General features: G+C 50.8%; 52 protein-coding genes (2 of these 52 cut by a window edge). 34 read left to right on the top strand and 18 right to left on the bottom strand.

Annotation, left to right across the window (positions count from 1 at the left end; translation table 11 throughout):
* Both A0G03_RS22035 and A0G03_RS02125 read left to right on the top strand, forming a co-directional pair.
* On the top strand, positions 1-1,808 hold the end of the coding sequence (locus A0G03_RS22035) for a hemagglutinin repeat-containing protein (protein ID WP_277814061.1). The gene continues 15,838 nt to the left of window position 1, outside the view; the window shows 1,808 of its 17,646 coding nt (coding positions 15,839-17,646); its start codon lies off the left edge, out of view; its stop codon occupies positions 1,806-1,808.
* Positions 1,805-2,086: a DUF6966 domain-containing protein gene (locus A0G03_RS02125; protein WP_053075308.1), complete on the top strand. Its 282-nt coding sequence runs from the start codon at positions 1,805-1,807 to the stop codon at positions 2,084-2,086. Before A0G03_RS22035 ends, A0G03_RS02125 begins: the two co-directional genes overlap by 4 nt.
* 40 nt (positions 2,087-2,126) lie before the next feature.
* On the opposite strand, the gene A0G03_RS22030 is transcribed toward A0G03_RS02125, so the two are convergent.
* Positions 2,127-2,291, bottom strand: coding sequence for a SymE family type I addiction module toxin (locus A0G03_RS22030; RefSeq protein ID WP_072062037.1), 165 nt, complete (start codon positions 2,289-2,291; stop codon positions 2,127-2,129).
* Between A0G03_RS22030 and A0G03_RS02115 the strand changes: the two genes are divergently transcribed.
* Together A0G03_RS02115 and A0G03_RS02110 are read left to right on the top strand one after the other, a co-directional pair.
* Positions 2,253-3,641, top strand: a complete 1,389-nt coding sequence (locus A0G03_RS02115) for a VENN motif pre-toxin domain-containing protein (protein ID WP_167389288.1) — start codon at positions 2,253-2,255, stop codon at positions 3,639-3,641. The two genes, A0G03_RS22030 and A0G03_RS02115, sit on opposite strands and share 39 nt — an antisense overlap.
* Positions 3,642-3,645: 4 nt before the next feature.
* Positions 3,646-4,008, top strand: coding sequence for a hypothetical protein (locus A0G03_RS02110; RefSeq protein WP_048259992.1), 363 nt, complete (start codon positions 3,646-3,648; stop codon positions 4,006-4,008).
* A 78-nt stretch (positions 4,009-4,086) separates the two neighbouring features.
* Here the strand turns inward: A0G03_RS02110 and A0G03_RS02105 are convergent, their stop codons facing one another.
* Complete coding sequence (locus A0G03_RS02105) at positions 4,087-4,173, bottom strand: SymE family type I addiction module toxin (RefSeq protein WP_244177682.1); 87 nt, start codon at positions 4,171-4,173, stop codon at positions 4,087-4,089.
* Positions 4,174-4,422: 249 nt separating this feature from the next.
* Between A0G03_RS02105 and A0G03_RS02100 the strand changes: the two genes are divergently transcribed.
* From A0G03_RS02100 to A0G03_RS02080, 5 genes are all read left to right on the top strand, one after another.
* Positions 4,423-4,698, top strand: a complete 276-nt coding sequence (locus A0G03_RS02100; protein ID WP_048259993.1) for a DUF6966 domain-containing protein — start codon at positions 4,423-4,425, stop codon at positions 4,696-4,698.
* 109 nt (positions 4,699-4,807) lie between these two features.
* Positions 4,808-5,068 carry a hypothetical protein gene (locus tag A0G03_RS02095; protein WP_048259994.1) on the top strand — a complete coding sequence of 87 codons (261 nt, stop codon included), beginning with the start codon at positions 4,808-4,810 and terminating at the stop codon, positions 5,066-5,068.
* 61 nt (positions 5,069-5,129) lie between these two features.
* On the top strand, positions 5,130-5,681 hold the full coding sequence (locus A0G03_RS02090) for a hypothetical protein (RefSeq protein ID WP_048259995.1): 552 nt from the start codon (positions 5,130-5,132) through the stop codon (positions 5,679-5,681).
* 51 nt (positions 5,682-5,732) lie between these two features.
* On the top strand, positions 5,733-6,098 hold the full coding sequence (locus A0G03_RS02085) for a hypothetical protein (protein WP_048259996.1): 366 nt from the start codon (positions 5,733-5,735) through the stop codon (positions 6,096-6,098).
* 437 nt (positions 6,099-6,535) lie between these two features.
* Positions 6,536-7,657, top strand: coding sequence for an ABC transporter substrate-binding protein (locus A0G03_RS02080; RefSeq protein ID WP_048259997.1), 1,122 nt, complete (start codon positions 6,536-6,538; stop codon positions 7,655-7,657).
* Positions 7,658-7,826: 169 nt separating this feature from the next.
* Here the strand turns inward: A0G03_RS02080 and A0G03_RS02075 are convergent, their stop codons facing one another.
* The 3 genes from A0G03_RS02075 to A0G03_RS02065 form a co-directional block, all read right to left on the bottom strand.
* A complete protein-coding gene (locus tag A0G03_RS02075; protein WP_048259998.1) occupies positions 7,827-9,533 on the bottom strand; it encodes a pectate lyase in 1,707 nt (568 codons plus the stop codon).
* A 99-nt stretch (positions 9,534-9,632) separates the two neighbouring features.
* Positions 9,633-10,385: an oligogalacturonate-specific porin KdgM family protein gene (locus A0G03_RS02070; protein ID WP_048259999.1), complete on the bottom strand. Its 753-nt coding sequence runs from the start codon at positions 10,383-10,385 to the stop codon at positions 9,633-9,635.
* 130 nt (positions 10,386-10,515) lie between these two features.
* Positions 10,516-11,334, bottom strand: a complete 819-nt coding sequence (locus A0G03_RS02065) for an oligogalacturonate-specific porin KdgM family protein (RefSeq protein ID WP_048260000.1) — start codon at positions 11,332-11,334, stop codon at positions 10,516-10,518.
* A gap of 684 nt (positions 11,335-12,018) precedes the next feature.
* Between A0G03_RS02065 and A0G03_RS02060 the strand changes: the two genes are divergently transcribed.
* Positions 12,019-13,770, top strand: coding sequence for a type III effector HrpK domain-containing protein (locus tag A0G03_RS02060; RefSeq protein WP_048260001.1), 1,752 nt, complete (start codon positions 12,019-12,021; stop codon positions 13,768-13,770).
* Between the two features lie 23 nt (positions 13,771-13,793).
* Here the strand turns inward: A0G03_RS02060 and A0G03_RS21825 are convergent, their stop codons facing one another.
* Complete coding sequence (locus A0G03_RS21825; protein WP_167389287.1) at positions 13,794-13,970, bottom strand: hypothetical protein; 177 nt, start codon at positions 13,968-13,970, stop codon at positions 13,794-13,796.
* Positions 13,971-14,316: 346 nt separating this feature from the next.
* On the opposite strand from A0G03_RS21825, the gene A0G03_RS02055 reads away from it, so the two are divergent.
* Positions 14,317-15,324 carry a Gfo/Idh/MocA family protein gene (locus A0G03_RS02055; protein WP_048260002.1) on the top strand — a complete coding sequence of 336 codons (1,008 nt, stop codon included), beginning with the start codon at positions 14,317-14,319 and terminating at the stop codon, positions 15,322-15,324.
* A gap of 21 nt (positions 15,325-15,345) precedes the next feature.
* Here the strand turns inward: A0G03_RS02055 and A0G03_RS02050 are convergent, their stop codons facing one another.
* On the bottom strand, positions 15,346-16,242 hold the full coding sequence (locus A0G03_RS02050) for an AraC family transcriptional regulator (protein ID WP_048260563.1): 897 nt from the start codon (positions 16,240-16,242) through the stop codon (positions 15,346-15,348).
* Positions 16,243-16,385: 143 nt separating this feature from the next.
* On the opposite strand from A0G03_RS02050, the gene A0G03_RS02045 reads away from it, so the two are divergent.
* The 14 genes from A0G03_RS02045 to arsC all read left to right on the top strand — a co-directional run bounded on the left by A0G03_RS02045 (position 16,386) and on the right by arsC (position 34,346).
* The gene (locus A0G03_RS02045) at positions 16,386-17,714 is read left to right on the top strand and encodes a glycoside-pentoside-hexuronide (GPH):cation symporter (protein ID WP_048260003.1); all 1,329 of its coding nucleotides are present in this window, start codon (positions 16,386-16,388) and stop codon (positions 17,712-17,714) included.
* 103 nt (positions 17,715-17,817) lie between these two features.
* Complete coding sequence (locus tag A0G03_RS02040; RefSeq protein ID WP_048260004.1) at positions 17,818-19,509, top strand: glycoside hydrolase family 43 protein; 1,692 nt, start codon at positions 17,818-17,820, stop codon at positions 19,507-19,509.
* Positions 19,510-19,747: 238 nt separating this feature from the next.
* The gene (gene atzF, locus A0G03_RS02035) at positions 19,748-21,550 is read left to right on the top strand and encodes an allophanate hydrolase (protein ID WP_048260005.1); all 1,803 of its coding nucleotides are present in this window, start codon (positions 19,748-19,750) and stop codon (positions 21,548-21,550) included.
* Positions 21,543-25,157 carry an urea carboxylase gene (gene uca, locus A0G03_RS02030; RefSeq protein WP_048260006.1) on the top strand — a complete coding sequence of 1,205 codons (3,615 nt, stop codon included), beginning with the start codon at positions 21,543-21,545 and terminating at the stop codon, positions 25,155-25,157. The genes atzF and uca overlap by 8 nt, the downstream gene beginning before the upstream one ends.
* Before the next feature lie 73 nt (positions 25,158-25,230).
* Positions 25,231-26,004, top strand: coding sequence for a GntR family transcriptional regulator (locus A0G03_RS02025; protein ID WP_048260007.1), 774 nt, complete (start codon positions 25,231-25,233; stop codon positions 26,002-26,004).
* Positions 26,001-27,269, top strand: a complete 1,269-nt coding sequence (gene urtA, locus A0G03_RS02020) for an urea ABC transporter substrate-binding protein (RefSeq protein WP_048260008.1) — start codon at positions 26,001-26,003, stop codon at positions 27,267-27,269. Before A0G03_RS02025 ends, urtA begins: the two co-directional genes overlap by 4 nt.
* Positions 27,270-27,312: 43 nt before the next feature.
* A complete protein-coding gene (urtB, locus tag A0G03_RS02015) occupies positions 27,313-28,902 on the top strand; it encodes an urea ABC transporter permease subunit UrtB (protein ID WP_048260009.1) in 1,590 nt (529 codons plus the stop codon).
* A 23-nt stretch (positions 28,903-28,925) separates the two neighbouring features.
* Entirely contained in the window at positions 28,926-30,002 is a 1,077-nt protein-coding gene (gene urtC, locus A0G03_RS02010; protein WP_048260566.1) for an urea ABC transporter permease subunit UrtC, read from the top strand.
* Positions 29,995-30,831, top strand: a complete 837-nt coding sequence (gene urtD / locus A0G03_RS02005) for an urea ABC transporter ATP-binding protein UrtD (RefSeq protein WP_048260010.1) — start codon at positions 29,995-29,997, stop codon at positions 30,829-30,831. The genes urtC and urtD overlap by 8 nt, the downstream gene beginning before the upstream one ends.
* Before the next feature lies 1 nt (position 30,832).
* Entirely contained in the window at positions 30,833-31,531 is a 699-nt protein-coding gene (gene urtE, locus A0G03_RS02000) for an urea ABC transporter ATP-binding subunit UrtE (protein ID WP_048260011.1), read from the top strand.
* A gap of 128 nt (positions 31,532-31,659) precedes the next feature.
* Entirely contained in the window at positions 31,660-32,109 is a 450-nt protein-coding gene (locus A0G03_RS01995) for a hypothetical protein (protein WP_048260012.1), read from the top strand.
* A gap of 142 nt (positions 32,110-32,251) precedes the next feature.
* Positions 32,252-32,572 carry a metalloregulator ArsR/SmtB family transcription factor gene (locus A0G03_RS01990; protein ID WP_072062024.1) on the top strand — a complete coding sequence of 107 codons (321 nt, stop codon included), beginning with the start codon at positions 32,252-32,254 and terminating at the stop codon, positions 32,570-32,572.
* 46 nt (positions 32,573-32,618) lie between these two features.
* Entirely contained in the window at positions 32,619-33,908 is a 1,290-nt protein-coding gene (locus tag A0G03_RS01985; RefSeq protein ID WP_101749477.1) for an arsenic transporter, read from the top strand.
* Positions 33,909-33,920: 12 nt separating this feature from the next.
* The gene (arsC, locus tag A0G03_RS01980) at positions 33,921-34,346 is read left to right on the top strand and encodes a glutaredoxin-dependent arsenate reductase (protein WP_048260014.1); all 426 of its coding nucleotides are present in this window, start codon (positions 33,921-33,923) and stop codon (positions 34,344-34,346) included.
* A gap of 35 nt (positions 34,347-34,381) precedes the next feature.
* Here arsC and A0G03_RS01975 read toward each other — a convergent pair whose 3' ends face one another.
* From A0G03_RS01975 to A0G03_RS01950, 6 genes are all read right to left on the bottom strand, one after another.
* Positions 34,382-35,206, bottom strand: a complete 825-nt coding sequence (locus A0G03_RS01975) for an amino acid ABC transporter ATP-binding protein (protein WP_048260015.1) — start codon at positions 35,204-35,206, stop codon at positions 34,382-34,384.
* Positions 35,207-35,229: 23 nt separating this feature from the next.
* Positions 35,230-36,174, bottom strand: a complete 945-nt coding sequence (locus tag A0G03_RS01970) for an amino acid ABC transporter permease (protein WP_048260016.1) — start codon at positions 36,172-36,174, stop codon at positions 35,230-35,232.
* A 78-nt stretch (positions 36,175-36,252) separates the two neighbouring features.
* Entirely contained in the window at positions 36,253-36,807 is a 555-nt protein-coding gene (locus tag A0G03_RS01965) for a GNAT family N-acetyltransferase (protein WP_048260017.1), read from the bottom strand.
* Positions 36,808-36,892: 85 nt separating this feature from the next.
* Positions 36,893-37,876, bottom strand: a complete 984-nt coding sequence (locus A0G03_RS01960) for an ABC transporter substrate-binding protein (protein ID WP_048260018.1) — start codon at positions 37,874-37,876, stop codon at positions 36,893-36,895.
* 78 nt (positions 37,877-37,954) lie between these two features.
* On the bottom strand, positions 37,955-38,890 hold the full coding sequence (locus A0G03_RS01955) for a transporter substrate-binding domain-containing protein (protein WP_048260019.1): 936 nt from the start codon (positions 38,888-38,890) through the stop codon (positions 37,955-37,957).
* 22 nt (positions 38,891-38,912) lie between these two features.
* Positions 38,913-40,241 carry an LLM class flavin-dependent oxidoreductase gene (locus A0G03_RS01950; protein WP_048260020.1) on the bottom strand — a complete coding sequence of 443 codons (1,329 nt, stop codon included), beginning with the start codon at positions 40,239-40,241 and terminating at the stop codon, positions 38,913-38,915.
* Between the two features lie 301 nt (positions 40,242-40,542).
* Here A0G03_RS01950 and A0G03_RS01945 point away from each other — a divergent pair, with 301 nt between their 5' ends.
* The gene (locus A0G03_RS01945; protein ID WP_048260021.1) at positions 40,543-41,088 is read left to right on the top strand and encodes a flavin reductase; all 546 of its coding nucleotides are present in this window, start codon (positions 40,543-40,545) and stop codon (positions 41,086-41,088) included.
* A gap of 260 nt (positions 41,089-41,348) precedes the next feature.
* Here the strand turns inward: A0G03_RS01945 and A0G03_RS01940 are convergent, their stop codons facing one another.
* A complete protein-coding gene (locus A0G03_RS01940; protein WP_048260022.1) occupies positions 41,349-42,545 on the bottom strand; it encodes a M20 peptidase aminoacylase family protein in 1,197 nt (398 codons plus the stop codon).
* Positions 42,546-42,828: 283 nt separating this feature from the next.
* Between A0G03_RS01940 and A0G03_RS01935 the strand changes: the two genes are divergently transcribed.
* The 3 genes from A0G03_RS01935 to A0G03_RS01920 all read left to right on the top strand — a co-directional run bounded on the left by A0G03_RS01935 (position 42,829) and on the right by A0G03_RS01920 (position 47,266).
* Positions 42,829-43,809 carry an LLM class flavin-dependent oxidoreductase gene (locus A0G03_RS01935; protein ID WP_048260023.1) on the top strand — a complete coding sequence of 327 codons (981 nt, stop codon included), beginning with the start codon at positions 42,829-42,831 and terminating at the stop codon, positions 43,807-43,809.
* Between the two features lie 110 nt (positions 43,810-43,919).
* Positions 43,920-44,426, top strand: coding sequence for a ClbS/DfsB family four-helix bundle protein (locus A0G03_RS01930; protein ID WP_048260024.1), 507 nt, complete (start codon positions 43,920-43,922; stop codon positions 44,424-44,426).
* Between the two features lie 887 nt (positions 44,427-45,313).
* Positions 45,314-47,266 (top strand): autotransporter domain-containing protein, encoded by a 1,953-nt coding sequence (locus A0G03_RS01920; protein WP_048260026.1) that lies wholly within the window; start codon positions 45,314-45,316, stop codon positions 47,264-47,266.
* Between the two features lie 97 nt (positions 47,267-47,363).
* Here the strand turns inward: A0G03_RS01920 and A0G03_RS01915 are convergent, their stop codons facing one another.
* Positions 47,364-48,377, bottom strand: a complete 1,014-nt coding sequence (locus A0G03_RS01915; RefSeq protein WP_048260027.1) for a LacI family DNA-binding transcriptional regulator — start codon at positions 48,375-48,377, stop codon at positions 47,364-47,366.
* Between the two features lie 485 nt (positions 48,378-48,862).
* Between A0G03_RS01915 and ascF the strand changes: the two genes are divergently transcribed.
* The 4 genes from ascF (at position 48,863) to A0G03_RS01890 (ending at position 53,259) form a co-directional block, all read left to right on the top strand.
* Entirely contained in the window at positions 48,863-50,323 is a 1,461-nt protein-coding gene (gene ascF / locus A0G03_RS01905; RefSeq protein WP_048260028.1) for a PTS cellobiose/arbutin/salicin transporter subunit IIBC, read from the top strand.
* A gap of 32 nt (positions 50,324-50,355) precedes the next feature.
* Entirely contained in the window at positions 50,356-51,786 is a 1,431-nt protein-coding gene (locus A0G03_RS01900; RefSeq protein ID WP_048260029.1) for a 6-phospho-beta-glucosidase, read from the top strand.
* Between the two features lie 225 nt (positions 51,787-52,011).
* Positions 52,012-52,809, top strand: coding sequence for a histidinol-phosphatase (hisN, locus tag A0G03_RS01895; protein WP_048260030.1), 798 nt, complete (start codon positions 52,012-52,014; stop codon positions 52,807-52,809).
* Between the two features lie 63 nt (positions 52,810-52,872).
* The gene (locus A0G03_RS01890) at positions 52,873-53,259 is read left to right on the top strand and encodes a VOC family protein (protein ID WP_048260031.1); all 387 of its coding nucleotides are present in this window, start codon (positions 52,873-52,875) and stop codon (positions 53,257-53,259) included.
* Positions 53,260-53,448: 189 nt separating this feature from the next.
* Here the strand turns inward: A0G03_RS01890 and A0G03_RS01885 are convergent, their stop codons facing one another.
* The 3 genes from A0G03_RS01885 to A0G03_RS01875 form a co-directional block, all read right to left on the bottom strand.
* Entirely contained in the window at positions 53,449-54,444 is a 996-nt protein-coding gene (locus A0G03_RS01885) for a hypothetical protein (protein WP_198528814.1), read from the bottom strand.
* Positions 54,445-54,598: 154 nt separating this feature from the next.
* Positions 54,599-55,210: a hypothetical protein gene (locus A0G03_RS01880; RefSeq protein ID WP_048260032.1), complete on the bottom strand. Its 612-nt coding sequence runs from the start codon at positions 55,208-55,210 to the stop codon at positions 54,599-54,601.
* A gap of 72 nt (positions 55,211-55,282) precedes the next feature.
* Entirely contained in the window at positions 55,283-56,185 is a 903-nt protein-coding gene (locus A0G03_RS01875; RefSeq protein WP_048260569.1) for a LysR family transcriptional regulator, read from the bottom strand.
* Positions 56,186-56,339: 154 nt separating this feature from the next.
* Between A0G03_RS01875 and A0G03_RS01870 the strand changes: the two genes are divergently transcribed.
* On the top strand, positions 56,340-57,671 hold the 5' portion of the coding sequence (locus A0G03_RS01870) for an amidohydrolase family protein (RefSeq protein WP_048260033.1). 63 nt of this gene lie beyond the right edge of the window; 1,332 of the gene's 1,395 nt are visible here — the first part of the coding sequence; the start codon lies at positions 56,340-56,342; its stop codon lies beyond the right edge, outside the window.

Raw genomic sequence — 57,671 nt, 5'->3', positions numbered from 1 at the left:
TGCTGTCGACGTTGGCGATGAATGTGCCGTCGGCGCTGATGGCGTTGGGTAACAGTGGCAATGCATCCAGCACCACCTATGCGGCGGTGAGTGACGGCAGCCTGCTGTTGCGGGACACGGCGAAGCAGGTGCAGGATATCGCCACGCTGAGCCGTGATGTTGAGCACGCGAACAACGCGCTCAGCCCGATCTTTAACAAAGAGAAAGAGCAGAAACGCCTGAAGCAGGCGCAGCTGATTGGTGAAATCGGCGCGCAGGTGATGGATATTGTGCGCACGGAAGGCGAGCTGAAAGCGCAGAAAGCCGCGGAAGCGAAAGGTGATTCCAAAGTCGAACGTCCGAAAGACGGTGACTCGGTCGCGCAGTGGGAGGACTATAAAAAGGCGCTGACGGAATCGCCGACCTACAAGGCCGAGATGCAGAAATACGGCACGGGTAGCGATTTCCAGCGAGCGGCACAGGCAGCGACGGCAGCAATTCAGGCACTGGCGGGCGGGGATATCCAGAAAGCGATTGCCAGCGGTGCGTCACCGTATCTGGCACAGCTGGTGAAAGATGTCACGATGCCGAAAGATGAGAGCAAAGCCACGGCGTCCGATATTGCAGCAAACGCGATGGCGCATGCGGTGGTGGGTGCGGTGGTTGCACAACTGTCGGGTCAGGATGCGGCAGCGGGGGCGCTAGGTGCCTCCAGCGGTGAACTGATCGCCCGTGCCATCATGGCCGATCAATATCCTGGGAAGACGGCGAATGACCTGACGGAAGCGGAAAAACAGTCAGTTAGCGCGCTTTCGACACTGGCCGCGGGTCTGGTATCCGGTCTGGCAGGCAACAGCACCGCCTCCGCCGCCAGCGGCGCACAGTCTGGGCGTAATGCGGTGGAGAATAACTATCTGAGCAATCAACAGCGCTCAGAGAGAGATAAAGAGTTTGATGCCTGTAAAGGCAATATGTCCTGCCAATTGCAAGTGGGGGCAAAATGGGATGCCATCAGTCTGGGGCAAGATGCTGCCTACGGTGCAGGTATGCTGGTTGGTGTTCCTCAAGGGATTTACGACTCAGTCGAGAGCTTATCGAAATCCATCAGTGATCCTGCTGCGGCTTATGATGCAATCAAGCAATTGATAACGAGCGATGACATTTTTATTACGATGTCGGATGCGGTTAAGCAAAGCTACATTGACCGTATCAATCTGATGGAGTCTGAGTATCAGAAGGCTGGCGCAAGTGGTGCGTACAATGCCGGTGTTGAAGCTGGTAAACTCGTGTCTGATTTGGCTGCGGCCATCGCAGGCGGAGTAGGTGTTACGAAAGCAGGGACGGCACTCACGGAAAGAGTGGTAGCTAAAGTAGTGGGTAAAGTTGAATCTGCTGTTAGTCACAGTGTTGTTTCGTTCCCAAATAAGGTTATTGGTGAATATTCAGCAATTAAACCTGGGCCGTTAGATAATGATTTAGCAGCCACTTTTAGTGGTGGAAGGTATAAAGAAATGGTATTGAAAGAAGATACTATTCTTTTTCGTGGAGGGGTGTCCGATAAACCTTATGGTCAGTTCTTTAGTTCGGAAGCACCACAAGGTGTTATTCAAACAAGGATCGATAAAGCTGTTCTTCCTAAGTGGCCTGGCGGGGGAACGTCACCAATAGATACATCTTTTGCGATAAAAATCCCCTCAGGTACAAAAGTGTATGTAGGTGAAGTTGGAACCCAAAATGGGTTATATGTCGGTGGTACGCAACAGATTGTAGTTATTAAACCTTGGGAAATTAAAGGTGCTGAGGTTGTTGAGAGGAAACCATTAAAATGAATCAAGATAGATTGCTAGTTATACAAAGTAAATTAAAACGTATGGCACTACTTTTGAATATAGGTGGTTATCCTGACTGGGCTAATGGGCTTGCTGAACTATCCAATAGACTAATTGTGTCTCCAGATGTAGTCCGAACAGAGCTTCTGGGCCTTTATGGTGGAATGGGGTCATTGAATGACTTATTACTCTACAAGGATGGTGTTCTTCTATTCGATGAAAATGAAGAGTTTGATTGCTTAAGAGCAGAAGTTTTCAATTTGGTTTCATACGCTTGAATGCTCCCGGCCCTTGAGCCGGGATCGTTGTTTTTATCGGTCAGAACCGCAGTTCCGTCTCAATGACCAGTTTACCGCGCTCAACGGTGACGATAACAGGCTGGCCGGTGTTAAAACCGAGGTCTTCCAGCCACTTACCGTTGAGTTTAAGCTGCGGAAGCGAAAGGTGATTCCAAAGTCGAACGTCCGAAAGACGGCGATTCAGGCACTGGCGGGCGGGGATATCCAGAAAGCGATTGCCAGCGGCGCGTCACCGTATCTGGCACAGTTGGTGAAAGATGTCACGATGCCGAAAGATGAGAGCAAAGCCACAGCATCCGATATTGCAGCAAACGCGATGGCGCATGCGGTGGTGGGTGCGGTGGTTGCACAACTGTCGGGTCAGGATGCGGCAGCAGGGGCGCTAGGTGCCTCCAGCGGTGAACTGGCTGCCCGTGCCATCATGGCCAAAGAATACCCCGGCAAAACGGCGAACGACCTGACGGAAGCGGAGAAACAGTCAGTTAGCGCGCTCTCGACACTGGCCGCGGGGCTGGTATCCGGCCTGGCAAGCAACAGCACCGCCTCCGCCGCCAGCGGAGCGCAGTCAGGGCGTAATGCGGTGGAGAATAACTCGCTGGCCGGAGATAAAGCCCGTCAGTCAGTAAAAGAAAGTGCGGAATGGTGGAAGCAGCAGGTACGTGACAAGTTGGGTGAAGGCACTACATCGGCTATTGCGAACAGCATTATCAATGCTGTCGCTGATACTGGTGATACTGGTGATACTGGTGATGCTGCATTAGGTGGAACAGATTATGTTGCGGATGGTGCGATGGCACTGGCGTCATGTGCTGTCGGAGATGGTTATTGTAATAAGGCTTTAAGCGATCTGGCAGGTAAAAATCAGGCAGCAGCCGACGCAGTGAAAGCGCTGATGAAGAGTGAAACCTGGTCAGCAGTAGCCGACACGCTCAAACAGGCGTCTGGTGGCAATCAGGCCGCGCTGGAAGCGACAGGCGGAATATTGGCGAGCATATTTTTACCTGGTAAGAAAGTGCCGGAGTTCGGTGCTGTACTGGGAAAAACAGAAAAGCTGGTCAAGAATGCAGATGGTATTTACGAAGTAAAAGTCAATGTGACACCGCTGGAAGGACATGTCCGACTTAATACCCCGGATCTGGGGGGGAACGGTAAGCTAAAACCGGCGGAAGCCGCATCTGCCGCACAATTAGAGCCTACTCTTGGTACAATGGAGCGCTATACGCCTTCGCCTGGAACAAAATCAGGAACTTCACCTGATTTTGTAATTACGTCAGGCCCTAATAAAGGTAAAACCGTTGATGCCATGTATACGACCGATAGACTGTCACAAAAAGAAATCGATGGGCTAAATAAGTTTTATGAGAAGAACATGAGTGTTGGTAGTGGAAGAGATGTTATCCAAGATCACTTGCAAAAAGCTGACTTTGTGCCTGTCGATTTTAGAGTTCTAACGCCTGCTAACCAAAAAACCTTCATGGATTATATAAAAACACTGCCTAAAGCACAGCAAGATAAAGTTATTATTATGAGGTGATAGTATGGGGGCGAGTTTATTTATCGGTTGGAATGATAATGGGCAAAGAGAAAGTAATTTTCAAAGGACCGGGGGCTTTGTTAACGGGAGTTATTGGGATGCCTTTGGCGATCTACTGGATGCTGTGCTTTTACCAGACTATCCCGAACTGCATGAAATAATTAAATCTGAAGAAGGTGAATATCTAAAATTTTATTCATTTGTTGAGTTAGATAAGGTGGGTTTTAACCAGGCTGTTAAGCTAATCAGAGATTATATTGCAAAACAGAAGAATCCGACAGAATGGCAAAACATGGCGAATACTGTGTGGGAAGATGTTGCAGAGCCTTACATTATTCAGGATGAGCGTTATGACGTTAATGCATGAATAAAATAACGGCCAGTCAGTTTATTAAATTAAATTGACTAAAATCCCAGACCTCAGCGGCTGGGATTTTTTTGCCTGTCATTCAACTGCAGGCCGTATCACCAGTTGCTCCTGTTCAACGGTGATGACGACTGGGGTATCGGTCGCAAATCCCGTTGCTTCCAGCCAGTTAATTGGGAGTCTGGCAGAAAAGTCTTGTCATATAATTATGTTCGAGTGACGGAAACCTGCGGGATATGGCACGCGGATGATGGATATCGTGCGTACGTAAGCCGGGTTGAAGGCTCAGAAGCAAAGGCGAATATAATATATTTTCGTTATAAAGACAGCGTATATTATTGGTATTCAATAGATTGTGATTCCAACTTCGTGGATGTTATCAGGGTTTGAGATGATTTTTACAGGATATTTGGAATGATAAAAAACATTGAGATTAAAGAGATATTGAGTGAGATGGCATTTTTATTGTCCGGAAATAATATGAGTGAATGGTCGAGTATATTATTACGACTATGTTCCTACATTGATGACGATCCGCAAGATGCAATTTATAGGATTCTTAATTTTTACGGTGGTATGGGATCTTTGAATGATCTTGTATTGTGCGAAAATGGAAAAATGCTACAGACTGAGAATGATGTCTTTGATGAGTTAAGAACTCGTTTATATGAATTGTCTGTGTCTCGTTAGCAGCAAAACTCCAACTCCTAAAACAGGTCAGGATTTTTGTCTATCGGTCTACCACCATGTGGATAAGAAATCCCCTCTGCTAAATTGTTATATAACATAATGATATTAAATGACAAAGTCTCCTCATATAAATAATGCCATCAACCTATCTATTATCGAAGGGAACTCAGTAAAGGAGATCTCAGATGGATTTGAGGATCTTGTGACGGTAGTGTTTTTTTCTAAAAAAATATCTCAACAACTATGTTTTGAAATAAAAAGACAAGAACCAACATTAAGATATTTCTCCACAGCTAGAACTCCTCACAATAAAGCCGATGAAGGATTTATATGTGATGAGTATAAAGTTGCTATTTCCTATCCAAAATGAAATTTTATAATTAACAGGTTCCATAAAACGATAATAAAAAAACACAAAGGAGCGAAATGATATGATCCCAATTGGGTATTTAGCTAAAAGAGTCTCGTTGAAGCCAAATTGGCTTAAAACCGATAAAGTAAACGATATTTACTCGGTGAGTTGTTGTGTCTCTGATGCCTTTTGTGAATATATTCAGTTCTGGCGTCATAACGGCTACTGGCTGTTTGATTCGCCGGAGCTGATTTATTCTCTGGCAAAAGAGGAGGGGATTGATATGAGTGATACTACGATGTTTTATTACGAGGCATACGAGTATCAGTATGATGAAGATACATTAGAATGGAGTCTGTTCGAACCAGAAGTGTCTTTTGACACTGATGTGAAGATACCAGAGCAAAAAATATTGCAGGGTTTTGATATTGTCTCTTTTTACCTTGAGCAATCACCTGAGTGCTCCTACTTATCCTGTAACCATATGGCGGAAGAGTTGGATATCAATGAGCATTGCCTACTGGCTTCTTTTGATGATGCGAAAAGACATCTGGAAAGTGACGTTTTCCACGGCTGTGAACCGGGGCCTTGCAGAATATTTGCAGTGTATTCGGTGCCGTACGCGCAATAAGTTGATATAGAATACGTGGCGAAAATCAGACAGGTTAGGGATGTGCATTATATGAATAGGGGATTGGTTCAGCAGGCATTTAACGCTTTTTTTAATCGAGCTGCCTGTGCCACCGTGGCTGATTTTGATCTGTTTCAGCGTTATTTATCTGAGCTTCGAACCTATATCGCCGAGCTTGAACTGGCTTACGATCCCGTCGATCAATGGTCGTTAGAGGAACTGGAAAAAACGGCGGAGTTTTTACGGTATAACCAGCAGTGGATTGCCGGTGCAGAACAAATAAAAGCGCCGTTGCAGCAAGCGTTCGCAATTATTGCGCAGCATCGGGTGTTTCTGGATGAATATGGTCTGCTCCCGGATTATCTTGACGTTATGCCAGAAAATTTATTCTCCGGTGATGTTTTTCCCTCTGTGTGAAAATAAATTTCAATCCTAATATTCTCATTTCGGTATGGTATTAAATAATATCATTAAAATTGTAATAATTTCATAATATGAATAATCCAATCCTATATTTTTATATTGCATCTATCTCCACATAAAAGCGTAATCTCATTTTATCCATTCAATATTTTTAACTATATCGTTCGCTTTTTCTTCGTATGCATCTTTATTTAATCCTGTAAACTCACGGATTAATTCCATAGCATAAGTGTGAATATTGGCCTTTGGGCGGAAGATATTATAACGAAGGCTCATACTTTTTTATTTCGACTTTGTTTTGGCGATCTCATCGCCGCTCCAATCCTGCGCGTCGCGTACTCACGATTCGCTGGTCACACCGTTGCCGTTTCAACGGCTGATATCTGTTGTTTGTCGGCACGGGTTTTATTCATTAAGTGAAGGAAATCACAATGCAATACACTGGGAAGTACCTGAAGAAAACAGTGCTGATGTTGGCCATGATGGCCGGTCTCAGCGTCGGACAAAGTCAGGCGGGCGTCGAAATTGAGACGCGTTCGCTGGATCAAATCTATCAGAGTGCGTTGAGAGAAGGTGGTACGGTCACTGTCTATGCCGGTGGTGACGTGCAGTCGCAGCAAACTGGCTTCAAGAATGCATTTGAGACGCGTTTTCCTGGCATGAAACTGAATGTGATTGTCGATTACAGCAAATATCATGATGCCCGTATCGATAACCAACTGGCGACCGACACCCTGATTCCTGATGTGGTGCAGTTGCAAACGGTGCAGAATTTCCCGCGTTGGAAAAAGGAAGGCGTGTTGCTGAATTACAAGGCTCGGGGCTGGGACAAAATCTACCCAGAGTTTCGTGATGCGGATGGTGCCTGGACTGGCGCCTATGTCATTGCATTCAGCAATCTGGTCAACACCCAACTTTTGGATGAAAAATCCTGGCCGCGCGAAGTCAATGACTATCTTCGTCCCAATCTGAGGGGCAATTTGATTCTGGCCTATCCTAACGACGATGATGCGGTGTTGTTCTGGTACAAACTGGCTGTAGATAAATACGGCTGGGATTTTGTTAAAAAATTGCAGGAGCAGGATCCCGTCTACGTACGTGGCACCAACGTGCCCGGTGCTGAGATCGCGACAGGAAAATACAGCGCAACGTTTACCAGTTCCGGCGCACTCGTTCCGGCAGCCGATGCTGTAACCCGCTTTGTTCTGCCGAAGTCCGATCCGTTTGTCTCTTGGGCGCAACGTGCAGCCATCTTCAAACAGGCTAAACACCCAGAAAGCGCCAAGCTGTATCTGAGCTGGGTACTGGATCCGCAAACGCAGACTCAGGTCTCACGTATGTGGTCAGTACGTACCGATGTTGAGCCGCCAGTGGGTTACAAACATATCTGGGAATACCGTAACACGCGTCCTCAGGCTTTTGCTGATTTCATGTACGACCGTGGTGCGGTAGAACGTTTTCGCGCACAGCTGAGCCTGTATGTGGGTGAAGCCAAAGGAGAACCAACGCCGGGCTGGCTTGGCGTGCACCCAGAAGTCCCGTTGGTTAACTAACACCTGAAATTATTGCGTCAACTTATGCTGGTCACATCAATAGTGGCCAGCATTACGTTATATAAGTGCATCGTGTCATGGTTATCTTGTTCTGTGCATGGTTGAGCGGGGTAAGTAAGAGGGATTGCCAATGGCAGCGAACCACCATTGGCGCGTTGAGGATTAACGCTTATTTCTTGTTGTTGGGTTTCAATGTTTCACCAACGTTCAGCAGGAAGAGTTCGTTATCGCGAGTGGACACGCGCGTTGAACCATCTTCCATGCGGTAGCCGCCTTCGGTAAAGCCTGCGCCATTCAAGAACGGGGCAACGGACTGTGGCTGATTGCGTACCGCCGCTTCCAGCGCTAACAGGGCATAAGGCTCGATGGTGTCGACATCAGCATATTGTCTGTTGGAATCGGCCATGAAGAAGCCATTTTTATAACGTGTGCTGATAATGTTATCGCCCACTTTTTCCGCCAGCGACAAATAGTCTTTCACTTTGCTCGCCTGATACAGATCCAGCAGCGCGAACAGGGCATAGGGATCGTTGTTCTTGGTGGCGAGATCAACTTTGACGTCTTTACCCGGCGCTGAACCTAATTCACCCAGCCCTTGTGCGCCAGCGATACCACGTGCAACACGCCACAGTTCGGCGTCCGGTGAAACGGTATAGGCGCGAGCATACGAAAGCAGGAACGAATTATCCGCAGCATAAGGCTTGAGAACGGTGCCTTTTTTACCGTAGTAGCCGTCACGCGGCAGAACGTAGTTGGAAAGATCTTTGCCGTTAGCCAGCATCGGACGGAACGTGTTGTCGGATTCGTTGTAGGCATATTTGGCAAAGGCTTTCAGGCCGTCGGTTGTCCACGTCAGCAACTCTTTACCTTCCGCACCTAAATCTTTGCCCAGTTGAATCTGCATGAGCGCGTTTTCAGAATAAATCGTGCTGGTACGTCCTTTCAGCATCATATTGCCTTCCAACGCGGTCGGGCCGAACTCTGGGCCAAACTGACGTTGGGCGCGATCGCCGTATTTGGAATGCGTATCCGCATCATCGGTAGTTTCATCACGTTTCAGCGCCTGCGTAAACTGGTACACGCCAAGGCCGGTTGCCTTATCCCGTGGCAGTACATACTGCTGCGCCAAACGTTTTGCCCAGACCAGCGCGCCATCTTCCTTATTGTATTTATACAGCAGCGATGCGGAATAGATCAGATCGTTACCCGCATTCAGGAAGCTGAGGCCCTTGGTGGCGAAGAAGGGCGGCTGTTGTTCGAACGGGCTTTGCCAGAGTGCACCTATTTTTTGCCCGTATTTACCGTGGCGACTGGTTTCCATAACCTTCCAGTCATAAACGTGCGCATTCCAGAAACCGCGAATAAAGCGTGCAGTCGCGTCTTTATCAACGCTGAACATCAAATCGTAGTAGGGATAGGCATTTTTCAGCTCATGCACCATCTCTTTTTCACTCGGGCCTTCCGGTTGCAGCGTTTTTAAATCAACGAAGCGGTGGCCGCCCCAAATCAGCAGGCCGCTCTCATCCTGATAATGTTGAAAGTGGTACTTCACAATCGCTTCGGCACGCTGCTTATAGCTGGCATTACCGCTCAGGTTGCTGAGACCAACCAGCACGCGCATCAGGTTCTGCTGAGCGGAGAAGTTGGATAATACGGCCTGACGACCATCAGGGAAGATCCACTCCATCTGTTTGCCAGTACGTGGATCGACGCCATCAGCAAGCAGTGGTGTAGGTGATTGACCGTGATAATGGTCACCGGCTTTCGCCAGCACGTTGTCAACATACTGATTGACGATGGTGAGACGGTCCGGTGTAGCCGCGCTGGCCTGTAAAGCGACCAGACCCGCAAGGAGCGACAGCGCAAATCTTTTCATATTATCTACCTGTAACGAGTGTGAATCCGTAGCTGTAATAAAGGGATCCCGTTTGATTAACAGGATCCCCGAGAAACATTGCGTAGCAGTAAGTCGGCGTTAGAACGTATAGGTAAAGCCGACTTTGCCTTTTCCTTCACGTGATTTCACATCGCGCCCGCTGGCGACATCTTCAACACCAACGTGTGCCGTCCAGTTGTCGTTGATGGTGTAAGACAGGTCAAAGTCCTGCTGATAGTCATGCTTTTTGTTGTTTTGCAGCACGTAATCCGCGTGATAGTAGTAAGCGGTGTACGCCAGCGTGAAGTTATCAAAGCCTTTGTAGGCAACACCTGCTTCATAACGGTGACGGTGGGTGTCATCATCCGTGCTGGTACGCTTGCTGCGAGTGATTTTTCTGAGGTCATAGCGATATTGCGCATGAAGATCCGCCTTATCCGTCAAAGCCCAGGTCAGTTTTAACCCCGGCGTATAGCGTGCACCGGAAGTTTGACTATCGCCGATGTTACCCACTGTACCTTCACCGCTGGTGCCACCGGAGTAGAAGCGGGCTTCCAGATTGGGCGTCAGTGTTAACTCAGGCGTTAAGCTGTAGGCATAACCGGTATAAAAAGCATAAGAATTCGAGACGACATCATCGATGGTCAGATCTTTATTCTTATTATAAAAATTCAGCTCAACGCCGACGTACAGGCCATTATCCATAAAATGTCGCATGCCGACTTCATCACCATGATAGCGATTCATTGTTCCCCAACTATGTTCATAGCTGAGTTTGGTATCAGAAGCTGAGGCGGAAATAGCATAAATTTGGGCAAAGAGAATACCGGCCACAAGGTAGCGCTTTTTCATTATGGGCACCATTAATATTGGTCGTTAATTATGAAAACTGTGCGCTGATAGACAAAATTCATTCATGAGTTTATTTTTCATCAACGCGATACGAAATACAGCATATTTGCTTTATAAAACTCTGCATTTCTTAGAAAACGTAGTTGAAACCAACTTTGATTTTCCCCTGACGGCTTGATGATGTGCTGGATTGGCTAATATCATCATACTCAATGTAAGGAGTTAGCTGTTTGTTTAACTTATATTGAACTTTGAACTGATGCTCATAGTCCGTTTTACCGTTGTCATAGACGGCGTATTCTCTTTCTGTGAATTCACCCTTGCTATATTTATACGACTTGGTGGTGTTATCACCGATATAGTAGTTAAAGACGTAAGTCAGATTAATTTTATCAAACCCAGAATAGGTTACCCCTGCATCCAGACGGTGGCGCCCGGTGTCTGATTTTGATAAATAAGATTCCCCTGCGTAACCATATTTGTCTGACGTGGAAATGATCGAATAACGTGAACTACGAGTCGGTTTTTTATATTCGTAGCGATAGCGGCCATAAGTGGACCAGTCACTGTTGATTCGGTAGTTATATTTTAGCCCCGGCTGATACATCATGGAGGCGTTCCCGATGGAGAACTCGAAGCTAGGTGTTAAGGTTGCGGCCTTGCTTAGCTTGAAGTCCTTACCAATCACCATGCCGCCTGAGCCGCCTTGCATATCGTCATAGGCGACGTCGTAGTTGCTGTTCCCGCCCGCAGACGTACTGAATTTGACTTCGTATGACCAGCCGTTTGTTTTCTTGTGAATGAGCTTGATGGAATCTGAGTGGCGGCGGTCTTCCGTCTTCCAGTTATGTTCATATTGGAAGGTAGTTTTGCCATCTGTTTCTGCTTGGGCAAGAAAAGGGGCGAATCCGGCACAAACGATGAGTAGGTTACGTGTGTATATTTTCATTCTATCTTTCTCTTTTTTGAATAAATAATATTTTTGGCGAGTGCAGTCTCTATCTTTAAAACCAGACAGTTGATGTCATTTTTTGGGCGTAAAAATAGAATCACCAGGAATGATGATGACGCCATTAATAATGTCAGACAGGGCGTTTTCCCTGGTAAATCAGGAGCTATTAATTCATCGGATACCCCTTATATACGGCTTTGCTTATGCGTATTTCAATCAGCGAAATGGCTTATGCTGATGAGTGAGTGTCGAACATTTCTACCTTTTACTGGTCAATCTAATTAATCAGTAAACTTGATAATTAGGCTGTGTGGCATTATGGTGAAAAGGAAACGCTGTTTCATTTATGTGGATCACACATTTGGTTACCATTTGAAATTTTTTGTAATCATTTAGTCTGGTTATTGTAAGGGAAGGGACTGGATGCCATGGAGATCGTTGTTGTCAGGTTGATGGATGCCCGAAAATATTTCTCTGGGAGTGACGTCCCTATAAAACGAATAAATAACCGACAGCCATCAAATATTCCGGAATATTTTTAGGGAACCCACTGCATTTTTACGCCACTCATATCTAGCTATCTCCGTCATGCTGCGGCCAGCACGTTCGCAGGCCTTTCTGTGATCGAATGACTCGGGACATCCGTTTATTAAGCCTGATAACAGCAGAATGGGGACGTTGATGATCAACCGTATTGAGAGCAAAGGCAGTTGGGGAAACGCCGCGGCGGCATATGGCACAGAAGCCAACAGACAACATGGGCAACATGCAGCATTGCCCGCTGCGCAGTCGGGTCCGCGTTCAATCGATTTTGGCGATGCGTTGCCGAGCGTGCCGCTGGTTCCTTCTGATGTGAGAACGACGGTACCGGTGCGCGCATTGCCCCCCATGCAGATTGCAGATAGCTCACTGATTGCGGAGCCGAAACCTCTCGTCGATCTTCAGGCGATCGATAGCTCTGAACACAGTAACGCGAAAGCACTGGAAAAGTGGTCGACACTGCTGAGCGATCTGCCGGAAAACGAACGCGAGAAGGCGGCGAAGGAACTGAACCGCCCGCTGGCCGCAGCGAAAATGCTACAGGATGGCGGAATAAGTGCGGAAAAAGCACTGATCTATCTGCGTGAAAATCCTGCCATCTATACGGCGATGGATACGGCAAAAGATGGCGGCAGAGCCGACGGACATATCTCAAATCGGGATACCAAATCTTTTATTAAAGACATGGAACGGCGCGCCAGCGATGCCAGTCACGCCGTGAAGGAATACCAGACTAAAAATCCGGCAGCCGATGCACAATCGCTGCGGTTAGTGCAATCTTCGGCGCTTTTGCTGGCTAATGAACCCCTGCTTAATGCTGCCGATCCCAAAAAATCCTACACGGATTCTCCCCCACAACAGAACGATCGCACCAGCACGTTGACCGATCTGAATGCGATCATGACTCATAACCCGACGTTGTCACCTCAGCTTAAAGCCGCCGCCAAACTGTGGTCGAATCCGGGATTATTCGGGATCCTGGAACATGCGGATGTTAAAGGGGAGAAACTGGCGCGTGTCTCGCACGATGGCAAACTGATGATGAAGGACATGAAAAACTGGATTCGTGAACAGGCCCCGACAAACCGTCAGGAAGCGGCGGATACGCTGCACAACGCGGCAGCATTGGGGCTGGCAGCGAAAACCGATATCAGCAATCTGAATGAGGCTGTTTTTACCCAACCGCAGCAATACAGCGGGGCGCAAAAATCGGCGACGCTGGTCAAACTGCAACAGACGCTGGAACAGGTGGTCGCAGGGCGAGAATACCGGAACACGGAAGAAACGGAAAAGGTGCTGAATCAACGTATTGAGGCGCTACAGAAAGACGGAGATGTGATTCAACATTTTGAGCGAGCGGTGCCGCGAGAGATTAACACCATCTTACTGTCCGACCCGCTGTTAGCACAGGCGGGAATAAGCCAACGTTTTTCTGCGGTGTCACCAACCGCGCCGCGATCTGTTGGGCTGGATACTTCACTTTCGGCTTCGTCTCACGCAGGTTCGGAAGCAAAAAGCGATGCACAGGTGGTCAAAGATGCCGGACGCAGCGTGATGGATTTTGCTAAATCGTCGCTGCATGCAGAGGATTTAACCAAGGCTGCGGGGAGCAAAACGGCCATTGGGCTGGCGGGTAAAGCGGGGGCGGCGATTGCCGGGAAAGTGGTCGGTGCTATTGCGGGTGAAGCTGCGGGTGCAGCGGCAGCCTCTGCTGTTGGCGCTGCCGCAGGCCCAGTCGGTTGGGCGGTGAGCGGGGCACTCAGTATCGGTATGGGGATTGCGGAGTTGGTAAATTTCTTCAACGCCAAAAGCAAACTCAAACATCGGCGAGAAGATTTTGCCAGGACAGTTAACCCCACGCTGGAACAGTTCAATATCCCCAAACCGCGCTAAGGCGTCAGCTTAACTTTCAACGCTTAAATTTCAAAACCGGGTGCGACTTCTTTCACTGGTTTTTTGCACGCTTCTGGCTTCGGTTGATTCGCTGGCAGGTTTTTGCAGTCTGGGGCAAAAGGATTCAACGCATCGCGATTCAGATAGAGCACAAACAAGATCAGAAGGAGGAGGGGGATCAGAATACGTTTTCTTTTCATGGTTATCTTTCTTGGTTACGTTGCAGAAAATGTAGGTATATGTCAAAAAAACAGGAAAAATTCTAACGCGTTGTGTGGCTTTTGTCTTTAGCTAGTCCCGTTTCCACTCTATACACGTCATACTTCAAGCTGCTTGTGCGTTGGCTGCCCTTACTCACCCCAGTCACTTACTTGAGTAAGCTCCTGGGGATTCGCTCAGTTGCCGCGTTACAAGACCCATAAATGAGTCTTGCCCTAAAGGGCCAACGCTTTGGCGTTGTTCAAAACGCTAGCGTTTTGTCATGCAGCTCGAATTATTTTGGGTATATTGTAGTGATTCGGCATAGCGAGATCGGCAGAGGTGAAGATGAAGAAGATTCGGTTTGCAGCGATTGGATTAGCACACAACCACATTTATGACATGTGTCAGCAGCTCATTGATGCTGGTGCTGAGCTGGTTGGCGTATTCGAATCTGACCTAGATAATCGGGCAAAATTTACCTCGCTTTTCCCTTCCGTTCCTTTTGCCGCTTCTGCGGAACAGCTGATTACCGATGCGTCTATCGATCTCATCGCCTGTGCGGTGATTCCCTGTGACAGAGCTGAATTGGCGCTGCGCACGCTGGATGCGGGCAAGGATTTTTTCACGGCCAAACCGCCGCTGACCACGTTGGAACAATTGGATGCCGTTCAACGTCGGGTGACGGAAACTGGCCGCAAGTTTGCCGTGTACTTTAATGAACGCATCAATGTGGATAGCGCGCTGTTTGCCGGTGAACTGGTGCAACGGGGCGAAATCGGGCGGGTGATTCAGACAATTGGCGTCGGTCCGCATCGTGAACGTGGTGCGCGGCCTGACTGGTTTTATCAAAAGCGTCAGTACGGCGGGATCCTCTGCGATATCGGCATCCATCAAATCGAACAGTTTCTCTATTTTACCGGCAACACCGATGCGCGCGTGGTGACCAGCCAGACGGCGAATTATCACCATCCGCACCACCCTGAATTTGAGGATTTTGGCGATGCCATGCTGCTGGGCGACAATGGGGCAACGGGCTATTTTCGCTGTGACTGGTTTACGCCGGATGGGTTGAGCGTTTGGGGCGACGGTCGCCTGACAATACTGGGGACGGAAGGCTATATCGAAATCAGGAAATATGTCGATCTCACGCGTGGGGAAAGCAATGTCGTTTATCTGGTGAATGGCAAAGGTGAACAGCGCTTTACTCCTGCGGGTAGCGTCGAACGCACTTTTTTCCCCGATTTTCTGCGTGACTGCCGTGAGCGCACCGAAAACGCGATGTCGCAATCGCATATCTTTAAGGCAACAGCGCTGTCGATTCTGGCGCAGCAGGCCGCGAAGAAGATCGCCTGACGATCCCACGACCGCTGTTCATCAATCCGGCAGACACGGCGTCATTTGAACGGGGGCGGCCAAATTTTGTGATGCCCAGATCCTGTGTCTGAAAGTGGCTGGGCTACAGCCCATGACGATTTTAAATTTCATGCAAAAATACGCGCTGTCCGTAAAACCCGCATTCTCAGCAATATCTGCAATTTTTAACTCCGTCGAGGAAAGTAACCGGATGGCGTGTTTTATTTTCTTTAATAGCATGTACTTTTTAAACGTCATGCCAAAGTAACCTTTAAAAAGCCGAGAAAAATAGGATTTTGACCAGTTGCAGGCAGCAGAAGCCTCCGCTGTGGTGATCTCCGACTCCGTGCTGTTTTCCAAGCTGTACAGATATTTTATCAGGGTTGATGCGCTGGACGTAACATCGTGGCTGCTTTTATTTTCCTCTTGACTATCGAAAGAAAATACCAACTCAATAAATGAAGCTAATAATTTCGTTATCAATATTGATGACTTGTTGTGGATAAATAACTCATTGCACCAGGACAGCAGTGTATCAATTCGTGCTGCGTTTTTTTCGTCAATATGGAAGACAAGTGGCTTTGACTTTTTTAGCGAGGAAATTGATGGGTTAGTGTCGTTGATGAAATCAGTCTCGAACTGAAATAAATAGCGAAGATGATCTGATTGAGGCGATAGGAACATATCGTGAATGACGAGGGCAGGGACGAAGATGAGCGTATTGTCTTTTATTTTATATTGGTCGTCGTTAATGGAAAATAAACCTTCTGCGCTTCTGAACCACATAATTTCATTCATGAAGTGATAGTGGGGGATAACATCACAGCCGTTAAATTGCAGAACGTCATCCTCCACCAGCGTATAAAGCTCCCCAGTTAAAACGGGAATGATTTCGTAAATGGGATGTTCGTCACTCATAGGGTTCACTTTCATTATATTTTTATCTTTTTTTTATACATATCTCCCCGGTGAAAATCAATAACCTGATTTTGAGGATGAGAGAGTAAGCCTACTCCGAGTCCAAAAAGGGTTGAACTCTGTCAAATTGATGTGGGGGAGTTATGTCTGATTCCGCAATAAGTATTAAAGAAAAAATAGGGTATGGATTAGGGGACACGGCCTGTAATTTGGTCTGGCAGACGGTGATGTTGTTTATGGCGTACTTTTACACCGATGTCTTCGGCCTATCGCCAGATCATATGGGAACGATGTTTTTAGTGGTTCGGGCGATTGATGCGGTTATTGACGTCGGTATCGGTGCTCTGGCGGATAGAACGAGAACGCGGTTTGGCCAGTTCAGGCCGTATATTCTCTGGTTTGCTATTCCGTTTGGCGTGGTTTGCACATTGACGTTTTATACACCTGATTTCAGTTACACGGGGAAACTGATTTACGCTTATGCGTCTTACCTGCTGTTGTCCATCGTCTACAGCGCCATTAACGTGCCGTACTGCGCGATGATTAACAACATCAGTAACGATTCCCGCCAGCGGGTTTCTCTCCAGTCGTGGCGGTTTTCACTCAGCGCCATCGGCGGATTGATCGTCTCTATCTCCGCGTTGCCGCTGGTAACATACATTGGTAAAGGCAATATTCAGGAAGGCTACTTCTATACCATGATGGTATTTGGTGCACTGAGCGTTGTGTTCTTTTACCTCTGTTTCTCAAACACCCGCGAGCGATATATTTCCCCGATAGAACAAAATTCTGGGTCTGTTTGGCGTGATTTTAAAACGCTATGTGGGAATCGTGACTGGCGTAGCATGTTCACCTTAAATGTCGTCAACCTGATTGCGGTGTTATTCAAAGGTGGCAGCACGATTTATTACTGTAACTACGTGTTAAAACGCCCGGATATCAGCACGTATTTATTAACAACCGCGATTATTTCTGGAATCATTGGTGCATTCATTTCATCATCCGTATTCAAAAATATTGACAAGGTGAAAGGGTTTAAATATGCCATGTTTCTGGAGGCGATTTTACTGACGGTTATTTACCTCCTCTCACCCGATATGCTCTGGTTGATTTTCAGTGTTGTCATGGTGGTGAATGTTATTCAGGGTGCTGCAACGCCATTGCAATGGGGCATGATATCTGATGTGGTTGACGTGTTGGAAAAAGAAAGCGGTAGGAAATTAAGCGGCATTGTTTTTTCCACTAATTTGTTTGCCATTAAATTGGGCATCGCGCTGGGCGGTGCATTCATTGGTTGGTTGTTAGCCTGGAGTGGTTATATTGGCGGCGTGCCAATTCAGCCAGAAAAAGCCGTCAATACCGTCGCGCTTCTGTTTTCTATTTATCCTGCGCTACTGGTTTTTAGTCTGGTGATTATCATTAATCATTATACCTTGAATGATGCCAGACTTGAGGCAATAACGAAAACCTGACAATAAATCATCCTGTAAATGAAAACCCAAAAATAGCATTGGCTATGCAGATAATGCTGTCTGACGACATGTAATTAAAGAATAGGTTATAACGGAGTGCCTTATGATAAAAAATCCCATTTTTAAAGGATTCAATCCCGATCCGTCTATTTGTCGCCGTAATAATGATTATTACGTTGCCGTTTCCTCTTTTGAGTGGTTTCCCGGGATACCGATTTACCATTCTACTGACTTAAAAAATTGGACGTTGCATACCCATGTTTTGAATGATGAAAAGAAAGTCGATTTAACGCGACTGCCTTCAGCAAAGGGCATTTGGGCTCCGTGCCTCACCTGGTGTGAGGAGGAACAACTTTTTTACGTCATTTACGGCGTGATGAACTCAATGCATGGCCGATATTTCGATGTAGACAATTATCTGATTACGGCACCGGACATCACGGGTCCCTGGAGTGAGCCCGTCTATTTACATTCTGGTGGCTATGATGCCTCCATTTTGCATGACGATGATGGGCGGAAATGGATTGTGGCCGTCGATTGGGAAACGCGCGATGGCTACAATGGCGCGATTTCTCTGGTGGAATATTCACCGAAAACGCAGGCAGTCATCGGCTACCCGAAACGAATCTGGGCGGGGATGACGGGGATTGGCGCGGAAGGGCCGCATCTGACAAAGCGGGGCCGTTACTATTACCTGATGTGCGCGGAAGGCGGGACGGGCTACGGGCATTGCGTGACGATGGCGCGCGCGGAACAGGTCTGGGGCCCTTACGAAAGCGATGCGGGCAACCCGATTCTCACGTCGGTGAATCCAGTGCTATTTGAAAAGAATAACGCGGAATATGAGAAGCCCGATTTTTCTATCTTGGGTGTGAAAGACTATCTGCGGCCAGAGTGTTTTAACCCAGCGGTGCAAATACAAAAAGCAGGCCATGGCAGCTATGTCGAAACGCCCGAAGGCGAGGTGTATTTGGTCCATCTCTGCGCGCGGCCTTTCCAGCCAGAATTATGCTGCCCTTTAGGGCGCGAATCGGCAATACAGAAAATGCGCTGGACGGCGGATGGCTGGATGCGGTTAGAAGGGGATGACAACATTGCGAAAGCCGTCGTCGAATCGAGCGCCTTGCCTGAATCACTGTCATTCGTGACGCCTGCGCGTGATGATTTTAATGATGATACGCTCGCCCTGTATTACTACGCTCCGCGCATTCATCCGAACTCATTTACCGACCTGACGAGCCGGGCAAGCCATGTCTGTTTACGCGGGCAGGAGTCGTTGAGTTCCACGAATAAAGTCAGCGTGCTGGCTAGAAAATTGACCTCTGTTTACACGACAGTGAAAACCAAAATGTGCTTTACCCCAGAGGTGTTCCAGCATAGTGCAGGGCTCGTGTTGTATTACGACAACATGAACTATCTCTATTTACAAAAGCACTATTTACAAAAGCACGATGACGAAGAAAATCAGTGTGCGGCACTTTCCATTATCCACATGGAAAATGGCGCGAAGCGGGAAGACTGGCACGCCAGTGCATGGCTTACTGCCGATGCGGTGTATTTACGGCTGAAGATTGAAGGGCGGTCGATTTCCTTCGCCTGGTCGTATGACGATGTACATTATGAACCGGTCGGAAAAGTCTATGAAACGATCAAATTCTCGGATGAATACAGCCAGCATGGTGAATTTACCGGGTCGTTTGTCGGGATCGCCTGTGTAGACAGCGTATTGCACCAGCATACTGCCGCGTTTGATTTCTTCGATTATCAGGCAGATGAAAACCGAGACGTTGAATAAATGCCGTCAACGCAGCGATGTACTGTCTACGCGTTAACCCATAACAATTTATCTATAACGATTTATCTATAACAACTTTGCCGATAGCAACCGTGCTCCGCGATGGCGCACGGTTGTTCCTTTTCTGTGCATGATAATGAAACGGAATTATTTAATTCCATATAAATCAAAGTGGTGAAAACTGGCATGGTTTTCGCTTTAGTGAATTCAATCTTGTATACCAGATGGGATTCACACTATGCCAAGAATGACGGGACTCACGCTTCAGGAATGGAAACAGCATCACCAACAGCAGGCTGATAGCGTAGGAGAGACGCTAAGTGCGCTGCTCGCCAGCTTCTCGACGGACGATCCGGCGTGGATCGTGCTGGCGACCCCCGAGCTGCTTGAGGCACAGATCGCGGCGCTGCTGCCTCTGTATCGTGAAAACCCAGACGCGCTACCGCTGTTCGGCGTTCCCTTTGCTGTCAAAGATAATATTGATGTTGCAGGCTGGCCGACGAGCGCGGCGTGTCCGGCATTCACCTATCTGGCCGACAAGGATGCGACTGCCGTTGCCAAATTAAAAGCGGCAGGCGCGGTGGTTGTCGGTAAAACCAACCTCGATCAGTTTGCCACTGGCTTGGTGGGCACGCGTTCACCGTTTGGTGAAGTACCGAATACCTTCAATGCGGACTATATCAGCGGCGGTTCCAGTTCAGGATCGGCTTCGGTGCTGGCGCGGGGGCTGGTCGCATTTTCATTAGGCACCGACACCGCCGGATCGGGGCGCGTTCCCGCGGGGTTTAATAATATCGTCGGCCTGAAGCCGACGAAAGGGTGGCTATCGGCAAGCGGTGTCGTTCCTGCTTGTCGCCTGAATGACACGATCTCCGTGTTCGCATTAACCGTCGAAGATGCGTTTACCGTCGCGGAACTGGCTGGCGGATATGATACCGCAGATGCTTATTCGCGCAGCCATCCGGGCAGTGCGCCAGCCTTGCTGCCGGAAAAACCGCGCGTTGCTATTCCCAGCGATCCGACCTTTTTTGATGATGCCGTCGCACAGGCCGCATGGCAGCTCGCGCTGGTCGAATTAGAAGCGACGGGCGCGACGCTGCATCCCATCGATTTCAGCGTATTCACGCAGTTGGCTGAACAGCTTTACCAAGGCCCTTGGGTAGCGGAACGCACGGTAGCGGTGGGCGATATGCTGCGGCAACCTGAACTGATGGATCCGGTGGTGTACGGCATCGTGGCGAGCGGTGAGCGTTTCAGCGCGGTAGAGGCTTTCAAAGCCGAATACCTGCGGGCCGAACTGGCGCGTCAGATTCAGCAGACGCTGGCCTCGTTCGATGCGTTAGCGGTGCCGACGTCGCCGACGATTCATACGCGTGAGGCGATGAAGCAGGAGCCGGTGCGTAACAATTCCCAGTTGGGAACCTACACCAACTTTACCAATCTGGCCGATCTTTCGGCGCTGGCACTGCCTGCGCCTTTCCGTGCTGACGGTTTGCCTGCGGGTATCACGCTGATTGCACCCGCGTGGCACGACCGTGCATTAGCGAGTTTTGGCCTGCGCTGGCAGGCACAGCTGGCGCTTACGCTGGGCGCGACGGGAAAAGCGCTGCCTGCAGGACCAACCACCTTACCGCCTTCCATCTCACACGTCCGCCTCGCCGTTGTCGGCGCGCACCTGACGGGTATGCCGCTCAACCATCAATTGACCAACCGTGATGCGGTACGGATAGAAGAGACGCACACCGCGGAAAACTATCGTCTTTATGCGCTGGCGAATACGCAACCTGCCAAGCCCGGTTTAGCGAAAAGCACCGATGGCGCGGCGATCATCGTCGAACTATGGGACATCCCGCTGGCGCGTTTTGGTGAGTTTGTCGCAGAGATTCCGGCACCGTTGGGAATCGGTACGTTGATGTTAGCCGACGGGCGACGAGTTAAAGGCTTTATTTGCGAACCGGCTGCGTTAAGCGACGCCACGGATATCACCGCGTTCGGCGGCTGGCGTCATTGGCTCGCCCGTCAGGAGGCGTCCCATGTTTAAGACCGTATTGATTGCTAATCGAGGTGAGATCGCCTGCCGTGCGATGCGCACGCTAAAGCGCTTGGGTATCACCAGCGTGGCTATTTATTCCGACGCGGATAAAAACGCACAGCATGTGAAAGATGCCGATATCGCCGTATCGATTGGCGGGGAAAAGGCCAGCGACAGCTATCTGTGTATCGATAAGGTATTGGCGGCTGCCCAGCAGACGGGAGCAGAAGCGATCTGGCCGGGCTACGGTTTTCTATCCGAAAGCCTGCCGTTTGCTGCCGCGTGTGAAAAGGCGGGTATCGCGTTTGTTGGGCCAACCGCGCAGCAAATTGGCGAATTTGGCCTGAAGCACCGCGCCCGTGAACTGGCTGCGGCTGCCGGTGTGCCGATGACGCCGGGAACGCCGCTGCTGGCCTCGTTGGAGGACGCGCTGGTCGCTGCAGACGAGATCGGCTATCCGGTGATGCTGAAAAGTACCGCCGGTGGCGGGGGAATTGGCCTGACGCGCTGTGCCGATGCTGCCGCGCTGCAAGCCGCGTGGGAAAGCGTGCGTCGGTTGGGCGAGCAGTTTTTCAGCGATGCAGGTGTCTTTCTCGAACGCTGCATCGATCGGGCGCGTCACGTAGAAGTACAGATTTTTGGCGATGGCAAAGGCCGTGTGGTGGCGCTGGGCGAACGTGATTGCTCATTACAGCGGCGCAACCAGAAAGTGGTGGAAGAGACGCCCGCACCGCATTTGCCAGAAACCACACGCGCGGCGTTGCTGGCTTCGGCAGTGAAGCTCGGCGAACTGGTCAGCTACCGCAGCGCGGGAACGGTGGAATTCATCTACGACGCCGAGCGCGACGCGTTCTTTTTCCTCGAAGTGAATACCCGCTTGCAGGTTGAACATCCAGTGACGGAGTGTGTCACCGGGCTGGATTTGGTCGAATGCATGCTGCGCGTTGCGGCGGATGAACCGCTTGACTGGGCGCAGCTCACACAACGACCGCGTGGCGCGGCGATTGAAGTACGACTCTATGCGGAAGATCCGCTGAAAAATTTCCAACCCAGCCCCGGCGTGCTGACTGAAGTGGCGTTTCCCGACGGCGTGCGGGTCGATGGCTGGGTAAGCACTGGCACCGAGGTATCTGCGTATTACGATCCGATGATCGCCAAGCTGATCGTTCACGCAGAAACCCGTGAGCTGGCGCTGGAGAAGATGCAGCAGGCGCTAAATGCTACGCGTTTGCACGGTATTGCCACCAATCTGGATTATCTGCGTCAGATTATCACCACCGACGCGTTCCGTAGCGGAACGGTATGGACGAGGATGCTCGATAGCTTTACGCCGTCGGCGCCAGTGATTGAAGTCATCCAGCCCGGCACCTGGAGCAGCGTGCAGGATTACCCCGGACGCCTCGGCTATTGGGATATCGGTGTGCCGCCGTCCGGCCCGATGGACGATTTCGCGTTCCGTCTGGCGAACCGCATTGTCGGTAATGATGACGCTGCGGCAGGGCTGGAGTTTACGCTGCAAGGGCCGACGTTGCGTTTCCACAGTACGGCGGTGATTGCACTGACGGGAGCTGATTGCCCAGCGACGCTGGATGGAGACGTCGTGCCCTATTGGCAGCCCGTCACGGTAACGGCTGGGCAAACACTGACGCTGGGGCGGGCGCAGTCCGGTTGTCGTACCTATCTGGCGGTACGCAACGGCATTGATGTACCGCAGTATCTCGGCAGCCGCTCGACGTTCGCGCTCGGGGAATTTGGCGGTCACGCCGGACGAACGCTGCGCGTGGCGGATATGCTGGCGATTTCGCAACCCGCATTACCTGCCTGCACTACGCCTGCGCCGGTGAGCGCCCCGCAGGCCGTGGACATCGCGCTGATTCCGCAGTACGGCAACGAATGGCGCATTGGCGTGCTCTACGGCCCGCACGGTGCGCCGGACTTCTTTACCCACGCGGCAATCGACGAATTTTTCGCGGCAGAATGGCAGGTGCATTACAACTCGAACCGACTGGGCGTGCGTCTGGTGGGGCCGAAGCCCAGTTGGACGCGAGAGAACGGCGGTGAGGCCGGTTTGCATCCTTCCAACGTTCACGACTGTGAATACGCCATCGGCGCGGTGAATTTTACTGGTGATTTTCCGGTGATCCTCACGCGCGATGGGCCAAGTCTGGGCGGATTTGTCTGTCCGGTCACCATTGCCAAAGCGGAACTGTGGAAAGTCGGCCAGGTCAAACCGGGTGACCGCATCCGTTTCCATCCTATCAGCGCGGAGGAGGCGCTGGCACTGGAACAGGCGCAGTCTGCTCGTGTTTCCACGTTGGGTACAGCACATGCACCTGCGTTCGACATTCCTTCGTTAGCGACGACAGAACACGGTTCCGCAACGGTGCTGGCTGCCGTGCAAGCCACGGCGACCACGCCAGTTGCCGTCTATCGTCAGGCAGGCGACAACTACGTTCTGATCGAGTACGGCGAGAACGTGCTCGATCTGGCGCTGCGGCTGCGTATTCATCTGCTGATGATTGCGATCCGTGCTTCGGCGACGGCGGGAATAGAAGAGCTATCGCCTGGCGTGCGTTCGCTACAGGTACGTTATGACAGCCGGATTATCCGCCAGCGTGCGCTGCTGGACGTGCTGCTGAATCTGGAAAGCCAGCTCGGCGATGTCAGCCAGATGACAGTGCCGTCGCGTATCGTCCATTTGCCAATGGCGTTTGAAGACAGCGCCACGCTCGGTGCGGTTGAACGCTACCGTGAAACGGTACGCGCTAGTGCGCCCTGGCTGCCGAATAATGTCGATTTCATCCAGCGTATTAATGGTTTATCGAGCCGTGATGACGTGCGTGACATCATTTTCGATGCCAGTTACCTGATTCTGGGGCTGGGCGATGTTTATCTCGGCGCGCCCTGTGCGGTGCCGGTCGATCCGCGTCACCGTCTGCTTAGCTCCAAATACAATCCGGCGCGCACCTTCACTGCCGAAGGCACGGTCGGCATCGGCGGCATGTACATGTGCATTTACGGCATGGATTCACCGGGCGGCTATCAACTGGTGGGGCGCACGCTGCCGATCTGGAACAAGTTCCTCAAAAATGATCAGTTCATCGCGGGTGAACCGTGGCTGCTACGTTTCTTCGATCAGGTGCGGTTTTATCCGGTCAGCGAAGCCGAACTGACGGCGCTGCGTGAGGATTTCCGCGAAGGACGCGCCGCGATCCATATCGAAGAAACCGAATTTGATTTCTCTGAGCACACGCGTTTTCTAACCGAACAGGCCGACGATATCGCCGCGTTTCGCCAGCGTCAGGCCTCTGCATTTGAAACTGAAGTGGCGCTGTGGCAGCAAGAAGAGGACAGCACGCCGCAGGAAGACGTTTTAATCGCTTCTGTAGAAAACGACGAAGATGCCTTTCAGGTCAGTGCAGATATGAACGGCAATATCTGGAAAGTGCTGGTGAAGGTAGGGGATGAGGTTGAGGCCGGACAGCCGTTGATCATCGTTGAAGCGATGAAAATGGAACTAACGATTAGCGCGCCGCAGTCAGGCCGGGTGAAGCGCATCGGCTGTCAGCCGGGGCGTCCGGTCAGTCCCGGTGATGCCCTGCTATGGCTGGAATAAGGACCAGTTGGGATAAAGGGACGAGTCTGCATAAAACGGACGACAGGTAATAAACGGCGAGGCGGAGAAAACCATGCGAACAGGCACACAAAAGAATAACAAAGATCGCCCGGAAGCGTTGGCGGAACGGGTGTATCAGACGCTGAAAAACGACATTTTCGACTTTCGTCTGATGCCGGGCGATCGCTTCAGTGAAAGTGAGATTGCCGAGCGGATGTCGGTTAGCCGCACGCCGGTGCGTCAGGCGCTGTTCTGGTTGGAGCGGGAAGGGTATGTCGAAGTCTATTTTCGCAGCGGCTGGCAGGTGCGCCCCTTTGATTTTGAGTATTTCGAAGAACTGTATGACTTCCGCATTGTGCTGGAGCGCGAAGCCATTCGTCGACTGTGCGGGATGCCGCCGGGGCGCTGCGCCGAGTTATTGGCGGATCTGAAACGCTTCTGGATTGAGGAACCGCGTCTGGATGATGGAAAGACCGTGTCCCGCTACGACGAAGGGTTTCACCGTGGGCTGGTTATGGCGGCGGGCAACAGTGAAATGGCTCGGATTCACGGCGAACTGACGGAGAAAATCCGCATTATTCGCCGTCTCGATTTCACCCGTGAGGATCGCATCGACGCGACCTATAAAGAACACGCCCAGATTTTGCTAGCGATATTGCAACAACACACTGAGGAGGCGCAGCGCATTCTAACCGACCACATTGCGGTCAGTAAGGCCGAAGTCAGGAAGATCACCTTACACATGCTACAGCAGGCACGGCCTCAGTCAGTTACTACAGAACCAGCTTCACCAGACGCATCACACGATTCCATTCTCACTCAACACGACTTAAGGGCTAATAAATGAAAAGACGTTCATTGCTAAAAGTTTTTGCGCTGTCTGCGACAGTGGTTGGTATGGGGTTGACCTGGAGCGTGCAGGCGGCGGAAACCATCAAAGTCGGGGTAATGCATTCGCTGTCCGGCACGATGGCGATTTCGGAAACGCCGCTGAAAGATGTGGCACTGATGGCCATTAATGAGATCAATGCTAAAGGCGGCGTGTTGGGTAAAAAACTGGAGCCGGTAGTTGTCGATCCCGCGTCGAACTGGCCGCTGTTTGCTGAAAAGGCGCGTCAGTTGCTAACGCAGGATAAAGCGGCGGTGGTTTTCGGCTGTTGGACATCGGTGTCGCGTAAATCGGTGCTGCCGGTGTTTGAAGAGTTAAACGGGCTGCTGTTCTATCCGGTGCAGTATGAGGGCGAAGAGATGTCGCCGAACGTATTCTATACCGGTGCGGCACCGAATCAGCAGGCGATCCCTGCCGTGGAATATCTGATGAGTGAAGACGGTGGGGCAGCGAAGCGTTTCTTCCTGCTGGGTACCGATTATGTCTATCCGCGTACCACCAACAAGATCCTACGCGCGTTCCTGCATTCAAAAGGCGTGCAGGACAAGGATATTGAGGAAGTCTATACGCCGTTCGGGCACAGCGATTATCAGACCATCGTTTCCAACATCAAGAAATTCTCGACGGGCGGTAAGACGGCGGTAGTTTCTACCATCAACGGCGATTCCAACGTTCCGTTCTATAAAGAGCTGGCGAATCAGGGCATCAAAGCGACCGATGTGCCAGTTGTCGCGTTCTCGGTAGGTGAAGAGGAACTGCGCGGTATCGATACCAAACCGCTAGTCGGCCATTTGGCGGCGTGGAACTACTTTGAATCGGTTGAGAACCCAACCAACACCCAATTCGTCGAAGCCTATAAAGCCTACGCCAAAGCGAAAAACCTGCCGAATTCGGGCACGGTAGTGACTAACGATCCGATGGAAGCCACCTACGTCGGGATTCACATGTGGGCGCAGGCGGTAGAGAAAGCGGGCACCACGGACGTGGATAAAGTACGTGCCGCTATGGCGGGTCAAACCTTTGCCGCACCGGATGGCTTTACGCTGACGATGGACAGCACCAACCACCATCTGCATAAGCCAGTGATGATTGGCGAAATCGAGGAAAATGGTCAGTTCAACGTGGTCTGGCAAACCGATAAACCGGTTCGCGCCCAACCGTGGAGCCCGTACATCGCCGGCAATGATAAGAAGCCCGATCATCCAATAAAAGCCGCACAGTAAACGTCGCCCCGTCCAACGGTTGGACGGGGATTCCCTCTCTAATATGGCGGACATTGCGATGATTAATCGTCAATTATCTACGTTTGTGCTGTCGCTGTGTCTGATGCTTCCTGTGTTAGCACAGGCTGGGCCCGCAGCCGATTTCGCCGCCGCCAGCCGCACGCAGCAGGCAGAGCTACTGCAACAATGGGCCGCTGCGCCGGAGCCTGCGCGCTTGCCGCTGCTACAGGCACTGCGCGCCGAATCGGTGGTACTCGATCAGAATCAACAGCCGTTTATGGATGTGCAAGGCACGTTAACGCCGCTGGAAGGGCATGCTCAACCGACTGGCGCGACTAAAAAACTGTTTATGAATAACCGTCTGCGCGTGCTGATTGCCACCGCGCTGGCTTCACACCAGTTAGTCAGTGATGAGGTCGCAACGCGCCTGAATGCGGTGCGGCAATTGCAAGGTGACAGCAGTGCGGAGCAACTGCCGCTATTGGTACAACGGCTTGAGGTAGAGAAAGACGCACAGGTGCACGATGCGCTGAATATCGCTATTGCTACCCGCCAGTTAAGTGCTGCCGACCCACTGGTGCGTCTTGATGCGGTTAAACGATTAGGACAGACCGGCGATCCGCAAATGCAGGCACTGTTACAGCCGTTGACGCAGGCACCGAATGAATCAGATACCGGTGTGCGTGCGGCAGCGCAGGAGAGTCTGGATCAGATTAAGCAAAGTTTGATCGTCGGCGATCTGTTAGGGCAGGCGTTTACCGGGCTGTCGCTTGGCTCGATTTTGCTGCTGGCGGCGCTGGGGCTGGCGATCACCTATGGATTATTGGGCGTCATCAACATGGCACACGGTGAAATGTTGATGCTGGGCGCGTACGCGACTTGGCTGGTGCAGTCGCTGTGCCAGCAGTTTGCGCCGGCCTGGCTGCCGTATTATCCGCTGTTGGCGTTGCCTGTGGCCTTCTTTATCACGGCGGGTGTTGGCATGACGCTGGAGCGCACGGTGATTCGCCATCTCTATGGTCGTCCGCTGGAAACGCTGCTGGCAACGTGGGGTATCAGCCTGATGCTGATCCAACTGGTGCGGATGCTGTTCGGTACGCAGAATCTGGAAGTCGCGAACCCTGCGTGGCTGTCCGGCGGGCTGCGCCTGTTGCCGAATCTGGTGCTGCCGTATAACCGTATTGCGGTGATCTTGTTTGTCCTCGGCGTGCTGTTACTCACCTGGTTATTACTCAATAAAACACGGCTCGGCATGAATGTGCGGGCGGTGACGCAAAACCGGGCGATGGCGGACTGTTGCGGCGTGCCGACCGGACGCGTCGATATGCTGGCTTTTGGTCTCGGATCTGGCATAGCGGGGCTGGGTGGTGTGGCACTGTCTCAGTTGGGTAACGTCGGGCCGGAACTGGGACAGGGTTACATCATCGATTCCTTCCTCGTCGTTGTGTTGGGCGGCGTCGGACAGCTTGCAGGGACAGTGGTGGCTGCATTTAGCCTCGGCATTCTCAACAAAGTGCTGGAACCGCAGATCGGCGCAGTGCTGGGTAAAATCGTCATTTTGGTACTGATCGTGTTGTTTATTCAGAAACGGCCACAGGGGTTGTTTGCATTCAAAGGACGGGTGATTGACTGATGACGCAACCTATTACGCACTCTATTAAACAGCCGATGACGATAACCCTGACGCAGCGCGCACCGCGACTCATGCTTGGCCTCGGTTCGGGCATGCTGTTGGTCTTGCTGATACTGCCATTTTTCGCGCTGTTGCCCGCAGAGAACCCGCTGGCTATCTCCACCTACACGCTGACGCTGATCGGCAAAATTCTGTGCTATGCCATTGTTGCCGTGGCGTTGGATCTGGTGTGGGGCTACGCGGGGCTGCTATCGCTCGGTCACGGTCTGTTTTTTGCGCTGGGCGGCTATGCCATGGGCATGTATCTGATGCGGCAGGCCGCTGGCGAGGGGATGCCCGCGTTTATGTCATTCCTGTCGTGGACGGAACTACCGTGGTTCTGGGCAGGCACACAGTATTTCGCCTGGGCGCTGTGCCTGATCGTACTGGTGCCGGGCATACTGGCGTTTGTATTCGGCTGGTTCGCGTTCCGTTCCAAAATCAAGGGTGTCTATTTCTCGATCATGACGCAGGCGCTGACCTACGCCGGGATGCTGCTGTTCTTCCGTAACGAAACCGGCTTTGGTGGGAATAACGGATTTACCGGTTTTACTACGCTGCTGGGCTTCCCCATTACGGCCACGGGTACACGTATCGGGCTGTTTGTCGCCACCGTGCTGCTGCTAACCGCCAGCCTGTTAGCGGGGTTTGCGCTGGCGCGCAGTAAATTTGGCCGCGTGTTGACGGCGGTGCGCGATGCGGAAAACCGTCTGATGTTCTGCGGCTATGATCCGAAAGGCTTCAAACTGTTTGTCTGGACGCTTTCCGCCGTGCTGTGTGGGCTGGCGGGGGCGCTGTATGTGCCGCAGGTTGGCATCATCAATCCCAGTGAAATGTCACCGACCAACTCCATCGAAGCCGCTATTTGGGTCGCGCTGGGCGGACGCGGAACGCTAATTGGGCCATTGCTCGGCGCGGGGATCGTCAACGGTGCGAAAAGCTGGTTTACCGTGGCCTTTCCTGAATACTGGCTGTTCTTTTTGGGACTGATGTTTATTCTCGTCACGCTGTTTTTGCCGCGTGGTGTGATTGGATTGCTGACGAGGAAGAAACATGACTGAACCTGTATCTGTACCGTCAGTGCCTGCACTGACGGTTTCTTCACCGACCCAGTTTGCCCAGCTACACCCGTCGGATCGCCATCGGCACCAGACCGATCCGGTGCTGCAACTCGACAAGATTAACGTGAGTTTTGACGGTTTTCAGGCGCTCACCGATCTCTCGTTGCAGATTGGCGTGGGGGAACTGCGCTGCATCATCGGACCAAACGGCGCGGGGAAAACCACGCTGATGGATGTCATCACCGGCAAAACGCGGCCGGATAACGGTAAGGTGTTTTACGATCAATTTACCGATCTGACGACGTTATCACCCGTGGACATTGCACGCGCTGGAATTGGGCGAAAATTCCAAAAGCCGACCGTGTTTGAGGCGCTGACCGTGTTCGAAAACCTCGAAATTGCGCTGAAAACCGACAAGTCGGTGTGGGCAAGCCTGCGTGCCAGGCTGAACGGCGAGCAACGTGACCGGATTGACGACACGCTGGCGCTGCTGCGACTCGGTCACGAACGGCAGCGACCAGCAGGGTTGTTGTCGCATGGACAAAAGCAGTTTCTGGAGATTGGCATGCTGTTGGTTCAGGAACCGCATCTGCTGTTGCTCGATGAACCCGCCGCCGGGATGACGGATGCAGAAACCGCCTACACCGCCGAACTGTTCCGCAGTCTGGCGGGCAAGCACTCGCTGATGGTGGTGGAGCACGATATGGGATTTGTCGAGAGCATTGCCGATCGCGTGACCGTGCTGCATCAGGGGCAGGTGCTGGCGGAAGGATCGCTGCGTGAGGTCCAGGCTAATGAGCAGGTCATTGACGTTTATCTGGGGCGCTAACATGTTAGAAATTGCAGAACTGAATCAATATTACGGCGGCAGCCACATTCTGCGCGGTTTGTCGTTTGAGGTAAATCCCGGCGAGATTACCTGTCTGTTAGGGCGTAACGGCGTGGGGAAGACCACGCTGCTGAAATGTCTGATGGGGCTGATTCCGGCGAAGTCCGGCACGATTCGCTGGCAGGGCGAGGCAATTAATACACGTAAACCCCACCAGCGCGTGCAAGCAGGTATTGCCTATGTACCGCAGGGACGAGAAATTTTCCCCCGTCTGACGGTGGAAGAAAATCTGCTGATGGGGCTGTCGCGTTTTCCGGGCAAACAGGCGCGACAGGTACCGGATGAGATCTACCAGCTTTTTCCCGTATTGGATGAAATGAAACAGCGGCGCGGTGGCGATTTGTCCGGTGGGCAACAGCAACAGCTGGCGATTGGACGTGCGCTGGCCTGTAAACCACAGCTGTTGATTCTGGATGAACCGACAGAAGGCATACAGCCGTCGGTGATTAAAGAGATCGGCGCAGTGATTCGCCAACTGGCGCAGCGTGGCGATATGGCGATCCTGCTGGTTGAGCAATTTTACGACTTTGCCGCCGAACTGGCTGACAGCTATCTGGTGATGTCTCGCGGGGAAATCATACAGCGCGGGCGAGGCGAAACGATGGAGCAGGACGACGTACGGGGATTGGTCGCGATTTGAGTGCAGTTACCTTGGTTTCATTTCGTTAGTGCAAAATTTTCATACTGGTCAGGCAAGCGGTGTAAAATACAACCTTAAGAAGATAGTTCATTGTTTGGCTTCAGTTAAAAAGGGAAGGAGACTTAAGGATGAGTAAACCGCTGAAGATTTTTGCTGCGATCGGCACCATCGTTATTGCTGTTGTGGTTGGCGCGATATGGCCGTATATCAAAATGGATTTTGCCAGCAGTGCGCATTATACCGAACAGGATAAAAGGGAATATGCGTTCTATACCCCCGATATTCTGAAAAACATGCCGCATATTACCGATCGCTATGCCTTCAGTTTTTCGAACGTAACGGGTCCTGAAGCTAAAGTATGGACGGTGAATTTCTATGGCACTGGCGATACCCGCAATGTTCACACCTATCTGACTTCGGTGGGGTATGAGAAGCAGGATCGTTGCGATGTTGAGGCTGAATGTTGGCGAGCGGTTGGCACTCATGATGTTGTGACGGTTGCGACATTTGATACCGATAAAAGCGTGATGGTTCAGGTTTATAGCAGCCCGTATGGTGAGCCATTGCCACTCAAATAATCATGTCAGGCGCAATGGCTCCATTGTACTTAAGTTTCAGCGTCATTCCTTCTGCTCCTTAACTACATTTTGCATTAGAGGATTCTAATTCCAATATATATGAATTAACATATATGTATATGGAGTGTATTGAGAGCCAAAAATGCTACAACCCGTCCAACTTTTCAAAATCCTTTCCGATGAGACTCGGCTATCCATCATCCTGCTGCTCAGAGAAGCGGGAGAATTGTGCGTCTGTGATATCTGCGCTGCCACCACGGAATCTCAGCCTAAAATTTCCCGCCATATGGCAATATTACGTGAATCAGGTTTAGTTCTTGATCGCCGTGAAGGAAAATGGATTCATTATCGATTGTCTCCACACATGCCTGCTTGGGCCGCAGAAACGATTAGTACCGCATGGCAATGCCTGCGTGATGACGTTCGTCGGTGTCTGGCTAAATCCGCTTCTTCTTCATGCTGAAATAGGAAGAGATATATTCTTTTTTCCATATGTGATGAGGTTTGATATGTTATTGGCAGGAATCATATTTTTACTGACCTTGATCCTGGTGATTTTGCAACCCAGAGGTCTCAGTATCGGATGGAGTGCTAGCATCGGGGCCGTATTCGCGCTGTTCAGCGGGGTCATTCACCTCAATGATATTCCGGTTGTCTGGAATATTGTCTGGAACGCGACGGCGACGTTTATTGCGGTGATTGTCATCAGCCTATTGCTTGATGAATCGGGTTTTTTCGAATGGGCGGCATTGCACGTATCCCGATGGGGAAACGGGCGCGGGCGTCTGTTGTTTACCTGGATTGTTTTACTGGGCGCTGCCGTTTCTGCGTTGTTTGCCAACGACGGCGCCGCGCTGATCCTCACGCCGATTGTGATTGCCATGCTGTTGGCTTTGGGGTTCAGCACTGGTACGACGCTGGCATTCGTTATGGCTGCAGGATTTATTGCTGATACGGCTAGCCTGCCGCTGATTGTTTCTAATCTGGTTAACATTGTGTCTGCCGATTTTTTCAACCTTGGGTTTGCTGAATATGCATCGGTTATGGTTCCCGTCGATATTGCAGCGATTATCGCGACGTTGATTATGTTACACCTGTTTTTTCGGAAGGATATCCCTGCAACCTACGACGTATCTCGGTTAAAAGTACCGGCAAGTGCCATTAAGGATCTGGCAACGTTCAGAGCGGGTTGGATTGTTTTGGTGCTTCTGCTTACCGGATTTTTCGTCCTCGAACCTTTGGGGATTCCCGTCAGTGCTATTGCGGCCGTGGGCGCAACTATTTTGCTTGCAGTGGCAAAAAAAGGTCATGCCATCAATACGGGTAAGGTACTGCGTGGTGCGCCATGGCAGATCGTAATTTTCTCACTCGGTATGTATTTAGTGGTCTATGGTCTGCGCAACGCGGGGTTAACGGAATATCTTTCCAGTATTCTGAATCTGTTTGCGGAGAAAGGACTGTGGACTGCCACACTTGGCACTGGCTTTATGGCCGCGCTGCTTTCCTCAATCATGAACAATATGCCCACAGTGTTGATTGGTGCCTTATCTATCGACGGCAGCACCGCATCTGGTGTTGTTAAAGACGCAATGATTTATGCCAACGTCATTAGTTGTGATTTAGGACCCAAAATTACTCCTATTGGCAGCCTGGCGACACTGCTTTGGTTACATGTGTTATCACAGAAAAACATGACGATCAGTTGGGGATACTATTTCCGTATCGGAATTGTCATGACACTGCCTGTGCTGTTTGTCACGCTGGTTGCGTTGGCACTGCGGCTATCCATCACGTTGTAATGAGATATTGATATGAGCAAAATAACGATTTACCACAACCCTGACTGCGGTACCTCGCGTAATACGCTGGAGATGATCCGTAATAGCGGCGCAGAACCCACGATTATTTACTATCTTGATACGCCGCCTTCGCGTGATGAACTGGTGACGCTCATTGGTGACATGGGAATGACGGTTCGAGCCTTGCTGCGCAAAAACGTAGAACCTTACACACAACTGGGGCTTGCTGAGGAAAGCTTTACTGACGAACAGCTTATTGATTTCATGTTGCAATATCCGATCCTGATAAACCGTCCGATTGTCGTTACTCCGTTGGGAACCCGACTATGTCGTCCATCAGAGCAGGTGCTGGATATTCTCCCCGATCCGCAGCGAGGCGCATTCACCAAAGAAGATGGTGAAAAAGTCACTGATAAATCGGGTCAACGCGTGAAATAGAGCCAGAAGGGAGACATCTGGCTCAATGCGCTTCCTCACAGCACCTTATTCAAAAAGTTGATTGTCCGTGGATGACGGGGATGATTTAGCACCTGCCAGGAATCGCCGCTTTCGACAATTTTTCCATCGACCATAAACACCACTCGGTCAGCGACTTCGCGCGCAAAGCCGATTTCATGTGTGACGACGACCAGCGTCACGCCGGAGCGGGCGAGTGATTTGATCACATCCAGCACCTCGCCGACCAGCTCGGGATCGAGCGCGGATGTCGGTTCATCAAACAGCATGACTTTCGGTTTGAGCGCCAGCGCTCGAGCAATCGCGACGCGCTGTTGCTGCCCACCGGACAGATGGCGTGGATAAGACTGTGCTTTATGGCGTAGCCCGACGCTTTCCAGCAGGGTAAAGGCGACATCTTCGGCTTCCTGACGGGAATACAATTTATGTGCCAACGGGGCTTCAATGATATTTTCCAATACGGAAAGGTGGGGGAACAGATTGAAATTCTGGAACACATAGCCGACGTTAATGCGCTGGCGTAACACGTCCTTTTCTTTCAATTCATAGAGCGTATTCCCTTTGCGGCGATAGCCGATGTAGTCGCCATCGATGCGGATAAAACCGTCGTCCACGCGTTCAAGATGATTAATGGTGCGCAACAGAGTGGATTTTCCCGAACCAGATGGACCCAAGATCACCGTGACGGAGCCGGGCGCTAGCGTAAGATTGATATCATCCAGCGCTTTATGCTGACCAAAATGTTTCGCCACATTGCGGATCTCAATCAGCCCGCGAGCGTTTTCTGCCTGTGGTTGCGCGGTGGCTCGGGCGTGAGCAAAATAATCGATAGCTTCAGACATAGTGAATCTCCAGAATCGGGGGGTTAACGTGCGCGCTTGCGCGTCAGGGCGCGAACAAGTCTCTGGCGCGGCGTTAGCGGCATTTCACGCACCGCACCGCGGGACACATAGCGTTCCACGTAGTATTGGACGATGGATAGCACCGTGGTAATCAGCAGATACCAGATGGTGGCGACCATCAGCAATGGAATAACCTGCTGCGTACGGTTGTAGATGACCTGAACGGTGTAAAACAGCTCCGGCAGCGCCAGCACATAGACAATCGAGGTACCTTTAGCGAGGCTGATGATCTCGTTAAAACCGGTGGGCAGAATCGAACGCAGCGCCTGCGGCAGAATGATGCGCACCGTACGACGACCTCCGGGCAGGCCGAGCGCAGCGGAGGCTTCAAACTGACCCGCATCCACGCCAAGAATACCGCCGCGAATAATTTCCGCCGTATACGCAGACTGCACCAGCGTCAGGCCAAGTACGGCGACGGAAAATTGATCCAGTAGATCAATCGTCGGATAGCGCAGGAAGACGATAGACGTGAACGGAATCCCCAGCGCCAGTTCGTCATAGAGATACGAGAAATTGTAGAGAATGATCAGTACCAGAATTAGCGGCAGCGATCGAAACAGCCAGATATACAGCCACGACAATGTGGATAGCAGATAAGACGGTGAAAGCCGTGCCAGCGCCAGCGCGGTGCCGAAGAAAATGCTGAATAATGTACCCAGCGCGGTCAACAGCAGCGTTTGCCCCAGCCCCGCAAGGATGACCGGATTAAAAAACCACTCGGCAAAGACTGACCATTCCCAGCGCGGGTTCAGCGCGATTGACTGAATAATCCCGGCAAAAATAAACAGAGAAAACAGTGCACCGGCAAAACGAAAAGGATAACGCGCCGGAACAATGTTCAACGGTGGTTCCTGTGCCTGACTCAGTGGTGGTTGCTGAGACGACGTTTGTAGAGATTGCGTCATGATCGATACCATTTGAATGTGATGCTGAAAAATGTCGTTTTGTGGCTAGTGCATAGGGTGATTACCGGTGCGTAAGGGTCAACACACTTTCAAATGGCGGGTGATAAGCTCGACTTCCGTTTGTCGCGCAACCCGTGGTGCTACCGTTTCGAACAGCGCTTTTTTAAACGGTAAACGCCCGTCGTAAGGTGGAAGGCTATAGGTCACGGGATCGACGGTGGTATCGAACTGAGGCGTATAACCGTGGCTCAGGTATAAGCGCACCGCTTCAGGCTGACGGAAGCCGGTGGTCAGGAAAAAATGCTCATAGCCTAATCGGCGCGCGTGTTGTTCCAGCTCTTGCATCACTTTTCCCGCGAGTCCCTGACGGCGCAGTGAGTTATCCGTCCATACCCGCTTAATCTCGGCGGTGGTGCTGTCGTAGCGTTTAAACGCCCCCGTGGCGATGGGGATACCTCGACGCAGCAGAGCAATAAAAATGCCGTGTGGCTGCTGGTAGATTCCCTGCGAATCGCTTTCCCGCTCACCGAAAAAATCCCCATAACGCTGCTCATACTCTGCGAACAGGCCGTCGATAATGGGTGCCACGATAGGATCTTCGGGCTGGGTAACAATGAAGATATCGTCGGACATTCAATGCTCCTGATTCATTAGGGTATACGGGCTATCGGTAGCCATTGCGTTTCGCTTATGGCATCGCGATAGCCATAAGGCGGGATTAATCGCCCAGTCCCGGCGGATTGATTTCTGAACGCTCGATACGCTCAATGCTTTCTCCCCAGCGGTTCAGCACCTTGTCGTATTCGCCGCTTTTAATCACACCGTTCAACGCAGTATTAATCGGCTGTACCAATCCGCTGCCTTTGCGCGTGGTGACCGCGATATGTGCAACGTTGGGGTAACCGCCATTTACCGTGCCGACGTGCTTAACCTTTCCAGTCAGCTCTGCTTTGTAGGCGCCGATCACGTTTGGACCGAAATAGGCATCAGAACGACCGGATTGCAGGCTCAGGTTGGCCGCAGCATCGTCCGTGACATAAATGGGCTGAAAGGCGGGTAGGCCGTTAGCGCGATTCTGTTTATCCCATGCCAGCAGCACGGCTTCCTGATTGGTGCCTGAACCGACAATAATCTTCAATCCAGCAATGTCTTTCGCTTCCTTGATGGACTGAATTTTACTGGTGGATTTCACATAGAAGCCGAGTGAATCGATGCGATAAGTGGCGAAATCGAACTTCTCTTTACGCTCTTTGGTGACGGTAATATTGATAATGGCGGCGTCATATTTACCGGAGGCCACGCCGAGCGGCCAGTCTTCCCACGAAGTGGGAACGATGTTCAGCTCCAGACCAAGGCTGTCTGCCACCAGTCGGGCGATATCCGGTTCACTGCCGACTACGGTTTTGTTGTCGTCAGCGAGAAAGGCCAGCGGCGGTGACGAACCCAACGTAGCAATCGCGACGGTGAGTTTCCCCGGCGTGACAAATTTAAAATCAGTCGGAATCTGTGCGATAGCGTCCGCATTCTTCGGCGCATGGATCGGCTGCTGATTGGCTTTCAGGTCGATAGCCGCCTGTGCGCCAGTCGTTACGGACAGCGTGCCGAGCAGCAGCGATCCCGTCAGTAGCCTTGTCAGAAGCGAGGGAAGCACGCGAGGTGTCGCGGCCAAATGTGCGATGGTGTAGGCGATCTGTTTTTGCATTTATCTTTCCCTTGCAGGTTATTATGGTGACATTGTCACTTTTAAGAGCGTGTCACTTTTAATGACATGTCTCTTTTATTAATCGCCAATACCCGGCGGATTCACCACGGACTGTGTGATCTTTTCATCGTCTTCACCCCAGCGATCCAGCACTTGCGCATAGCTGCCGTTATGGATCGCGCCATTGATGGCGGTGCTGATTGGCTGCGCCAAACCGTTACCTTTTTGCGTGGTGACCGCGACATAAGCGACCGTCGGGCCTTTGCCCACCATGCGCGTTTTGCCTGTTAACGCCGCTTTATAAGCGCCGATGGAGTGCGGACCGAAAAACGCATCGACACGCCCGGACTGAATGCTCAAATTGGCGGCGGCATCGTCGGTAACGTAGACTGGCTGTACGGGGGCGAGGCCGTTAGCGCGGTTTTGCCGATCCCAGCCCAGAAGAATGTTTTCCTGATTGGTGCCGGAGCCGACAATCACTTTCAGACCGGCCACGTCTTCCGGTTTGTTGATTGCGGTAATCTTACTGGTCGATTTCACGTAGAAACCCAGCGTATCAATGCGGTATGTGGCGAAATCGAACTTCTCTTTGCGCAGCTTCGTTACGGCGATATTAAAAATAGCGGCATCGTATTTCCCCGCCGTAATGCCCAGCGGCCAATCTTCCCAAGAGGCAGGAACCAGCTTTAGCTCCAGTCCGAGACTGTCGGCCACCAGCCGCGCGATGTCAGCATCGCTGCCGACAATCGTTTTGTTATCGTCAGCCAACAACGACAGCGGTGGTGAGCTGAGCGCCGAGACGGCAATCGTCAGCTTACCCGGCGTCACGAATTTGAAATTAGCCGGGATTTGCGCGATAGCCTCGGCGTTTTTCTCAGTACGAATGGGAACCTGATTGGCCTTGAGATCGATACGGCTGACGAATTCCGTGTCTTGCGCCTGTGCACTTATCGCCAGCGTGGCGCTCAGTAGCGTCGCCAGACCGGTTACAGTGATAAAAGGGGTCTGTTTCACGGTAAATCTCCTGCGGTGCAAACTAGCGCGTGAATTGATTCACCGGATAATCCAGCGCCAGATTTTCCCGCAGCGTGTAGCCGGCATACTCCTGACGGAATAGGCCGCGCTGTTGCAGCAAAGGGACGACCCGATCGACAAAGTGATTGAGTGTATCTGGCGTGCCCCCCTGAATGATGAAGCCGTCTGCCGCGCCATTTTCAAACCAGAGCTGTAAGCCATCCGCCACTTGCTCGGGCGTGCCGCTGAATACTGGACGGGGTGACGCCGCTTCCAGCGCGACCTGTCGCAGCGTTAAGCCTTTTTCCTGTGCGTTGCGTTTGATTTCATCGGTGGTGCTGCGGAAGCTGTTTTTCCCCAGTTCGCCGATATCAGGGAAGGGCTCATCCAGCGGGTGTTGTGAGAAGTCATAGTGCTCGAAATAGCGCCCCAGATAATTGAGCGCGTCCTTAATCGTGACCAACTGCGCCGTTTCCTGATACTGGCGCTCGACGTCTTCTGCATCATTGCCGACAATCACGCTGACGCCCTGGAAGACGTGCAGTTGATCGGCGTGGCGACCGTTTTCTTCTAGCTTCTGCTTCACTTCGCGGTAATAACGCTGCGAGTCTTCCAGCGTGTGTTGATGAGTAAAGATGGCATCGGCGTGTTTAGCGGCAAGTTTTTGCCCGTCCTCAGACGCGCCAGCCTGAAACACAATCGGGCGACCCTGCGCAGAGCGGCCAATATTCAGCGGGCCCTGTACCGAGAAGAATTCCCCTTGATGATTCAGCGTGTGCAACTTCTCAGAATCGAAGAATTGCCCGCTGGCTTTGTCGCGAATAAAGGCATCATCTTCCCAGGAATCCCACAGACCTTTCGCCACCTGAAGGAATTCATCGGCGATGCGGTAGCGCAGCGCGTGTTCCGGGTGCTGTGCGCGGGAAAAGTTTTTTGCCGATCCTTCTAATGGCGATGTCACCACGTTCCAGCCTGCACGACCGTTGCTGAGATGGTCGAGGCTAGCGAACTGCCGGGCGGTGGTAAACGGTTCGGAATACGACGTCGAGAGTGTGCCGACCAGACCAATATGACTGGTGACGGTAGCCAGCGCGGATAGCAGCGTTAACGGCTCGAAACGGTTGAGAAAGTGGGGGATGGATTTTTCATTGATATACAAGCCGTCAGCGACGAAAACAAAGTCGAATTTTCCCTGTTCGGCTTTTTTTACCGCATCTAAAACAAAACCAAAATTAATACTGGCATCGGGGACGACGTTTTTATGTCGCCATGCGGACATATTCCCCGCCGCGCCTTGTAATATTAAACCTAATCTTAATTGCCGTTTTGATGATGTTTGTTTTTTACTCATTATGAGAAACCTTTTATTAATCGAACATACTTTCATGAAGGTGAAAAATTCATTAATAAGCTGGCTATCAATAAACCAACAACAAGCTATCAACAGAGAAAACCATTAATAGATATTCACGCATTCAATGAAAGGTTAATAGGACGTTAAGAGCGTGTTTTCACTATTGATGAGGCGAGGAGTGATGTAAAACAACAAAAATGTATAATGAAATTCAAAAAATTCAGATGATGGCGCGGCTTATTTTGTTAGTATGATGTTAATGGCTATGCCTCTCGCCGTATCTAAAGGATAAAATTTCATGTCTGATTTGACAGTTGAACGACGCGTAACTGTGAATGACGCCGTTCCCTCTGCTACGGTTACCGCCGTTGACCAGCAGGCGTTTCGCGATGCAATGGCAAAGCTGAGCGCGGCGGTTAATATCGTTACTACCGATGGCCCAGCAGGTAAGGCTGGGTTTACGGCGTCTGCGGTGTCCAGCGTCAGTGATACGCCCGGCACGCTGCTGGTGTGTCTGAATCGCGGTTCATCTGTGTATCCCACGTTTCAGGTGAATGAACATCTATGCGTTAATACGCTAGCGGCACACCACGAAGCGCTGTCGTCGCTGTTTGGAAGCCGGTCGTCTACGGAAGAACGGTTTGCGGCGGCGGAGTGGGACGTGTTACACACGGGATCACCCGTATTGCAGGATGCCTTGGTTGCATTTGACTGCCGGGTTGAGGAAGTGGTGAGCGCGGCGACGCACGATATCTTTATTTGCCGAGTGTTAGCGATTAAGCAGGGCGAAAGTACCGATGGCCTGGTGTATTTTTCCCGTGGTTATCATGCGGTTCGTGGTTAATGAAATACATTGACTATACGTTAAACTATATACGCGCGTTGAGCGGTGGTAATGGATAGATCGTAAAGACGCTGCAAGTACCTCCCTGTAAGCTCGAGCCGCGCCATCCCTGGCGCGGACGCTTTACTCTTCTATTCCATTACCCCCGTTTTCGTTCTGAAAATAGGTTTTTCACCAGCTTGCCAACGCGAGTGATTTAGGGAATAGTCCCCTCCGCCCAATCGATCGAGCGGAGGTGATTGTATTTGTAGATCAACGTATTAAGATGAAGAAAACACTGCCTGTGGTGGGGTAACTTTCGTGGTGCGCAAGCGATGCAGTGCGGCTTCCGCTAGCTGTGCAAAGTAGCGTGATGCGGGTGCAATGGCGCTTTCATCTGGATTGAACTGAGGATGATGCAAGCCAAATTCACTGTTTGAGCCAATACTGACGAACGTGCCCGGCACTTCCTGAAGGTAAAGGGCAAAGTCCTCGCCGCTCATTTGCAGTTCGGCGTTTTCCACCTGATAACCTGCGTCTCGGGCAATTTGTTTGCTGAAATCGGCCCATTCGCTGGTGTTCACGACCGCAGGCGGGCCGGGATACCATTTCAGTTCCGCTTTTGCGCCCAGCGCAAGGGCGATCCCGCTAATCAGTTGTTCAATTCGTCCCGGTATTTCTGCACGAATCGCGGCATTGTAAGTACGAACCGTACCTTCCAATTCTACCGTTTGCGGTAGTACGTTCCAGGTGTTACCACCCTGAATACGCGTGACGCTGATGACCAGCGATTCCAGCGAGCTGAAGCTGCGGCTAGGCAGTGTTTGCAGTGCATTGACGATATTACAGGCAGTCACGATGCTGTCGATACCCTGTTCCGGCTTGGCTGCGTGCGCGCCTTTACCAGTAATGTGAATAGCGAAGCGATCCACATTGGCATAAAACGGGCCGCTACGTGTGGCGAAGGTGCCCGCGGGGAGTTCGGGCGCATTGTGCAGGCCAAAAACGGCGGCAACATCGGCGAGCGCACCTGCACGGATAAGCTGTTTGGCACCGGTAGACACCTCTTCTGCCGGTTGAAAAAATAGCCTGATTTTACCTGGTAAGGCATGTTCGCGTTTTTTCAGCAGACAGGCAGCGCCGAGCATCACGGCGGTGTGGAAATCGTGGCCACAGGCGTGCATGACGCCAGCGTGCTGAGAGCGAAAGTCGACATCGACCAGCTCTTCAATCGGTAACGCATCAATGTCGGCACGTAGCGCAATCGTCGGTCCACTGCCGTGACCAATTTCGGCAACGACACCGGTGGTTAACGCAAGGGGCAGCAGGCGGATGTCTTTCTCTTGTAGCCAGCGGGTAATGTGCGCGGTGGTTTGGTGTTCCTGATTGGACAATTCCGGGTACTGATGCAAGTGCCGTCGCCAGTTAATTAACTGTTGCTCAAATGACGTATCACAACAGGGGATAGATTCAGCCATATCAATACACCTCCTTAACAAAATTTAAACATGATAAAGGTAGCCGATAGCAACTCAATGGATAAATACCATCTGGTTATATTTCATGTCTTTTTATGATGGTGTTTTTTGTATTCATTTATTATGAATATTCCTGCTAACAAAACTCATTATTGATATTTATTTTTTATACCTTTATGCAACATTCTTCTTATTCTGTTTTTTGCTATTTCTGTTTTTTGGTTATGACTATTTATTGCTATGAATAGCGCTAACAGATAGCCGATAAAAATAAGGAAACATCGTGGGATATAAGCTCAGTTTATTAGATCAAAGCCCTATCGCCGAAGGAATGAGCGCGGCACAGGCGTTGGCACAAACCGTGTCGCTAGCGAAAGTGGCTGAAGCGCTTGGCTATTACCGCTTTTGGGTTTCCGAACATCATAATTCCGATGAGCTGGCGGGGTCGTCTCCCGAGGTTTTAATCACCTGGCTGTTAGCGCATACGACAACTTTGCGTATCGGATCCGGCGGCGTGATGTTACAGCATTATAGCCCGTATAAAGTTGCGGAGAATTTCCATGTCATCAGCGCGTTGGCAGGCGGTCGTGTTGATTTAGGTATCGGTAAAGCGCCGGGCGGGTTGCCGCTGGCGACACGGGCGTTACAGCAGGAAATCGGTGAGGCGCAGCGGGTCGCCTTCACGGAGAAATTACATCAGCTCAATCGTTTTCTGGATAGCAATGACGGTACGGCAGATAGCCTGAATGCGACACCGCTGCCGGAACATGAGCCACAGCGCTTTCTGCTGGGAGCCAGTCAGGAGAGTGCGAGATTAGCGGCATCGCTGGGCTGGAATTTCGTGTTCGCTGGGTTCATTAACGCCAGCGAAACGCTGCTGACGGAATCACTCTTGAGCTATCGGGAATTGAAACCAGCCAGTGCACAAACGCTGCTGTCGCTGTCGGTGATTGCCGCCGAACGTCATGAGGATGCGGAAGCGCTGGCCAGCACGCAGCATAACTATAAGGTTTATATTGAAAACAAGCCGCCGCTAACGGTAGGCAGTCAGGAACAGGCCGAGAATTTCGTTAGACAGGCAGGCGTGACGGATTTCCGTATCGAACAGGAGCCACGGCATGTGCTTTACGGCACGCCGGAAGATATTCATCAGCGCTTGGAGAGCTATCATCAGCGCTTTGGCGTAGATGAGTTCATTATCCATACGCCCGTGACGTCACCCGGTGAACGTGAGGCGTCGATTCGGCTGTTAGCGCAACGCTGATCAACGGCTAGAAGCGTGAACAATGATGAGAAACGTGAGCGATGACAACGCTGTGCCGCTATGTGAGCAGTAACCTGATTCTGTCTATAGCAGAAAAATGAGGTTATTTGATGGCGGTTCCGGAGAGCAAGGAAGCCTTGATTAAGGCGATCAACAGTCAGTTTGCGCTATTAATGAAGCAGATCGATGCTGTGCCTACAGAGCGAGCATTCTTGCCAGAAATGGCAGGGCATGCGCAGGGAACGCTGATGAGCCCGGCAAATCTGGTGGCGTATTTGCTAGGCTGGGGCAATGTGGTGCTGAAATGGCATGAGCACGAAGAGCAGGGCAAAACCATTGATTTTCCAGAGGCCGGTTATAAATGGAATCAGCTCGGCCTGTTGGCACAAAAATTCTACCAGGACTATGCCCCTATTACCGATTGGGCTGAACTGGTCGCACTGCTTGCCGCGAATAAACGGTCGCTCATCGCACTGGTTGAACGCTATACCGATGAACAACTCTATGGCGAATGCTGGTACGGCAAGTGGACGCGTGGTCGGATGATTCAATTTAATACCGCCTCGCCTTATAAAAATGCGGCCGGACGCCTGCGCGCGTGGGATAAAAACAAATAACGGCTTGATAGTAAATCAGAATGATTTTGGGTCTTATCTTCCCTTTACTAAGGGCTGCATGAGCGGCGGTTTTTCAGACAAAACCTTACATACTCCCCCTGTTTGACTGTTCTATACTCAGTAATAAGCAAGATAAGTTTTCTTGGCAGATGAGATGAATAGGGGGAAAGAAAATGATTGGTCTCAACCTAGTTTCTCCAGTGTCCTATTACGCCGCGCCTGACAAGCCTGATCATGTCCAAGGCATTTCCCGCTCGTCGCAACTGTCTGGTTACCCTAATCAGGACGCCGCTACCCGGACGCAGACAGCGTACGAAAATAGCGGTTCAGTCTTTAAGCCGCCTATAGCTGATGGGGTGAACCGCCCAACGGCCACTAACCAGCTTAACGTTTACGTTTAAATTTTCTATAAAAATGGGCAATCACGTGCTGTAAACGATCGTTTTCGGTGCGTGTTTTGCCCTTTTTGTCTTTGTTGCATCCTCATAAAAGCCTCTTCATCGCATTTTCATCAAACCTGTCGCGTTTCCATCACCTTTTTTCTTCCCTGCTAATCATTCACTCGTCTTCTGATGAAATTAGGTTAATTCATGATTAACCCTATGATTAATCAGAATTACACAATTCCAATGACTTCCTTTCGATTTGCTGCTTTTTGACATATTTAATCATATTTTCTTCTATCCCATGGTCTTGGAATGAATATTGCTGCTATTTTTCTTTCTTTAACAAAGACATGACCTAGATAAGGTTCCTCTGGTGCTGTTGTTAATCATCTCAGGTAAGTGATTCGGGTGACAAATTTGCCTGGAGCAGATTTGAACGCAGCCAACGAACATGCAGCTTGAAGTATTACGGGTATATAACGAGAAAAGGGAGTGGGGTGTATGTTGAAGCAAGTAGCTGTTGCGGTAGGGATGGCGTGTTTATGTGTACCGGCCTGGGCTTATGATTACGGTGACTATGCGCGTGAGACAGTGGATACGCTCATTAATGATTATCCGGGGCGCTATCGCGATACGGCAAATTTTGCTGGTGCGGCGGACTGGATGACGCAGCGTATGGCGCCCGGCTATAGCACGGTCAGGCAGGATTTTTCCTGGACGGCAGGCGGTACGACGCGTTCATCACAAAACGTGCTGGCCTCTAATGTCGGGTTGAGCAGTGAATACATCATTACCGGGGCGCATTTTGATACCTTCTTTGGGCGGCCAACGCTGCAAGGGCTGGATGACAACGCATCGGGTGCCGCCATTCTGACGGAAGTGGCGCGTAATTTCAGCGGTATCCAGACGGAAAAAACGCTGGTCTTTGCTGCCTTCGGTGCAGAAGAAGAGGGGCTACGCGGTTCGCGTGCGATGGTTAACGATCTGATTGCGCAAGGAAACACGGGCGATCTTAAGGCCATGATTAACATGGACAGTATGATCACTGGTGACAAACTCTATGCTCACGCTGGCGATAACAGCGTAGCAAATCCCGCTCAGGCAAGCCTGCGTGAACAGACGCTGCGTATTGCAAATGAACTGGGTATCGAACTGTTTACCAATCCGGGGTTGAATGCGAGTTATCCGGCGGGAACCGGCTGTTGCAGCGACGGCGATAGCTTCAATGCGGCGTTTGATATTCCCGTGCTTTATATGGAGGCCACTAACTGGGATATCGGCGATCAAGATGGCTATGAGCAAACCACGAATCCCGCAGTGCCGGGGGGCGCGACATGGCATGACCCCACCGTTGATAACGAAGCTTTTCTGACCAGCGTGTTCGGGCAGGAGCGTATCGATCAGCGCCTGCGTGACGTTTCACGACTGGTGACGCGACTGCTGCTGGAAATATCCAATACCGATTTGCTGCATTCGGCGTATTCCGCTGCCGCGACGCAGCAGGCGATGGAAGAGAGTCTGAAGCGTCAGCGTCAGTCATTGAGTGATTTACATAACCAGCGCTGGTTGCTGCTGCAAAATACCGCTCGTAGCGTGGGCACGCTGGATACGGCGATTGGGGTTGAGGGCGATGTTATTCCGTCAAATGGTTTTGATCGCGCACCACAGCAGCGTTCTCGGCAGGCGATGGCTTATGCACTGGTGGATTATCAATTAAGTGACGGTGTCACGATTGGTGGCAGCCTGAGTCTGTTGCGCAGCAAGGATAAGCTGGAGCGCAATGGACATATTGAAAGCGATACCTGGCAAGCAGGTGTCTACGGTTTGCTGAATCAGGGCGGGCCCGCCTGGCTGGGTAGCGAAGTGACGGTGGGTCGTGCGGCGATTGAGTCACGCCGCTCGGTTTACCTGCAATCTGCGGGCGGTCCGGTTTTGTTGGACAACACGCTGGATGGTAATACCGAAGCGCAGTTTATCGGTGCCCGCGTAAGCGGCGGTTATGACTTCCCGATAAGCGGCCTGCGCACTGGCCCGGTTGTTGGGCTGGATTACGCGCGTTATCGGATCAATGCGTTTGATGACAAGGGCAATTTGCGGACTGGCGTGCGGTATGAAAAACAGGATGTCGATTCACTGGAGGCCAGTTTGGGCTGGCGCGTGCGCGGCAAGGTGGAATTCAGCAACACGATGTCACTACAACCTTACGCGACGGTGGCGTGGGTGCGTGAATTGGCCGATGGGCTCGATTCCAGCTTTACCGTGAAAGATCATGTCGATGGCGCAAACCGCCGCGTTGCGGTGGGAGAACAGGATAAGAATTTCGGCAAGGCGACGATCGGCGTGCAGTGGCTTGCGGCAGAGAATCTGAATCTGTACTCCGAAATCGGCAGTCGTTTTGGTCATCGAGATGGCGATCAAACGCGCTACAGCGTGGGCGTACAGTGGCAATTCTGAGTCTGTTGATACCGGGTATTTTTGATCACTATTGGTGCTGACATAAAGTGTTAAAACGGGGTCTGAGACGACCCCGAATTGAGATCAGGCGAGTTGGTTACCCATACGGCCCGTTCTGAATGGAATCCCTGACCCGCAGTTCAGACAAAAACAGGTTCTCTTTCGAGAAATAACCGCCATCCAGCATAGCGATCAGGCGGTTAATCACTTCGTTGATCATATCGCTCACCGGATCTTTTACGCTGGAGAGTGACGGTTTCAAAAACGGCGCGGTAGGAATATCGTCGAACCCGACCACAGAGACGTCGTTCGGTACGGCAACGCCAGCTTCATCCAACGCTTTTATTGCACCAATCGCCATATCGTCATTACTGGCAAGCACGGCGCTGAACGATACCTGGCTATCGCGCAGGGTAGTAATGGCGAGCGATCCACAGCGCGGCGTCCATTTTCCTCTCACAATCAGTTCATCCCTCACCGCGATGTTAGCTGCCGTCAGGGCATCTTTATAGCCAGAAAGGCGTTCGATAGCGGTCGGTGAATCCAGTGAACCCGTGATAAACGCGATGTCTTTATGACCGCGTGCGATCAGATGCTGTGTGGCGTTATAGCTGGAACCTTTGTGATCGCAGCAGATGCAGTGGCTTTGGTGTTTACGTAGTTTACGGTTGACCACCATGATCGGCTGCTTGTGCTTATCGATGATGTCATCCATCTCATCCACGTTGAGAAAACGAGGGTAGATGATAATCGCATCGCAGCGTAAACCGAGCAGGAATTGAATCGCATCGCGTTCTTCATCGGCGCTGTGTTTACCGTCGACCAGAATTAACTGACGCCCATTGTCTTCGAGTTTTTTGGCGGCCTGTGACAGCAGTTCGTTAAAATAGCTGCCGTGATAGAGCGTATTCGTCACCACCAAACCAATACAGGCTGATTTGCTGGTCGCCAGATTACGCGCCAGTAAATTTGGCTGATATCCCGTCTCTTCAATGGCCTGATAGACCAGCGCTTTGGTTTCTTCACTGGTATAGCCTTTACCTGAAAGCACGCGCGACACCGTCGCTTTTGATACGCCTGCTTTCTTCGCCACTTCCTGCATTGTTGACATGGGACATCCTGAGACGTTGAGTACTTCCACCATTTTACACACTTTATATCCGTCATACTTCAAGTTGCATGTGCGTTGGCTACGCTTACTCACCCGAATCACTTACTTGAGTAAGTTCATCGGGATGCCTTCGCTTGCCGCCTGCCTGAAACTCGAATTATTTAGGATATGGACTGGTAGCAGGGTGATGAGTGCAGAACCGAAGCGATCGAGGGGAATAGCACGCTATTCATGACGATCACGATCACATAAGAAAAATATTCATAACAAAATTATTGAAATTACATTCATATATAAACACTATCATGTGGAACCGGTTACCCATCGGCGTTTCATCACGTTGCATGGAGCAGGGATACCGGCATGAATACTTTCATAACTGTATGAAATTGAATAATAAATGTGCGTATGCCAAACAATGAACTCGCGGTGAGCGGTTTGTTGAAACGGGTGTAACGTGCGCGATTACGAGAGATTGTCTATCCATGTCAAAGAATTATGCGGCTGTATCCCGTTCGATCGTCGATGCCATCGGTGGTGCTGATAACATCGCTGCCGTGACGCATTGTATGACCCGCCTGCGTTTTGTGCTTAAAGACAATGATGCTGCGAATGTTGCCGAATTGAAGGCGATCGGCGGCGTGCTGGGTGTGGTGAAAAACGATAACCAGTGCCAGGTCATCATCGGTAATACCGTTTCTCAGGCTTACGCCGAGGTGGTGAAGCTGTTACCGGAAGGTGCGACTGCTGAAAAAGCGGTGCCGGTGAACAATAAAATTACGCTGCGACGCATCGGTGCAGGGATTCTGGATGCGCTGATTGGTACGATGTCACCGCTTATTCCGGCGATTATTGGCGGCTCGATGGTGAAGCTGCTCGCCATGATTCTGGATATGACCGGGCTGTTTGAGAAGGGTGCATCGACGATCACGATTCTGAACGTGATTGGTGACGGCGCGTTCTTCTTCCTGCCGATCATGGTGGCGGCGTCTGCGGCGGTAAAATTCAAAACCAATATGTCGCTGGCGATTGCTATCGCCGGGGTATTGGTCCATCCGACGTTCATCGATCTGATGGCAAAAGCAGCACAGGGTCAACAGGTGGTGTTTATGGGGCTGTCGGTCACGGCGGTGAAATATACCTACACCGTGATTCCGGCGCTGTGCATGACCTGGATTCTGTCTTACATTGAAAAATGGGTAGACCGTATTACGCCAGCCGTCACCAAAAACTTCCTCAAACCGATGTTAATCGTGCTGATTGCGTCCCCGATTGCCATCATGCTTATCGGCCCGATTGGGATTTGGATCGGTAGCGGTATTTCTGCAGTGGTGTACACCGTGCATGACTATCTGGGCTGGTTGTCCGTTGCCATCATGGGTGCTATCTGGCCGTTGCTGGTGATGACCGGCATGCACCGTGTGTTTACGCCGACCATTATTCAAACCATTGCCGAAACCGGCAAAGAAGGCATGGTTATGCCGTCTGAAATTGGTGCGAACCTGTCACTGGGCGGCTCATCACTGGCCGTCGCCTGGCGCACCAAAAACCCGGAACTGCGCCAGACGGCGCTGGCGGCTGCGGCATCGGCCATTGTTGCTGGGATCTCTGAGCCTGCATTATACGGCGTCGCTTTGCGCCTGAAACGTCCGCTGATCGCCTGTTTAATCACCGGGTTTATTTGTGGTGCCGTCGCTGGTATCGGTGGGTTGGCAAGCCATTCCATGGCATCGCCGGGGCTATTCACCAGCGTACAGTTCTTCGATCCTGCCAATCCGATGAGCATTGCCTGGGTATTCGGCGTCATGATTCTGTCCGTCGTGATTTCCTTCTTTGTGACCTTGCTGCTGGGCTTTGAAGACATCCCAGTAGAAGAAAAACCAGAAGAAAAGCGCGTACAGAGCGACGAGGTTTCCGCGCCGCAGCACGCAGCGAACACGAATTAAATGAAGCACTAAATACGAAGGAGAAAGAGCGTATGTCTGCATCAACATTTCCCAATGGGTTCTTATGGGGGGGCGCGATTGCGGCCAATCAGGCAGAAGGCGCGTACCTTGAAGGCGGTAAAGGGTTGACGACGGTGGACATGATTCCCCACGGCGTGAATCGTCTGCCGGTGAAACTGGGGCAAGAGCCGCGTTTTGCGCTGCGTGAGGATGAGTTTTATCCCAGCCATCAGGCGATCGATTTCTACCATCGCTATAAGGAAGATATCGCGCTGATGGCGGAAATGGGGTTTACGGTGTTCCGTACCTCCATCGCCTGGAGTCGCCTCTATCCAAACGGGGATGAGCTGACGCCCAACGCGGATGGCATCGCGTTTTATCGTGATGTGTTCGCCGAGTGCAAGAAGTACAACATGGAACCGTTGGTGACGCTGTGCCATTTCGATGTGCCGATGCATTTGGTCACCGAATACGGTTCATGGCGTAACCGGAAAATGGTGGAGTTCTTCACGCGTTATGCTCGAACCTGTTTTGAAGCCTTTGACGGGTTGGTGAAATACTGGCTGACGTTCAACGAAATCAATATTTTACTGCATAGCCCGTTTTCCGGCGCGGGACTGGTATTTGCCGAAGGGGAAAATCAGGAGCAGGTAAAATATCAGGCCGCACACCATGAACTGGTGGCAAGCGCGCTGGCGACGAAGATTGCGCATGAGGTTAACCCGGAAAATCAGGTCGGCTGTATGCTGGCTGGCGGTAATTTCTATCCGTGGTCGTGTAAACCGGAAGATGTCTGGGCGGCGCTGAATAAAGATCGTGAAAACCTGTTCTTTATCGATGTGCAGGCGCGTGGCACTTATCCGGCGTATACCGGACGATTGTTTAAAGAGAAGGGCATCACGATTGCTTCTGAGCCGGGCGATGACGAAATTCTCAAGAACACGGTAGATTTTGTGTCCTTCAGCTATTACGCCTCCCGCTGTGCGTCGGCAGATATGAACGAGCACAACAGCAGCGCCGCGAACATCGTGAAATCGTTGAAGAACCCGCATATCAAGGCGAGTGAATGGGGCTGGGGGATTGATCCGCTGGGCCTGCGCATCACGATGAACATGATGTATGACCGCTATCAGAAACCGCTGTTTTTGGTGGAGAATGGGCTGGGGGCGAAGGACGAGATTAACGAGCAGGGCGACATCGATGATGACTACCGCATCAGCTATCTGCGTGAGCACATCAGCGCGATGGCGGATGCCATCGGCGACGGTATCCCGGTTATCGGCTACACCTCGTGGGGTTGTATCGATCTAGTTGCCGCATCTACCGGCGAGATGAGCAAACGCTATGGCTTCATCTATGTTGACCGCGACGACCGAGGCGAAGGGACATTAGCCAGAAAGAAAAAGAAATCGTTCTACTGGTATAAAAAGGTGATCGCCAGCAACGGCGCTGACCTGAGCTGAATAATTCAGTTTAGCTATTCTTGTTATAGCCCCCTGACGGTAGCGTTTGGGGGCTATTTTTTTATCCGGAGGTGAAAGTGAGGTTGTCGGTGCTTGTTTTTTCACTCATAATCGAGCGTATTATTATGCTCATTTGTGTGTAATTTAACTGAATCGAGCATTGCTATCTATCAGCCTAATTCTCAGTGATACGATCGCGCAAACGCGATAGGAGGGTAAAACACCATGAGTCAGCCGCTTCCCGATATTGCTTTTTTTCATGAGCTTGCCACGTTAGCCAGTCAAGAAACGTTGCCGCGTTTTCGTTCCCTTAAAGCCAACCAAATTGAAACGAAGCCAAAAGAGGGTTTTCGCTTTGATCCAGTTACGGAAGCCGATCGGGAAGCCGAACGTGTGATACGTGAACACATCACGCGCCATTATCCCGAGCACGCGATTATGGGAGAGGAATTTGGTCTGAGCGGTGAAGGGCCAGTGCGCTGGGTTTTGGATCCGGTTGATGGAACCCGGCCTTTCTTGTGTGGGCTACCCGTGTGGGGAACACTCATCGGTTTGTTGCATCATGAACGTGCGGTGATGGGAATGATGAGCCAGCCGTTTACCGGAGAGTGTTTCTGGGCCGATGGTTCACAGGCCTGGCGTAGCGATCGGCAGGGAGAAACACGCTTAAGTACGCGTAAAGGCGTGTCACTCGAACAGGCGATTCTTCACACCACCGCGCCGGAAGCGCTGAGCATGCATCCGACCGTTCGCTTCGCAGAGCTCACCGAAAGCACACTGATGACGCGTTACGGCGGTGAGTGCTACGCGCTGGCGATGCTGGCGGCAGGCCAGATAGATATCTGCGTGGAATTTGCATTGCAGCCCTACGATATTGTCGCGTTGATTCCGATTATTGAGCAGGCGGGCGGCATCATCACCGATCTCAACGGGCAGCGAGCAGAAGCGGGTGGCACCGTGGTCGCGACTGGTAATCCAGACCTGCATCCGCAGGTTTTAGCGATTCTGAACGGATCGCGGTAATCACCGTTGGTTTGTATAACAGACCATGACGATGTGAAAGACAACAGTTAAGAAGGAATCATGATGAAAGTGGCACACGTTGCATTATGGACGGCCGATCTGGCTGCACAGGCGGCATTTTGGCAAGAGTTCTTCGCTGCTCAGGTGGGGGAAAAATATGTGAGTCGGAATCGCCCTGGGTTTGAATCGCATTTCGTTCAACTTAGCGAAGGGGCATCCATTGAGCTGATGACGCTGCCAGTGCTGTCGGAAGCCTTAACCAATAAAGAGGGTTGCGGCTGGGCACATGTGGCGATTTCGGTTGGCAGCAAGGCGGATGTTGAAGCGTTAGCCAGCAAAGCAGCGGAACGCGGTATTCTGGTTGCCCCACCTCGTATGACAGGGGACGGTTTTTATGAAGCGATCGTCAGCGATCCTGATGGTAACCTGATCGAGATAACATCAGACTAAGAGTTTATTACTCAATAGTTTCGTCGAATAATTCGTTGCGTCCCCGCTAAGATACAGAACAGTCGGCTATCGTAGTCGTTAACGTATTTTTTTTGACGTGCATATTTACTTTTCTATATTGAAGATGCATCTAAAACATGCGAGGATTCTGAGAATCAAAGATCACACATTGTGAAATGAGGTTATTCTTCATTGATCAGTCATAATTTCGATATTTTTTAGAGCCTGTTCAAAGCGCTCTTCCCAGCCATCAGGTAACTCAATGGTAATATCTAATGAGAAGGTTCCTGAGATCGGCTTTTGGGTGACCATATCTGATAAAAATGCTGGAAGTTTCTCGGCTTGTTCTATAATATTTCCTGCAATTCCAAGGAATAATTTATGTATTTCTGAGTATAATCCGCTAACGCGTGAAAAGTAAATTATCTCCTCCCATTCTAGTGCGCTCTTGCATACTTCTGCATATAATTTGCATATTGATACTATTTCTGTGTCTTTACCAGCTTCGCCGAGTTCACCCCAGGCTTTCTTGAATCCAAAATTAATTAACTTTGTAAACGCTTCCGTAATTAATGTTATTTCTTGAAACCGATCTAACATCCATTCGAAGAATTCATTATCAGTAATTCGAATAATTGGTTTAATATAAAGGCCTTGTTTTAATGCATTCCATCGTTGTAATGAGTAATTCATTTCAAAACGTAAGACCTCAGCTGTGAGTTGATACTCCCAATAGTCTTCTTTTTCTAATATTAAACGTTCCGCCAGATAACTCAGTTTACCAAACTCACTGAGATGCCGTTCTTCATATCTCTTCTTTATTTCAAATGCTACTTGACCGACTTGCTTTGCTATATAATTTTCATGTTCGCGCTGCCATTCAAAAAGTAAACCAGCTGGATATTTAGTAGGATCATCATCTACGAGTTTATGACAGTTTCCGCATAGCCATATTGCATTAGATATAGCACTTCTCTCCATTGAGGTCATTGATGATTCATAACGTGCAGAACCCTGATGTGCACCATAAATATGCGCAGCTTCGCCAAGGTTTACTGAGTCGTTTGGATCAGACGATGGCCCACTGGTTATTGCTCGACAGGATGGATTGGAACAACGATTTGCTGCTCGTTTAGCTAAAACTGTGACAATCGGTTGTTTAAATCTATTATTCAGTGACATCATTTTAATGGCCTTTTTTCTATATGGTAATTATGTGAGTTTTTATTTTTACTTTTTGGTGACTTTTCTGACGAAAAGTCACATGTAAATAAGTAGGTAATTTAATATTCCTATTTCTTATAACACCTCGTTTTTACTCCGAAGCTACGTTAAATACTCAATCTTCCCAATGGAACAGCGCATCGAATTGTGTGAAACCGCGATCTGTGAGTACTGTCGGTACGCGAGTTCCGGTGGGTAGTGGCGATATCAACTGTTCCTTATAAGCGCGAATAAGCCCACACTTTTCCAGTTCTGACTGAATCTGCTGGCTCAATGCAATAACGGCGTGTGTCTCCAGCCTATCGATCATTTCCAGTTCTGGAAGCGCCTGAGTACCACCGCGAGCGTGCCAGTTTTTCTCGCTCTCCATAAAAACGAAATAAGGCGATAGGCGGCTCAGCAAGACAGTTAACCCGGTGTGTTCTTCACCACAGCGAAGCGGGCGTTTGACGTCAAAATCCGGTGTATTCCTATAAAACCAGGCGTCGACAAAAGAGGCATAGCCAGAACCGTAATGATTCCATTCTATTCTCGATTGGGTATGAGTCAGACGCATGACCTGTGCACAAACGCCTTTAAAATGCTTGTCGATCGTCTGTTCATTATTGCTTACCCAAGGATATTCATCCGAAATGCACGACGCCACGGGTTGTAAAAGAAGACACGTGATGTCGTGCTGCGAAAGCAGCGGTAAGACGACGTCATCGTTCCCTGAATCTTGTTTCATTTTTAGCTCCTTGAATTAATCGCTTAGCTTTCATCGCTAACCGCATGCGCTTCCGTTGGTAAGTTACGGTTCCTACTCTACCATTCTGTCATTGAATAGCTCGCTTACCCAGTCAGAGAAGGCACGAACGGCGGGAGAAAGAAAACGTTGGTGTGGGTAGAGCAGCGAAATCTGCACGGCAGGCGGGCGCCAATCGGCAAGCACTTCTATCAAACGTCCCGCCCTGAGATGTTCTGAAATTAATGTCCCCGCTAACTGCGCTAATCCATAGCCTTCTATACACATTTTTATATAGAGCTCTGTCTCATTGACCGCAATCGTGCCCGTCATCGGCATAGCCACATTTTCATTATTCTTTGCAAAACGCATGTCGCTAGCGTGTCGGGCGCTGTTAGAAAAATAGTGTATGGCTCGATGGCGAGATAAATCTTCTAATGATAGAGGCACACCATATTCGGCTAAATATGAAGGCGAGGCGCATGTCAGCCAACTGAGCCGTCCCAGAGGACGGGCGACGAGAGTCGAATCACTGAGTTTACCTGTTCTGATGACACAATCCACGCCCTCCTGAATCACGTCAACCTGACGATCATTCACGCCGATCATCAGATAGATATCGGGGTATCGCCTGTAAAAATCCACCAAATTCGGCAAAATCAGGGAATGCGCTATGCCACTCGGCATATCGACCCAAAGGCGGCCCTGTGGGTGCTGTTTGAAGTTATGCAGGCTGCTCTCGGTGTGTTCTATCAGATCAAGAATTTCCCGGCATTGTGTGACGTACCGTTCGCCTTCTGGGGTCAGACTGACTCTTCTGGTGGTCCGGTTCAACAGACGTACTTGTAGGTGCATTTCCAGATTTTTTATCGTGCTGGTAACGGTGGAGGCGGGTAAAGAGAGCGTATCCGCTGCACGCACAAAACTCTTGGTCTCGACAATGCGCAGAAATACCTGCATAGCCTGCAAACGATCCATTCTCATCCCGCAATAGCTTTCTTATTACGTCAACTATATCCCAGAATTCCAGATTCTTCGTGATTTCTGAATAATCAAAACAGTTATGGGTGCTTTTTCAGCTAATCATTGTTTTATACATTGCCGTACACAGATGAATTTGGGATACGAACAAATGACCGACTACAAGAGAGACATATTGTCGCCGCTGGCATCGGTGGCTGCCAAAACACTCATTCGCGGAGCCACGATCATCAGTATGGATGCAGAGGTCGGCAATCTGCCCAGCGGTGACATTCTGATTATTGGTAACACCATTGCTGCTGTTGGTGAAAACTTAAGCGCAGATGATGCGGTAGTCATCAATGCAGAAAACATGATCGCTATGCCGGGTATGGTCGATTCACATCGTCATTCTTGGGAAGGTCAACTGCGCCGAATCAATCCAAATGCTGAAACACTGGAAGATTATTGCAATGCCACTCACTTTTCATTTGCCAAGCATTATCGCCCATCCGATATGTATATTGGCAATCTCCTTACCGCGTTGGGATGCATAGATGCTGGCATCACCACCGTCATTGATAACTCCCATAACAGCCGTACGGGCGAACATTCAGATGCCGCTGTGGAAGCACTTCTTGATACTGGGATCCGTGCCATACATGCGTCCGGTGCGCCTGTCTCTGGAGAGTGGGATCGAGCCCACTGGCCGGGCAATCTTGCTCGTCTGCAAGATAAATACTTCAGAACAGATTCCGATAGCCTTGTGACATTGGCGGCAATGGCACAACTTGAACCCGAATTATGGGCTGAAGCCCGAAAACTTGGCTTACCCATCGTGACTGAGTTCTTTGGAGGGGGAATGGCAGCTCATCTCAACGCTCTGTATCAGGAGGGATTGTTGGGTTCAGATAATATCTTTAACCATTGTACAAGCCTTCCCGATGCGGGTTGGGAAATTCTGCGAAAAGCGGGCGTACGCGTCAACGTTTGCCCTCGATCGGACGCGCATTACGGAATTGAAGATGGCATGTTTGCGCTGCAAGCCGCTCAGCGACACGGCATCCGTCCCGGACTGAGTGTTGATAATGAGACATCTTACAGCGGTGACATGTTTATGGAGATGCGGGTCGCCTTCTATCTGCAACGTGTTATTGGTCAGAACAGCAAGCACTGGGGCGGTTCTCATCATTCATCCAAAAGGGTTGATGCCCACCGGCTTTTAGAGGCTGCAACAATGGACGGTGCCGCGTGTGCGGGCCTAGAGGATAAAGTCGGTAGCCTGACGCCGGGTAAGCAGGCAGATCTGATACTTATCCGTACCGATGATATCAACCTTTATCCATCTAATAATGCTTTTGGCACAGTGGTGCACGCGGCTGAACGTAGCAACATTGACACCGTTCTCATCGGTGGCCGTGTAGTCAAACGTGGCGGTGAGGTATTAGGCGTTGATAGCGTGAGATTACGCGCGGCTATCGACGCGTCGCGTGAACATCTTTTT

This window comes from Pectobacterium peruviense (assembly GCF_002847345.1).
GTDB lineage: Bacteria > Pseudomonadota > Gammaproteobacteria > Enterobacterales > Enterobacteriaceae > Pectobacterium > Pectobacterium peruviense.
Note: the sequence above shows the minus strand (reverse complement) of the source record. Positions and strands in the feature narration are given on the sequence as shown.

Coding starts and splice junctions, on each gene's coding strand:
- A0G03_RS01915 (WP_048260027.1), bottom strand. CDS start 48,377: ATGTCAACAATGCAGGAAGTGGCGAAGAAAGCAGGCGTATCAAAAGCG.
- A0G03_RS02060 (WP_048260001.1), top strand. CDS start 12,019: ATGATCAACCGTATTGAGAGCAAAGGCAGTTGGGGAAACGCCGCGGCG.
- urtE (WP_048260011.1), top strand. CDS start 30,833: ATGTTAGAAATTGCAGAACTGAATCAATATTACGGCGGCAGCCACATT.
- A0G03_RS01995 (WP_048260012.1), top strand. CDS start 31,660: ATGAGTAAACCGCTGAAGATTTTTGCTGCGATCGGCACCATCGTTATT.
- A0G03_RS01890 (WP_048260031.1), top strand. CDS start 52,873: ATGAAAGTGGCACACGTTGCATTATGGACGGCCGATCTGGCTGCACAG.
- A0G03_RS01960 (WP_048260018.1), bottom strand. CDS start 37,876: ATGCAAAAACAGATCGCCTACACCATCGCACATTTGGCCGCGACACCT.
- A0G03_RS02100 (WP_048259993.1), top strand. CDS start 4,423: ATGATAAAAAACATTGAGATTAAAGAGATATTGAGTGAGATGGCATTT.
- arsC (WP_048260014.1), top strand. CDS start 33,921: ATGAGCAAAATAACGATTTACCACAACCCTGACTGCGGTACCTCGCGT.
- A0G03_RS02050 (WP_048260563.1), bottom strand. CDS start 16,242: ATGAGTGACGAACATCCCATTTACGAAATCATTCCCGTTTTAACTGGG.
- A0G03_RS02025 (WP_048260007.1), top strand. CDS start 25,231: ATGCGAACAGGCACACAAAAGAATAACAAAGATCGCCCGGAAGCGTTG.
- A0G03_RS01970 (WP_048260016.1), bottom strand. CDS start 36,174: ATGACGCAATCTCTACAAACGTCGTCTCAGCAACCACCACTGAGTCAG.
- A0G03_RS01965 (WP_048260017.1), bottom strand. CDS start 36,807: ATGTCCGACGATATCTTCATTGTTACCCAGCCCGAAGATCCTATCGTG.
- hisN (WP_048260030.1), top strand. CDS start 52,012: ATGAGTCAGCCGCTTCCCGATATTGCTTTTTTTCATGAGCTTGCCACG.
- urtB (WP_048260009.1), top strand. CDS start 27,313: ATGGCGGACATTGCGATGATTAATCGTCAATTATCTACGTTTGTGCTG.
- A0G03_RS02065 (WP_048260000.1), bottom strand. CDS start 11,334: ATGAAAATATACACACGTAACCTACTCATCGTTTGTGCCGGATTCGCC.
- A0G03_RS01880 (WP_048260032.1), bottom strand. CDS start 55,210: ATGAAACAAGATTCAGGGAACGATGACGTCGTCTTACCGCTGCTTTCG.
- uca (WP_048260006.1), top strand. CDS start 21,543: ATGTTTAAGACCGTATTGATTGCTAATCGAGGTGAGATCGCCTGCCGT.
- A0G03_RS02070 (WP_048259999.1), bottom strand. CDS start 10,385: ATGAAAAAGCGCTACCTTGTGGCCGGTATTCTCTTTGCCCAAATTTAT.
- A0G03_RS01930 (WP_048260024.1), top strand. CDS start 43,920: ATGGCGGTTCCGGAGAGCAAGGAAGCCTTGATTAAGGCGATCAACAGT.
- A0G03_RS01940 (WP_048260022.1), bottom strand. CDS start 42,545: ATGGCTGAATCTATCCCCTGTTGTGATACGTCATTTGAGCAACAGTTA.
- A0G03_RS01875 (WP_048260569.1), bottom strand. CDS start 56,185: ATGGATCGTTTGCAGGCTATGCAGGTATTTCTGCGCATTGTCGAGACC.
- A0G03_RS01945 (WP_048260021.1), top strand. CDS start 40,543: ATGTCTGATTTGACAGTTGAACGACGCGTAACTGTGAATGACGCCGTT.
- atzF (WP_048260005.1), top strand. CDS start 19,748: ATGCCAAGAATGACGGGACTCACGCTTCAGGAATGGAAACAGCATCAC.
- A0G03_RS01885 (WP_198528814.1), bottom strand. CDS start 54,444: ATGATGTCACTGAATAATAGATTTAAACAACCGATTGTCACAGTTTTA.
- urtD (WP_048260010.1), top strand. CDS start 29,995: ATGACTGAACCTGTATCTGTACCGTCAGTGCCTGCACTGACGGTTTCT.
- A0G03_RS02095 (WP_048259994.1), top strand. CDS start 4,808: ATGACAAAGTCTCCTCATATAAATAATGCCATCAACCTATCTATTATC.
- A0G03_RS01920 (WP_048260026.1), top strand. CDS start 45,314: ATGTTGAAGCAAGTAGCTGTTGCGGTAGGGATGGCGTGTTTATGTGTA.
- A0G03_RS02090 (WP_048259995.1), top strand. CDS start 5,130: ATGATCCCAATTGGGTATTTAGCTAAAAGAGTCTCGTTGAAGCCAAAT.
- A0G03_RS02125 (WP_053075308.1), top strand. CDS start 1,805: ATGAATCAAGATAGATTGCTAGTTATACAAAGTAAATTAAAACGTATG.
- urtA (WP_048260008.1), top strand. CDS start 26,001: ATGAAAAGACGTTCATTGCTAAAAGTTTTTGCGCTGTCTGCGACAGTG.
- A0G03_RS02045 (WP_048260003.1), top strand. CDS start 16,386: ATGTCTGATTCCGCAATAAGTATTAAAGAAAAAATAGGGTATGGATTA.
- A0G03_RS02080 (WP_048259997.1), top strand. CDS start 6,536: ATGCAATACACTGGGAAGTACCTGAAGAAAACAGTGCTGATGTTGGCC.
- A0G03_RS02075 (WP_048259998.1), bottom strand. CDS start 9,533: ATGAAAAGATTTGCGCTGTCGCTCCTTGCGGGTCTGGTCGCTTTACAG.
- A0G03_RS02040 (WP_048260004.1), top strand. CDS start 17,818: ATGATAAAAAATCCCATTTTTAAAGGATTCAATCCCGATCCGTCTATT.
- A0G03_RS01900 (WP_048260029.1), top strand. CDS start 50,356: ATGTCTGCATCAACATTTCCCAATGGGTTCTTATGGGGGGGCGCGATT.
- A0G03_RS01975 (WP_048260015.1), bottom strand. CDS start 35,206: ATGTCTGAAGCTATCGATTATTTTGCTCACGCCCGAGCCACCGCGCAA.
- A0G03_RS21825 (WP_167389287.1), bottom strand. CDS start 13,970: ATGAAAAGAAAACGTATTCTGATCCCCCTCCTCCTTCTGATCTTGTTT.
- A0G03_RS01985 (WP_101749477.1), top strand. CDS start 32,619: ATGTTATTGGCAGGAATCATATTTTTACTGACCTTGATCCTGGTGATT.
- A0G03_RS02085 (WP_048259996.1), top strand. CDS start 5,733: ATGAATAGGGGATTGGTTCAGCAGGCATTTAACGCTTTTTTTAATCGA.
- A0G03_RS01950 (WP_048260020.1), bottom strand. CDS start 40,241: ATGAGTAAAAAACAAACATCATCAAAACGGCAATTAAGATTAGGTTTA.
- A0G03_RS01990 (WP_072062024.1), top strand. CDS start 32,252: ATGCTACAACCCGTCCAACTTTTCAAAATCCTTTCCGATGAGACTCGG.
- ascF (WP_048260028.1), top strand. CDS start 48,863: ATGTCAAAGAATTATGCGGCTGTATCCCGTTCGATCGTCGATGCCATC.
- A0G03_RS02110 (WP_048259992.1), top strand. CDS start 3,646: ATGGGGGCGAGTTTATTTATCGGTTGGAATGATAATGGGCAAAGAGAA.
- A0G03_RS02055 (WP_048260002.1), top strand. CDS start 14,317: ATGAAGAAGATTCGGTTTGCAGCGATTGGATTAGCACACAACCACATT.